Source organism: Massilibacillus massiliensis (assembly GCF_900086705.1).
In the GTDB taxonomy this organism is placed as follows: Bacteria; Bacillota; Negativicutes; order FLKF01; family FLKF01; genus Massilibacillus; species Massilibacillus massiliensis.
Genome location: NZ_LT575483.1, coordinates 1,192,077 through 1,249,747, shown reverse-complemented (window position 1 = coordinate 1,249,747; position 57,671 = coordinate 1,192,077). Strand labels below are relative to the sequence as shown.

The 57,671-nt window shown below is 38.1% G+C and carries 50 protein-coding genes, 1 riboswitch and 1 other annotated feature (2 of these 52 cut by a window edge); of the genes, 30 read left to right on the top strand and 20 right to left on the bottom strand.

Going from position 1 to position 57,671, the window contains the following annotated elements:
* The 3 genes from BN6559_RS19715 to BN6559_RS06225 all read left to right on the top strand — a co-directional run.
* Positions 1–190 carry the 3' portion of a CatB-related O-acetyltransferase gene (locus tag BN6559_RS19715; RefSeq protein ID WP_110953915.1) on the top strand. The gene continues 422 nt to the left of window position 1, outside the view, so the window shows 190 of its 612 coding nt (coding positions 423–612); the start codon falls outside the window, past its left edge; the stop codon is at positions 188–190.
* 334 nt (positions 191–524) lie between these two features.
* Positions 525–647 carry a hypothetical protein gene (locus tag BN6559_RS19640; RefSeq protein ID WP_267886704.1) on the top strand — a complete coding sequence of 41 codons (123 nt, stop codon included), beginning with the start codon at positions 525–527 and terminating at the stop codon, positions 645–647.
* A 360-nt stretch (positions 648–1,007) separates the two neighbouring features.
* Positions 1,008–2,807, top strand: a complete 1,800-nt coding sequence (locus BN6559_RS06225; protein ID WP_199883790.1) for a methyl-accepting chemotaxis protein — start codon at positions 1,008–1,010, stop codon at positions 2,805–2,807.
* A 111-nt stretch (positions 2,808–2,918) separates the two neighbouring features.
* Here BN6559_RS06225 and BN6559_RS06220 read toward each other — a convergent pair whose 3' ends face one another.
* A complete protein-coding gene (locus tag BN6559_RS06220) occupies positions 2,919–4,325 on the bottom strand; it encodes an amino acid permease (protein ID WP_110953914.1) in 1,407 nt (468 codons plus the stop codon).
* Positions 4,326–4,793: 468 nt separating this feature from the next.
* Here BN6559_RS06220 and BN6559_RS06215 point away from each other — a divergent pair, with 468 nt between their 5' ends.
* Positions 4,794–6,368, top strand: coding sequence for a sigma 54-interacting transcriptional regulator (locus BN6559_RS06215; protein WP_110953913.1), 1,575 nt, complete (start codon positions 4,794–4,796; stop codon positions 6,366–6,368).
* 94 nt (positions 6,369–6,462) lie between these two features.
* On the opposite strand, the gene BN6559_RS06210 is transcribed toward BN6559_RS06215, so the two are convergent.
* Both BN6559_RS06210 and ald read right to left on the bottom strand, forming a co-directional pair.
* On the bottom strand, positions 6,463–7,839 hold the full coding sequence (locus tag BN6559_RS06210; RefSeq protein WP_110953912.1) for an amino acid permease: 1,377 nt from the start codon (positions 7,837–7,839) through the stop codon (positions 6,463–6,465).
* Between the two features lie 292 nt (positions 7,840–8,131).
* Complete coding sequence (gene ald, locus BN6559_RS06205) at positions 8,132–9,247, bottom strand: alanine dehydrogenase (protein ID WP_110953911.1); 1,116 nt, start codon at positions 9,245–9,247, stop codon at positions 8,132–8,134.
* A gap of 383 nt (positions 9,248–9,630) precedes the next feature.
* Positions 9,631–9,888: a binding site (T-box leader), on the top strand.
* Positions 9,889–9,946: 58 nt separating this feature from the next.
* Between ald and BN6559_RS06200 the strand changes: the two genes are divergently transcribed.
* Both BN6559_RS06200 and BN6559_RS06195 read left to right on the top strand, forming a co-directional pair.
* Positions 9,947–11,629 carry a carbon starvation CstA family protein gene (locus BN6559_RS06200; protein WP_110953910.1) on the top strand — a complete coding sequence of 561 codons (1,683 nt, stop codon included), beginning with the start codon at positions 9,947–9,949 and terminating at the stop codon, positions 11,627–11,629.
* A gap of 226 nt (positions 11,630–11,855) precedes the next feature.
* Positions 11,856–13,532, top strand: coding sequence for a ribonuclease J (locus BN6559_RS06195; protein WP_199883789.1), 1,677 nt, complete (start codon positions 11,856–11,858; stop codon positions 13,530–13,532).
* A 270-nt stretch (positions 13,533–13,802) separates the two neighbouring features.
* Here the strand turns inward: BN6559_RS06195 and BN6559_RS06190 are convergent, their stop codons facing one another.
* The 3 genes from BN6559_RS06190 to BN6559_RS06185 all read right to left on the bottom strand — a co-directional run bounded on the left by BN6559_RS06190 (position 13,803) and on the right by BN6559_RS06185 (position 15,586).
* Positions 13,803–14,930, bottom strand: coding sequence for a sodium ion-translocating decarboxylase subunit beta (locus BN6559_RS06190; RefSeq protein WP_110953908.1), 1,128 nt, complete (start codon positions 14,928–14,930; stop codon positions 13,803–13,805).
* A 64-nt stretch (positions 14,931–14,994) separates the two neighbouring features.
* Positions 14,995–15,144: a hypothetical protein gene (locus BN6559_RS19210; RefSeq protein ID WP_199883788.1), complete on the bottom strand. Its 150-nt coding sequence runs from the start codon at positions 15,142–15,144 to the stop codon at positions 14,995–14,997.
* A gap of 16 nt (positions 15,145–15,160) precedes the next feature.
* Positions 15,161–15,586 carry a thioesterase family protein gene (locus BN6559_RS06185; RefSeq protein WP_110953907.1) on the bottom strand — a complete coding sequence of 142 codons (426 nt, stop codon included), beginning with the start codon at positions 15,584–15,586 and terminating at the stop codon, positions 15,161–15,163.
* A 443-nt stretch (positions 15,587–16,029) separates the two neighbouring features.
* Here BN6559_RS06185 and trxA point away from each other — a divergent pair, with 443 nt between their 5' ends.
* Positions 16,030–16,341: a thioredoxin gene (trxA, locus tag BN6559_RS06180; protein ID WP_110953906.1), complete on the top strand. Its 312-nt coding sequence runs from the start codon at positions 16,030–16,032 to the stop codon at positions 16,339–16,341.
* Here the strand turns inward: trxA and BN6559_RS06175 are convergent.
* From BN6559_RS06175 to BN6559_RS06165, 3 genes are all read right to left on the bottom strand, one after another.
* Positions 16,333–17,007, bottom strand: a complete 675-nt coding sequence (locus BN6559_RS06175; protein ID WP_110953905.1) for a Crp/Fnr family transcriptional regulator — start codon at positions 17,005–17,007, stop codon at positions 16,333–16,335. The genes trxA and BN6559_RS06175 overlap by 9 nt on opposite strands.
* Before the next feature lie 195 nt (positions 17,008–17,202).
* Entirely contained in the window at positions 17,203–18,060 is an 858-nt protein-coding gene (locus tag BN6559_RS06170; RefSeq protein WP_110953904.1) for an NAD(P)/FAD-dependent oxidoreductase, read from the bottom strand.
* A gap of 209 nt (positions 18,061–18,269) precedes the next feature.
* Positions 18,270–18,626, bottom strand: a complete 357-nt coding sequence (locus tag BN6559_RS06165; protein WP_110953903.1) for a hypothetical protein — start codon at positions 18,624–18,626, stop codon at positions 18,270–18,272.
* 245 nt (positions 18,627–18,871) lie between these two features.
* On the opposite strand from BN6559_RS06165, the gene BN6559_RS06160 reads away from it, so the two are divergent.
* The 3 genes from BN6559_RS06160 (at position 18,872) to BN6559_RS06150 (ending at position 20,807) form a co-directional block, all read left to right on the top strand.
* Positions 18,872–19,093, top strand: coding sequence for a DUF2905 domain-containing protein (locus BN6559_RS06160; RefSeq protein WP_199883787.1), 222 nt, complete (start codon positions 18,872–18,874; stop codon positions 19,091–19,093).
* Positions 19,094–19,193: 100 nt separating this feature from the next.
* Positions 19,194–20,141: a DUF1858 domain-containing protein gene (locus BN6559_RS06155; protein WP_110953902.1), complete on the top strand. Its 948-nt coding sequence runs from the start codon at positions 19,194–19,196 to the stop codon at positions 20,139–20,141.
* A 9-nt stretch (positions 20,142–20,150) separates the two neighbouring features.
* Positions 20,151–20,807 (top strand): hypothetical protein, encoded by a 657-nt coding sequence (locus tag BN6559_RS06150; protein ID WP_110953901.1) that lies wholly within the window; start codon positions 20,151–20,153, stop codon positions 20,805–20,807.
* Between the two features lie 61 nt (positions 20,808–20,868).
* Here the strand turns inward: BN6559_RS06150 and BN6559_RS06145 are convergent, their stop codons facing one another.
* Positions 20,869–22,287, bottom strand: coding sequence for a DASS family sodium-coupled anion symporter (locus BN6559_RS06145; protein ID WP_110953900.1), 1,419 nt, complete (start codon positions 22,285–22,287; stop codon positions 20,869–20,871).
* A gap of 293 nt (positions 22,288–22,580) precedes the next feature.
* Complete coding sequence (locus BN6559_RS06140; RefSeq protein ID WP_110953899.1) at positions 22,581–23,447, bottom strand: LysR family transcriptional regulator; 867 nt, start codon at positions 23,445–23,447, stop codon at positions 22,581–22,583.
* A gap of 297 nt (positions 23,448–23,744) precedes the next feature.
* Here BN6559_RS06140 and ygiD point away from each other — a divergent pair, with 297 nt between their 5' ends.
* The 5 genes from ygiD (at position 23,745) to BN6559_RS06115 (ending at position 28,999) form a co-directional block, all read left to right on the top strand.
* Entirely contained in the window at positions 23,745–24,518 is a 774-nt protein-coding gene (gene ygiD / locus BN6559_RS06135) for a 4,5-DOPA-extradiol-dioxygenase (protein ID WP_199883786.1), read from the top strand.
* A 99-nt stretch (positions 24,519–24,617) separates the two neighbouring features.
* Complete coding sequence (locus BN6559_RS06130; protein WP_110953898.1) at positions 24,618–25,802, top strand: anaerobic nitric oxide reductase flavorubredoxin; 1,185 nt, start codon at positions 24,618–24,620, stop codon at positions 25,800–25,802.
* 438 nt (positions 25,803–26,240) lie between these two features.
* On the top strand, positions 26,241–27,203 hold the full coding sequence (locus tag BN6559_RS06125) for an NAD(P)H-dependent glycerol-3-phosphate dehydrogenase (protein ID WP_110953897.1): 963 nt from the start codon (positions 26,241–26,243) through the stop codon (positions 27,201–27,203).
* A 136-nt stretch (positions 27,204–27,339) separates the two neighbouring features.
* Positions 27,340–27,426: riboswitch (cyclic di-GMP riboswitch) on the top strand.
* Between the two features lie 104 nt (positions 27,427–27,530).
* Entirely contained in the window at positions 27,531–28,427 is an 897-nt protein-coding gene (locus BN6559_RS06120; protein ID WP_110953896.1) for a diguanylate cyclase, read from the top strand.
* 251 nt (positions 28,428–28,678) lie between these two features.
* The gene (locus tag BN6559_RS06115) at positions 28,679–28,999 is read left to right on the top strand and encodes a hypothetical protein (protein ID WP_110953895.1); all 321 of its coding nucleotides are present in this window, start codon (positions 28,679–28,681) and stop codon (positions 28,997–28,999) included.
* A gap of 153 nt (positions 29,000–29,152) precedes the next feature.
* Here BN6559_RS06115 and BN6559_RS06110 read toward each other — a convergent pair whose 3' ends face one another.
* The 4 genes from BN6559_RS06110 to BN6559_RS06095 all read right to left on the bottom strand — a co-directional run bounded on the left by BN6559_RS06110 (position 29,153) and on the right by BN6559_RS06095 (position 35,646).
* Positions 29,153–30,868: a methyl-accepting chemotaxis protein gene (locus BN6559_RS06110; protein ID WP_110953894.1), complete on the bottom strand. Its 1,716-nt coding sequence runs from the start codon at positions 30,866–30,868 to the stop codon at positions 29,153–29,155.
* Positions 30,869–31,070: 202 nt separating this feature from the next.
* On the bottom strand, positions 31,071–32,366 hold the full coding sequence (locus tag BN6559_RS06105) for an SLC13 family permease (protein WP_234407813.1): 1,296 nt from the start codon (positions 32,364–32,366) through the stop codon (positions 31,071–31,073).
* Positions 32,367–32,412: 46 nt separating this feature from the next.
* The gene (locus BN6559_RS06100; protein WP_110953893.1) at positions 32,413–33,270 is read right to left on the bottom strand and encodes a DUF6282 family protein; all 858 of its coding nucleotides are present in this window, start codon (positions 33,268–33,270) and stop codon (positions 32,413–32,415) included.
* Positions 33,271–33,351: 81 nt separating this feature from the next.
* Entirely contained in the window at positions 33,352–35,646 is a 2,295-nt protein-coding gene (locus BN6559_RS06095) for a hydratase (RefSeq protein WP_110953892.1), read from the bottom strand.
* 225 nt (positions 35,647–35,871) lie between these two features.
* Here BN6559_RS06095 and BN6559_RS06090 point away from each other — a divergent pair, with 225 nt between their 5' ends.
* On the top strand, positions 35,872–36,804 hold the full coding sequence (locus BN6559_RS06090; RefSeq protein ID WP_110953891.1) for a LysR family transcriptional regulator: 933 nt from the start codon (positions 35,872–35,874) through the stop codon (positions 36,802–36,804).
* A gap of 257 nt (positions 36,805–37,061) precedes the next feature.
* Here BN6559_RS06090 and BN6559_RS06085 read toward each other — a convergent pair whose 3' ends face one another.
* The 3 genes from BN6559_RS06085 to BN6559_RS06075 form a co-directional block, all read right to left on the bottom strand.
* Positions 37,062–37,565: a DUF4489 domain-containing protein gene (locus BN6559_RS06085; protein WP_110953890.1), complete on the bottom strand. Its 504-nt coding sequence runs from the start codon at positions 37,563–37,565 to the stop codon at positions 37,062–37,064.
* Positions 37,566–38,081: 516 nt separating this feature from the next.
* The gene (locus BN6559_RS06080; RefSeq protein WP_110953889.1) at positions 38,082–38,492 is read right to left on the bottom strand and encodes a thioesterase family protein; all 411 of its coding nucleotides are present in this window, start codon (positions 38,490–38,492) and stop codon (positions 38,082–38,084) included.
* A 78-nt stretch (positions 38,493–38,570) separates the two neighbouring features.
* Complete coding sequence (locus tag BN6559_RS06075) at positions 38,571–39,560, bottom strand: LacI family DNA-binding transcriptional regulator (protein WP_110953888.1); 990 nt, start codon at positions 39,558–39,560, stop codon at positions 38,571–38,573.
* Between the two features lie 229 nt (positions 39,561–39,789).
* Between BN6559_RS06075 and BN6559_RS06070 the strand changes: the two genes are divergently transcribed.
* From BN6559_RS06070 to BN6559_RS19635, 4 genes are all read left to right on the top strand, one after another.
* Positions 39,790–41,247 (top strand): tagaturonate reductase, encoded by a 1,458-nt coding sequence (locus BN6559_RS06070; protein ID WP_110953887.1) that lies wholly within the window; start codon positions 39,790–39,792, stop codon positions 41,245–41,247.
* 14 nt (positions 41,248–41,261) lie between these two features.
* A complete protein-coding gene (locus BN6559_RS06065) occupies positions 41,262–42,746 on the top strand; it encodes a UxaA family hydrolase (RefSeq protein ID WP_110953886.1) in 1,485 nt (494 codons plus the stop codon).
* A 38-nt stretch (positions 42,747–42,784) separates the two neighbouring features.
* Positions 42,785–44,197, top strand: coding sequence for a glucuronate isomerase (gene uxaC, locus BN6559_RS06060; protein ID WP_110953885.1), 1,413 nt, complete (start codon positions 42,785–42,787; stop codon positions 44,195–44,197).
* A gap of 126 nt (positions 44,198–44,323) precedes the next feature.
* On the top strand, positions 44,324–44,449 hold the full coding sequence (locus tag BN6559_RS19635) for a hypothetical protein (RefSeq protein ID WP_267886703.1): 126 nt from the start codon (positions 44,324–44,326) through the stop codon (positions 44,447–44,449).
* Positions 44,450–44,957: 508 nt separating this feature from the next.
* Here the strand turns inward: BN6559_RS19635 and BN6559_RS06055 are convergent.
* Positions 44,958–46,928 carry a methyl-accepting chemotaxis protein gene (locus BN6559_RS06055; RefSeq protein ID WP_110953884.1) on the bottom strand — a complete coding sequence of 657 codons (1,971 nt, stop codon included), beginning with the start codon at positions 46,926–46,928 and terminating at the stop codon, positions 44,958–44,960.
* Between the two features lie 129 nt (positions 46,929–47,057).
* The gene (locus tag BN6559_RS06050; RefSeq protein ID WP_199883785.1) at positions 47,058–47,663 is read right to left on the bottom strand and encodes a DUF1847 domain-containing protein; all 606 of its coding nucleotides are present in this window, start codon (positions 47,661–47,663) and stop codon (positions 47,058–47,060) included.
* 193 nt (positions 47,664–47,856) lie between these two features.
* Here BN6559_RS06050 and queF point away from each other — a divergent pair, with 193 nt between their 5' ends.
* The 10 genes from queF to BN6559_RS06000 form a co-directional block, all read left to right on the top strand.
* A complete protein-coding gene (gene queF / locus BN6559_RS06045) occupies positions 47,857–48,360 on the top strand; it encodes a preQ(1) synthase (protein ID WP_110953882.1) in 504 nt (167 codons plus the stop codon).
* 187 nt (positions 48,361–48,547) lie between these two features.
* The gene (locus BN6559_RS06040; protein WP_199883784.1) at positions 48,548–49,189 is read left to right on the top strand and encodes a GntR family transcriptional regulator; all 642 of its coding nucleotides are present in this window, start codon (positions 48,548–48,550) and stop codon (positions 49,187–49,189) included.
* Positions 49,190–49,412: 223 nt separating this feature from the next.
* Positions 49,413–50,312, top strand: a complete 900-nt coding sequence (gene garR, locus BN6559_RS06035) for a 2-hydroxy-3-oxopropionate reductase (protein WP_110953880.1) — start codon at positions 49,413–49,415, stop codon at positions 50,310–50,312.
* Between the two features lie 184 nt (positions 50,313–50,496).
* The gene (locus BN6559_RS06030; RefSeq protein WP_110953879.1) at positions 50,497–51,921 is read left to right on the top strand and encodes a four-carbon acid sugar kinase family protein; all 1,425 of its coding nucleotides are present in this window, start codon (positions 50,497–50,499) and stop codon (positions 51,919–51,921) included.
* Between the two features lie 17 nt (positions 51,922–51,938).
* Complete coding sequence (locus tag BN6559_RS06025) at positions 51,939–52,787, top strand: class II fructose-bisphosphate aldolase (RefSeq protein WP_110953878.1); 849 nt, start codon at positions 51,939–51,941, stop codon at positions 52,785–52,787.
* A gap of 34 nt (positions 52,788–52,821) precedes the next feature.
* Positions 52,822–54,162, top strand: coding sequence for a GntT/GntP/DsdX family permease (locus tag BN6559_RS06020; RefSeq protein ID WP_110953877.1), 1,341 nt, complete (start codon positions 52,822–52,824; stop codon positions 54,160–54,162).
* Between the two features lie 456 nt (positions 54,163–54,618).
* The gene (locus BN6559_RS06015) at positions 54,619–55,179 is read left to right on the top strand and encodes a nitroreductase family protein (RefSeq protein ID WP_110953876.1); all 561 of its coding nucleotides are present in this window, start codon (positions 54,619–54,621) and stop codon (positions 55,177–55,179) included.
* 241 nt (positions 55,180–55,420) lie between these two features.
* Positions 55,421–56,314, top strand: a complete 894-nt coding sequence (locus BN6559_RS06010; protein ID WP_110953875.1) for a DUF6612 family protein — start codon at positions 55,421–55,423, stop codon at positions 56,312–56,314.
* A gap of 272 nt (positions 56,315–56,586) precedes the next feature.
* A complete protein-coding gene (locus tag BN6559_RS06005; RefSeq protein WP_110953874.1) occupies positions 56,587–56,946 on the top strand; it encodes a P-II family nitrogen regulator in 360 nt (119 codons plus the stop codon).
* Between the two features lie 567 nt (positions 56,947–57,513).
* Positions 57,514–57,671 carry the start of a sigma-54-dependent transcriptional regulator gene (locus BN6559_RS06000; RefSeq protein ID WP_110953873.1) on the top strand. 2,545 nt of this gene lie beyond the right edge of the window, so only the first 158 of its 2,703 coding nucleotides appear in the window; it begins with the start codon at positions 57,514–57,516; its stop codon lies beyond the right edge, outside the window.

Genomic DNA, 57,671 nt, shown 5'->3' with positions numbered 1-57,671 from the left:
CAATCCTGCTAAAGTTATAAAGCTTCGCTTCACTGAAACTCAGATTGCGCAGTTGCTTAAAATCCGGTGGTGGGATTGGCCAATAGAAAAAATTAGAGCGTATATTCCTTTGTTATGCGGCGATATAGAGATTTTTTTGCAGAAAATAACTGAGACGGAATGCCTTGCCGAGATCTTGAGTCAGGACTAGTGGTTTGGGCTATAAGAATATAAATGATTGGCGGTATTGCTTGCTTATAGTTTGTCTAGCATTCTAAGTTTTTAAAAATTTTATTTTATCAAATGCATTTCCAATAAAATTCTATTACACTTATAAATGTGATCAGGATACATGAAACCAGATAGAAAGGGTCATTAAAATGTATGTATTAAAAATAATCTTATCCTTATTATTTTTATATGTGGTAGCAACATATAATGTAAATCCGCAAAAATAGAATTAGGCAAACTGCGAAGTTTTGTAAGATATAGGATGATATAAAGTACATGTATTTAATATAAATATAAATAGAAGTATAAGAACGTTGTGGAAAGTTTATAGATGCAATAATCAAATCAAACAAAGTACGGTAAATGGATATGAAGTTGAAGCAAATAAATTACATATGGATGATGCAGCTAAAGGATTAATTGCCCGACCTGCGTAAAAAAGTGCAAGATCGTGAACCTACGATCTTGCACTTTTTTACCTATATTTTTATAGAATTTTCATATAAGAAAAATAGTATGCATTGTCATTGGGGAAGTGATAATTCTATACGGTATGCGGATGGATTGGCAGTGCAAACTTTTCCTTCGTTTCAGTGGGGTTGTTGATTATCACCCTTAAATAAGATAGAATGAAAACGAATGAAAAAAATGTCGAAAAATATTTTATCAGCATAAGAAGTCGCGTATTCAGACGTAGACATTTGAACGTGAAGAGAGACTTACCAACATTATTTTACTGCGGCTCTGAAAGAGCAGATAGAGATAAATTCAGCAGCATTTTTAGGAGGGAAAAAAGTATGAGTTCTAATTTCAGAGTTAAGTTAAATCGAGATATTGCAATTGTAATTTTGATTATGACTATCGTGACACTAGCGCTTGGTGCGTATGAGGCGTATACAATCCATAAACAGAAAGAGGCTCGATTAGTAAGTTATCGGCAGTTGCTGTTTGCTGATTATGATGCGAGTATAAAAAAGCAGGTTCAAACGGTATTGAATCAAGTTAATGCATATTATGAACGTTCTCAACAGGGATTAATGACAGAAACGGAAGCGAAAGTTTACGCTTTGAATGTCGTGCGTGATGCACGATATGGAGATGATAAAAGTGGCGTTTTTTGGGCGGATTCTTTTGATGGGGTGCTTCTGTCTTCGGGAGCAGGTAATGCTGTTTTGGGAAAAGCGCGTATTGATGTAAAGGACGCAAAGGGAAATACCTTTGTAAAGACGTTTATTGAAAATGCAAGGAACCCTGAGGGCGGATATTCGGAGTATTATTATCCGAGACCTAAAGATGTTGATCCATCGCAGAGGCCTTTGCCGAAACGTTCTTATAGTGCCGGATTCGCACCATGGCAATGGTCGATTGGAACGGGAAATTATGTGGATGATTTAGAGGCCTTGGTAGAAGATTATAAGGTGCAGTTAGAAGAAGAGATGACGTATCGGCTCGTGTATTCGGTTATTACATATGTATTTATTTTGCTCTTGGCAATCGTTACTTCATTATTTATCAATAGTAAAATTACCAAGCGCATCAATCCGGTGGCACAGGTTGCACAGGAAGTGGCGAGGGGAAATTTGAATGTTCGGCACTTGAAGGATCATGCAGAAGACAGCATTGGTGATTTAGCGCAGGCTGTACATGAAATGGTGCATAATTTGCGTGCCGTAGTTAAGCAAACCAAGGATTCTGCTGGGCAGGTGTCGCAGACTGCTGACCAATTGTATAAGAGTATGGAACAATCGGCGCAGACTTCGGAACTGATTGTTCGTTCTGTTGGTAGTGTAGATCAGGGAGCCGCACGGCAGATGGTTTTGGCTAAAAATGCATCGGATGCGGTTTGTGAAACTTCGAATGCAGTGACTGCAATGATTACAAATTCTAAAAGTTTGGCGGATACATCGAGCGAAGTTGCGCAGGCATCACAGGTGGGGGAAGATAACATTTCTCGTACGATTCAGCAGATGCAGCAGATTAAAAGTACGGTAGCTAATTCTGCCGATGTTGTTAAAAATTTGGGGGATCGTTCGAAACTGATCTTTGTTATGGCAGAAACGATTTCCAAACTTGCGTCCCAAACAAATCTGTTAGCATTAAATGCGGCGATTGAATCTGCACGTGCCGGTGAGCATGGAAGAGGTTTTGCAGTGGTTGCCGATGAAGTGAGAAAGCTCGCTGAACAGTCTGATGATGCATCCAAGCAAATTACGGATATCATTCATATGATTCATATGGATGCACAAAAAGCGATAGAGGCAATGAATGCAGGGATGCAGGAGGTGCAAATGGGGACGGAAGTGGTTGCGGAGGCTGGACAGTCTTTTAAATCAATTTCGAATTTGATTACAATGATGTTAGATGAAATCCATAGGACGATTCAGCAAATGCAAACAATCGCTAGTGCCAGCCGAAATGCTGAAAAAACAGTACAGGAAGTCGAGCAGATTTCAAAAAATATTTCGCTTGAGACTGCACAGATATCTTCCGCTACCGAGGAGCAGTCTGCTTCGGTACAGGAAATTACTGCATCGAGTACGGCACTGTCCAATATGGCAGAAGAATTAAATAAATGGGTGGATAAATTTAAGGTTTGAAGATCCTTTACATTTTTATTAAAAATATACTATGAATTTACGTCGATATTTTCAGTAGAAAAAGGATATACGGTGCAATCGCGCCGTATATCCTTTTCTTTTATCAATGTATTATTCTTTTATAAGATTCAATGTTTTGTCATCTTTATTTTGTTTATATGTTCCTGAAATATAGTAAGAAAGAATGACGCCTAAAAACCAAATTGGTGCAATGTAAAGTGCGACGCGTGTCGATGGATTGAAATACATAATGACCGCAACGAGTAGAAGAAATATAATACCGAGCCAACCAGAATAAGGCGTATGCGGCATAGGATAATGCAAGTGTGCAATCTGCTCAGCCGATAGAGTTTCTCTGAATTTGATCTGCACCAGTAAAATAATGCCCCAAATCCAAAGTGCGCCAAATGTTGCAACACTTGTTACATAGACGAATACCTCAGCAGGTACCAGGTAATTCAAAACTACGCCGATCAGCAGGAAGAAAGAAGAAATCAAAATTCCATTTGCAGGGACAGCATGCGTGCTTAATTTTGAAAATAGTTTTGGTGCTTTCCCTTGTAAGGAAAGATTGTAAAGCATACGTCCGGTACTGAATAATCCGCTGTTGCAAGAAGATAAAGCCGCAGTCAGTACGACGAAATTGATAATGCCGGCAGCGGTACTGATGCCGAGTTTATTGAACGTAAGAACAAAAGGACTGCCGATGGTACCGATTTGATCCCAAGGATAGAGCGACATAATGACACTCAGTGCCAAGACATAGAAAATTAAAATACGCCAGAAAACCTTGTCGATTGCTGAAGGAATCGTTTTTTCCGGATGTGCAGCTTCACCGGCGGTAATTCCGATAATTTCAATACCAAGATAAGAAAACATAACCATAACAAGTGCCATAAACGTACCGGATATACCATTTGGAAAAAAGCCGTTGTGTGACCAAAGATTTGAAATACCTACAGCGATACCATTGTTGCCGATACCAAAAAGAATCATAGCTAAACCGACGAAAATCATAGCAATAATGGTAACTACTTTGATCAAGGCAAACCAAAATTCAAATTCTCCATAAGCAGATACGGCAATGAGATTTACAATTGTCATGCAGATCAGAGCCGCCAAAGCCGGAATCCATTGGGGGATATCGGGAAGCCAGTAATGTACATAGACACCGACCGCTGTGATCTCGGCCATACAGGTAACAACCCACATAAACCAATAGGTCCAGCCTGTGATATAACCGCATAAAGGGCCTAAAAATTTGCTGGCATGCGCACTGAAGGCCCCGGAAACAGGGTATTCAACTGTGACCTCACCCAATGCACGCATCACGTAGAAAATGACGATACCACCAAGGAAATAAGTAAGAACAAGGGAAGGACCGGCGACTTTAATTGCTGCCGCAGACCCCAAGAATAAACCGACACCGATTGCACCGCCCAGAGCAATCAATTGAATGTGCCTTTCTTTGAGTCCACGATGTAGATCCTCGTGCAGTCCGTGATTCTGTTTCTCCATTCATTTACCTCCAAATCATAAAATCTAAAACATAAAAACATGATTCGTGTTTTGTAAGGTCTGTATAGCACACAATATCATATTGCAGTTCCTCACTTTCGATCGGAACAAAGTGAGGAACTCAAAACGAAAATTTCGGTTCTTTACTTTGGTTACTATGGTTATTTCCTTGCAAAAAGAAACAGTTTATAACGTTCTCATAAAAATAATCGTACCACAACCGGTAGCAGATGGGTAATGGAGTAGATCACGATTAATAAAGTGTTTTATGGAGTCTGATATAGAAAAATAATATATAAAAAGTAATAAAATAACAAAATATAAATACCTTTGAATTTATACTTTAAATTAGCAGGTATTTATACTTTGATGTGGAAAAATATAAAGAAAAAAATGGTTAATTTACAGGAGGGGCTTTAATTTTTATGAGCAAATATTGCAGACAGCTTGCGTTGGGAGGAAGCCCAATTGCGCATTAAGATTTCCTATGAGGATAGGGTCGGTATTGTGTTTGATATTGCCTATGTTTTTAATCATCACCGGTTAAATATTGTGTCTATGGAAGTAGGAGTAAATGTAATATTTCTTGAAACAGATCCGCTTTCTGCAGAGTATGAACGTATTCTAACAGCAGATTTAAGCCAAATTGACGATGTGAAAGGGATTGCATTGATTGAGCGCATGCCGCATGAGGAAAAGGCCGAGCAGTTAAAAGCTGTTCTGGATAACGTTGCCGATGGTGTGCTGGCAATTGACAGTCATGGATATATTACACAGTATAATCCTGCAGCTGAAAGAATTATGCATACTTCGTTTGAGAATGTGGTTGGGAAAAAATTAAATGATATTTTTCCCTGTTGCTTATCATTGGTTGAATCAATAAAAAATGGAACAAAGGCGATGAACCGTGAAATCTTTTTTGAGGAAACAAATAGCCATTATCTAGTGAATAGTCACCCAATTATGGATCGTTATCAAAAAATTATTGGAGGTGTAGCAGTCTTAAAAGATATTAAAGATGTTCGAAAAATTTATCAGAAGCTAACGGAGCAGCCGACTTTTCAGTTTGATACGATTTTACATACGAGTAAGGCGATGCAAAAAATTATTTCTTTGGCAAAAAGCTATGCATATGGTGATTCCACGGTATTGATCCGCGGTGAGACGGGAACGGGGAAAGAATTGTTTGCCAGAGCTTTGCACAGTGCATCGTCACGCGCTGAAAATATCTTTGTGCCGATTAATTGTGCCGCTATACCAGATACGCTACTTGAAAGCGAGTTATTTGGCTACGAGGGGGGGGCTTTCACAGGCGCTACAAAAGGCGGTAAACAAGGATTGTTTGAATTGGCAGATGGCGGCACGTTATTCCTAGATGAAATCGGAGAAATTTCATCTCATTTACAAGTAAAGCTGTTGCGTGTATTACAAGAACGAAAGATACGGCGTATTGGGAGCAGACGCGAGTTTTCCGTTGATGTGCGCATCTTGGCAGCAACGAACCGAAATCTTGAGGCAATGATTGAGGAAGGTACATTTCGAGAAGATTTGTATTATCGGTTGAATGTGATTCCCTTGTTTTTACCGCCATTACGTGAACGTAGTGAAGACATAGGATTGCTGGCAAAAGCCTTTTTGAAACGATTTGCCATTAAATTGCACAAGGATGTTCGTGCGATGAGTGATCGAGCATTACAAATATTAACTGAGTATAAATGGCCGGGAAATATACGCGAGTTGGAAAATGTTATGGAACGGGCTGTAAATGTCGTTTCCGGTGATGTAATTACTGAGGAGCATCTTATGCTTGGGCGTCATAATGCACCTGCTCGTCAAGTCGCAGCTTCGCTGCCGGAAAAAACATTGGAAGAAATATTAGATGAGACAGAACGCGAAATATTATGTCGTGCGCTTTGTCAATATCATACATCACGCAAACTTGGCAGTGTGCTTGGTCTATCGCATACGAGCGTCTTACGGAAGCTGCGTAAGTATGGATTATCTTTTGAACAATTTAAAATGAATGAATTTTTAGAAAAATGAAAAAATATGGAGAATTTTCGAACCTTTACGGTAAGAAAATTCTCCTTTTTCTAAGCCAAACATAATGCATAGATTGAATTTTTGTTTCGAAAAATTATTGTTCTTGTTTGTTTATACCTGTAATATAGTAGGAAAAAATTACGCCTAGGAACCAGATCGGTGCAATATAAAGTGCGATGCGTGTGGAAGGATTGAAGAACATTACAATAGCAACAAGGAAGAAAAAGGCGATCCCTAGCCACCCGGAATAAGGTGCATGCGGCATAGGGTAATGCAAATTTGCAATCTGCTCAGCAGATAAAGTTTCTCTGAATTTGATCTGCACCAGTAAAATAATACCCCAAATCCAAAGTGCGCCAAATGTTGCAACACTTGTTACATAGACGAATACCTCAGCTGGTACCAGATAATTCAAAACTACACCGATCAGCAGGAAGAAAGAAGAAATCAAAATTCCATTTGCAGGGACAGCATGCGTGCTTAATTTTGAAAATAGTTTTGGTGCTTTCCCTTGTAAGGAAAGATTGTAAAGCATACGTCCGGTGCTGAATAATCCGCTGTTGCAAGAAGATAAAGCCGCAGTCAGTACGACGAAATTGATAATGCCGGCAGCGGTACTGATGCCGAGTTTATTGAACGTAAGAACAAAAGGACTGCCGATGGTACCGATTTGATTCCAAGGATAAAGTGACATTATGACACTCAATGCCAATACATAGAAGATTAAAATACGCCAGAAAACTTTGTCAATAGCGGAAGGAATCGATTTTTCTGGATGGGCAGCTTCACCAGCAGCAACGCCAACCAATTCAATTCCCAGATAAGAAAACATAACCATAACAAGTGCCATAAACATACCGGAAATTCCGTTCGGGAAAAAGCCTCCATATGACCAGAGATTTGAAATACCCACAGCGATACCATTGTTGCCGATACCAAAAAGAATCATAGCTAAACCAACGAAAATCATAGCAATAATGGTAACTACTTTGATCAAGGCAAACCAAAATTCAAATTCTCCATAAGCAGATACGGCAATGAGATTTACAATTGTCATGCAGACCAGAGCCGCCAAAGCCGGAATCCATTGGGGGATATCAGGAAGCCAGTAATGCACATATACACCGACCGCTGTGATCTCGGCCATACAAGTAACAACCCACATAAACCAATAGGTCCAGCCTGTGATATAACCGCATAAAGGGCCTAAAAACTTACTGGCATGCGCACTGAATGCCCCAGAAACTGGGTATTCAACAGTGACTTCACCCAATGCACGCATCACGTAGAAAATGACGACACCACCAAGGAAATAAGTAAGAACAAGGGAAGGACCGGCGACTTTAATTGCTGCCGCAGACCCCAAGAATAAACCGACACCGATTGCACCGCCCAGAGCAATCAATTGGATGTGCCTTTCTTTGAGCCCACGATGTAGATCCTCGTGCAGTCCATTATTCAGTTTTTCCATTTATTTTCCTCCTAACATAATAAATATGGGTAGCCCATTTTTGTAACAGTGTTTAATTGGTAGAATATTCTAACAATTAAACAGAGATAAAATAGTTCGTCTTATTTAGCAAATGTTATTTTGTTGTATGCATTGTTGACTTGACGACAAATCCGCTCCTATTCTCTTGGTGTTACGAGAGGACAGAGCGGATTTATCTTAAGTAGCATTTGGTTTACTTTAGGATCGTATGGAAAACCAGTTTTTATTTTATATTATTATTATATGATGCAAAAGTGTATTTTATGGTTGTTTATAAAAGTTTATTTGCATCAACATAAGGTAAATTTAAAGCATCGGCTACACCTTTAAAAGTTACGTTGCCGTTTAATGTATTGAGTCCTTTAGCCAGACCAGGATCGTCTAAGCATGCTTGACGATACCCCTTGTTTGCGATTCTTAACGCGTAAGGTAAAGTAGCATTTGTAAGCGCTAAAGTAGAAGTATGAGGGACTGCACCAGGCATATTGGCAACAGAATAATGTACGACATCATGTTTTACAAAGGTTGGATTATCATGTGTTGTACAATGGTCGCAAGTTACAATAGAACCGCCTTGATCGATTGCAACATCCACAACAACGGAGCCAGGTTCCATTGTTTTAATCATTTCTTCGCTTACTAATTTTGGTGTTTTTGCACCAGGAACCAATACGGAGCCAATCAATAAGTCTGCTTTTTTCACCCAGCTAGCAATGTTGTAACTATTGGACATGACAGTGACAATGCGGCTGCCGAAAATATCATCAAGATAGCGCAATCTATCTCCGGACATATCGATAACTGTTACACGAGCACCCATGCCTACAGCAATTTTAGCAGCATTTGTACCAACGTTACCGCCGCCTATAATAACAACTTGCCCGGAAGGAACCCCTGATACACCGCTTAATAAAATACCTTTTCCACCACATTGTTTTTCTAAAAATTGTGCACCGATTTGCACTGCCATACGTCCGGCTACTTCACTCATTGGTGATAATAATGGCAGCGTATTATTTCTGCCTACAATTGTTTCATAAGCGATGCCGACGACTTTATGTTTTAAAAGTGCTTGTGTAAGTTCAGGTTCTGGAGCAAGATGTAAATACGTAAATAGAATTTGTCCTTCATGGAATAAATCATATTCCGGTTCGATTGGTTCTTTTACTTTAATGATCATTTCGGATTGATCGAACAAAGCTTTTTTATCACTGATGATTTTTGCGCCCGTTTGTTCGTAGCTGCTATCACTAAATCCACTGCCGTTACCAGCACCTTTTTCAATTAATACAGTGTGACCGGCTTTACACAGTGCCTCACTGCCTGCAGGTGTTAATCCTACCCGAAATTCGTTGTTTTTAATTTCCTTTGCAACCCCAATAATCATTATGACCCCTCCAATGAATATATTAATAAAATCTAGCTGCTAATCTATATATGCATTTTATATGCCAACCAGTCAGTCCAGTCATTTCAGGAGAACGTTTTTTTACTGGAAATATAATTAACCAAAAAGTGGAACAAAAAGTTTACTTCTGTAAGCTTTTTGTTCCAAGCAGAGGATTTGCGTTAAACAAAGACCGCTGTTTGCAAGCGGCTAATCAGCAGGCAGTTGACTCATTGCGTCGATCTGCTGTTTATTGATGTACAGGAGTATACAAAATCTTAAGAATGGAATTGTTTAGGTAAAATAAATGTAATAATTTTCTTGACAGTTTTCTCTGTGGGTGATATATTTATTTGCAACACGATTTGTAAATGTGTAAACATGTAAATGCAGTGAGCAGGAACAAGAACTTAAAAAGTGTTTCTTACAGAGAGTCGTCGGGCGGTGTAAGACGATAGAAAATTTTTAACTTTATCCCCTGTGAGCAGTCAGCTGAAATACGATGTAGAGTAAGTGTGACCGGTATCTCGCCGTTAGAGGAGAGCGTATTTTAGCCTTTTGATGCATAAGATACGGCAGAGTGGTTGCGAAAGTAACAAATGGAGTGGTACGCGGAGGTTTATAGATCCTTCGTCTCCGATAACAATGTTGTCGGAGGCGAAGGATTTTTATATGTAATTTGAAGAGAGGGGTTGTAAAATGAATGGTTTAACCTTAGTCGCAATCGCCATTGTCATATTGACGAGCGCTTACATTTTTTATGGAAGGTGGTTATCGAAAAAATGGGGAATTGATCCAAAGGCAAAAACACCGGCTTATACACATGAGGATGGAGAAGATTATATTCCCACACCTAAGTTTGTTGTATTTGCCCATCAATTTTCTTCGATTGCTGGTGCCGGCCCAGTAACGGGACCGATCATTGCGGCGATGTTTGGTTGGCTGCCGGTACTGTTATGGGTTTTGATTGGCGGGATTTTCTTTGGAGCTGTACAGGATTTTGGTGCATTGTATGCTTCAGTAAAGAACGAAGGAAAGTCTATTGGGATCATCATTGAAAAGTATATTGGAAAAACCGGAAAGAAATTATTTTTATTATTTGCTTGGTTATTTACATTACTGGTTATAGCTGCATTTTCTGATATCGTAGCGAACACGTTTAACGGATTCAATAAACAGGGAATGTTAAACACGCCTAATGCGGCAGCGGCGTCTATCTCGATGCTTTATATTGTAGTTGCAATTTTGTTTGGTTTATTTATAAAACGCTATCAGCCGTCGCAAAAAATGGAAGCTGTGGTTGGGATTCTTTTATTATTTGCAATGTTGGCCGGCGGAATTGCATATCCACTGTATTTTGGAAAAACGACTTGGACTTATGTGATATTCATCTATTTATTTCTTGCTTCCGTTATGCCAATGTGGTTATTGATGCAGCCACGAGATTATCTGAGTTCTTTCCTTTTAATTGGAATGATTGCCGGTGCTGTACTTGGCGTTATTGTCGCAAATCCGACGATGAATTTACCTGCATTTGTCGGATTTAATGTAAATGGGAAAATGTTATTTCCCGCGTTGTTTATTACGATCGCCTGCGGTGCGGTCTCAGGATTTCACAGCTTGGTTTCAGCGGGGACTTCTTCAAAAACGGTTTCGAATGAACGTGATATGTTGATGATTGGCTATGGGGCGATGATGCTAGAATCTTTACTCGCGGTCATTGCTTTGGTTGTTGTCGGTGCAGCGGCTTATGACGGAAAAATGCCACAGGGAACACCCTTTGAAATTTTTTCATCTTCTGTTGCAGGATTTCTTTCTTTACTCGGTATGCCAGAGGATATTGCGACGTGCGTGATGACGATGTGTGTGTCGGCATTGGCCTTAACTTCCTTAGATTCAGTTGCACGGATTGGCCGCATGTCCTTCCAAGAGTTTTTTATGGGAGAGAGCACAGATCCAATGACGATGTCACCGTTACAACGTATTTTAACGAATAAATATTTTGCTACCGTGATGACGTTATTTTTTGGCTATCTTTTATGTCTTGGAGGGTATATGAATGTTTGGCCGTTATTCGGTTCAGCAAATCAGTTGCTTTGTGCATTGGTCTTGATTGCACTTTCGGTGTTTCTTAAAACTACGGGGCGGACCGGGTGGACGCTTTATGCGCCAATGTGCATGATGCTTGTCGTTACATTTACCGCATTGGCCCAATCCGTGTTTGGCATATGGCAAAAGGTTTTTTATACAGGGGGTTTTGTTTGGCTGATTGATGGGTTGCAGCTTGTTGTCGCAGTTGCGCTCATGTCACTGGGCTTTATGGTGGCAGCAAGTTGTTTTAGAAAATTATTTGATTCAAAATCTAAAAATATTGCGGCATAAAAAAATGATCGTCTGTCATAATAAAGTGCAGACGATCATTTTTTTTGCATACGTACCTGATGATAAAATAATCGTCAAAAATCTCTTATTTTCTTGACCGACTGATTTGATTGATCATCCTAGAAATTGTAGATAATTAAAAATTTTTTTTGTAAATTTGTATTTTAAGCGGCAGATGTGATAGAATATAAACAATGATTATGCGCGGAAAAAATTAAATCAATAAATGGAGGTCTTTTTTTTGTTACAAAAAAATAAATTACTTGTTATTCCGCTAGGCGGGTTAGGGGAAATAGGTAAAAATATGACGGTATTTCAATATGGTGACGATATTGTAATCCTCGATGCGGGGTTGGCGTTCCCAGAAGATGAAATGTTCGGGATTGATTTGGTTATTCCTGATATGTCCTACCTAGCAGAAAATCGTGATAAAATTCGTGCGGTTGTTTTGACACATGGTCATGAAGATCATATTGGCGCATTATCTTACTTACTTAGAGAATTCAACGTTCCGGTCTATGGAACGCGGTTAGCGCTGGCTTTAGTCGAATGCCGGCTCAAGGAAAATAATGTATCGGGTTATAATTTAGTTACAGTACAAGCCGGTGATGAAATCAAAGCTGGTGTTTTTCAAGTGGGCTTTATCCAAGGCAGTCATTCCATACCGGATGCTTGCGGCATTTATTTTAAGACGCCAATTGGAACGGTCATTCATACAGGGGATTTCAAGATGGATCAAACCCCGGTAGATGGAAAGAAGCTGGATATTCATAAATTTTCGGAACTGGGCGATAAAGGCGTACTTTTGTTGCTTTCTGATAGTACAAATGCAGAACGTCCAGGGTATACAGGATCAGAAAAGGACGTAGCGAAGGCGATTGATGAAGAAATTAAAAATGCTTCAGGCAGAGTGATTATGGCTACTTTCTCATCTAACGTGTCCCGTTTACAGCAAGCGATTTATTCCGCTTGTCGACATAAACGCAAAGTAGCTGTGTTTGGCAGGAGTATGTCAAATGTAATTGCAATTGCGCAAGAAATCGGATACTTAGATATTGATGAAGGGGTTATCATTGATCCGGAAGAACTGAGAAAATATCAAGATTCGCAAATTTTGATTTTGACTACGGGCAGTCAAGGGGAACCGATGGCTGGACTAAGCAGAATGGCGAATAATAATCATAGAAATATTTCGGTAGTGCCAACGGATACAATTTTAATTGCAGCAAATCCTATTCCAGGCAACGAGGCTTCTGTATCAAAAACGATTAATAAGCTTTTGATGCTTGGGGCAAATGTGATTTATGAAAAAATCTCTGGTATCCATGTTTCTGGACATGCCAGCCAGGAAGAATTAAAATTGATGCTTAATTTAGTCAGACCTAAATTCTTTATTCCTGTGCATGGAGAGTTTCGGATGCTGAGCCATCAATCAAGAATGGCGCAAGAGTTAGGTATTCCGAAAGAAAATATTTTTATTGGTGAAAATGGGGATGTATTTGAATTCACCGCCAATAGTGGTGTTTCTACGCGTAAAGTCAAAGCGGGTAATGTCTATGTGGATGGATTGGGTGTTGGCGATGTCGGTAATATTGTCATTCGTGACCGCAAACAGTTATCCCAGGAAGGCGTTGTAATCGTCGTACTTACAGTAGATAGTGCAACAGGGGCAATTGTAGCCGGACCAGACATTGTATCCCGAGGTTTTGTATATGTTCGTGATGCTGAAGTGCTGATGCATGAGTCGAGAGACATTGTTGCGCTTGCTTTAGAAAAGATTGAACAAAAAAATATGCGTGATTGGGCTGGGATTAAAACCGTCATTCGTGAAGCCTTAGGTAGACATCTAGGTGAAAAGACAGGCCGCAGACCAATGATTTTACCAATTATTATGGAAGTATGAAATACAAAGGAGTGTCGCATTTAATGCGACACTCCTTTCAGCGTGTAGACAAACTATGGACAGATAGGTTGCGGGTCGGCGATAAGCACTCATCTGCGTTGTTACAGCAAGGTGCTGCTCGTCGACGTACAGAAGTACGACTCCTTTACAACCCCTTGCTGCGCCTAGCATCTGAGTACTTCTCACCAACCGGCAACCTATCTTCGTACTAGTTTATAAGTGGAACGAATTTCGGTTTTTTCTAAGTTATCAACCTAAATATATGATTTGTCAAAATCCTAATAGTGCAAGCATGATGCCACCCGAGATCGCTGTGCCGAAAACGCCGGCCAAGTTTGGTCCCATTGCGTGCATGATTAAAAAATTATATTTATTTTCCTGCAATCCAACCACGTGTGATACTCGTGCTGCGATAGGGACAGACGCAATACCAGCAGAGCCGATGAGCGGATTGATTTTGCCGCCGCTGATTTTATTCATGAGCTTTGCGCCGATAATCCCGGATGCTGTACCAAATACAAAGGCAATCAAGCCTAGAACGATGATGAGGAGTGTTTTATAATTTAAAAACATATCAGCATTCATTGTGGAACCGATTGCTACGGTTAGAATCAGTGTTACGATATTAAGTAAAGTATTGGCAGCCGTTTCAGCTAAACGGTCAACGAGTAAACATTCTTTTAGCAAATTACCAAGCATCAGCATTGTGATCAGTGGAGCTACTGGCGGTAAAAAAAGATTAACGATAATTGCAATTACAATTGGAAACATGATTTTTTCAAGCCTGGATACATATCTAGGTTGTTCCATGATGATATTTTTTTCTTCTTTAGTTGTGAGTAAACGCATAATCGGTGGCTGAATGAGCGGCATAAGTGCCATATAAGAATAAGCGGCGACTGAAATTTGCGGCAGCAAATGTGGGGCGAGTTTCATCGTCACATAAATGGCCATCGGACCATCGGCACCTCCAATGATACCAATTGCACTTGCTTCGGCTAACGTAAAGCCTAAAAGTTTCGCACCAATCAAGGCAACGAATATGCCAAGATGCGCGGCGGCACCCAAAATCACTAGACTAGGATTGGCGATCATAGGGCCAAAATCTGTCATTGCGCCGATGCCTAAAAAAATAAGTGGTGGAATGATGAGTAGCTCTACACCTTGGTATGCATAATGAAATAGGCCGCCGGGTTTGGTAAGATCAGAGCCTGGTACATTCGCGATAATGCATGCCAGCCCAATTCCGATCAATAAAAAAGGCTCGTACTTTTTGGCGATTGCAAGATAGAGTAAACCGCCGCCAACGAGAATCATCACAATATTACCCCACCAAAGTTGTGTTAAACCTGTCTGCAGCATTAAGCCGTTCATGAGTGTCGTGAATTGTTCGTACATAGAAATTCCCCCATTAAGTTTTCATCACATTGCATCTAAATGCATAAAGAATAAATTGAAATAATTAAAATTTCTCTTCCTTAACTTCACCTAATTTATTAAGCAATGGAAATAAGTATAAAATCACACCGATACCGGCGATAAAGATAAAACTTAAAAAAAAGTCAATGATACTTAGTAAAACTGCGCCTTCCACACTGTCTGTTAATCCCATTTTCATAACCTCCTGTTTAAAGTTTTCTATTGGTTAAAAAACGTGTGCGTTGTCTTGCTTTTTTCATTAAAGCATCATGATTTACAACAGCTCTTTTATGAAGACCATGCCCAACATCACCTTGTTCATCCCAAGCTTGTATTTCTAAAACAACCTCATGGTCATCGATTTCAATAATGATGGCTTTTACCGTGATTGTCATGCCAAGGCTTGTTGTGGCAGTATGGGTAAATTCTGTTGAATAGCCGATGCTGATAAAACCGTCGGGCAGATATTGATCGATTGTTTCAACGGATGCTTTGATTGCCATTCCGACACAAGCAGGTGTTGCCAGAAGTTCATTTAACTCTTTCGAGTAATTGCTGGCAGTATCCGAGCTTTGGACGATTTGACGAATCATTGCATTTTGTCCAACGGTTAAAATATTTCTTAGATCAAACATAGTACATACCTCCAATTTTATGCTTTGTATAGTGTATGAGTGCTTTATGCTTCGCATGTAAAAATTGAATATTATGAATCTTTATTTATTTTCATTGTACGCTTAAATTACCAAAAAATATAATATCCATAAAGCATCTTTTCATGCCAATTTGATATCATTTAACATTTTAGTAATCGAGGACAGCTAGGAAGCGGGCTGGTGAGAAGCAACCTATCTTTGTACTAGTTTATAAGTGATGAATTTCACTGAAAATGAGAAAAGAACTGGACTAAATTTAGCACAGTTCTTTTTTGAAGTGTATACTATATGTTGATGCATGTGTGTTCGCATTGCTATTTAAAAAAATGGTTATAAAAATGTGATTCAATCACAGAAAAAATTAGAAATTTGGATATAATGAAGAGAGAGAATTATTTTATAGTGTAAAGGAGTTTTGGAAGATGAGTGTATTAACAATTACGAAAGATAATTTTGAGACGGAAGTATTAAAATCAGATAAACCGGTATTAATTGACTTTTGGGCAGGTTGGTGCGGTCCTTGCAGGATGTTATCGCCAGTCGTAGATGAAATCGCTGAGGAAGCGGAAGGCAAAGTAAAAATAGGAAAGATCAATGTGGATGAACAGCCACAGCTTGCATCTCAGTTTAATGTGATGAGTATACCAACACTTGTTGTAATCAAAGATGGTAAAACTGCCGCAACAGCAGTTGGTGTTAAATCCAAACAAGATATTTTAGAAATGCTAGATTAATAGTTTTTCTAATTTAGGTTTATCTAATAGTGTTACTTCGCCGCGAGAAAGTTTGACGATACCTTCTGTGGCGAAGTATTTTAGCATGCGTGAAACTACTTCACGTGCACTGCTGATATATTTGGCAATTTGTTCATGACTGAGGTGGATACGATCTAGTCCGGTTCGATTGGCTTCGTTCAATAGGAAGATGGCCAGCCGTTTGTCAAAACTCATAAATAAAATTTGTTCCATTGCCCACATTACGTCGGAAAAACGATCCATTGCGGTCTTGTATGCAAAATTTTCTATGTAGATGTTGTTACGATACAGCTGATCAAATAGAGCTGCGTTTAATAAGAGCACTTCTGTATCTGTTTCGGCATCAATATGTACGGCAAAATTTATATTTTTTAAAACACAAGAAGCGGTAAGAATGCAAACATCACCTGCATTGTGACGATAAAGGGTGATATCTCGTCCGTCTTCTGATAATATGTAAACTCTTAACCCACCGGTTTTAATGATCAAAACACCAACACAGCTGCTGCCGTTTTGATGAATTTGGGTGCCGCGTTTGTAATTTGCTGGCGTAATATGCTGTAATATTACGTCTTTTTCCGTATCATTGAGATGATCCCAAAAGGTGAAAGACTTTTTTAATAAATCCATATCATTGTTATTCATTATATGCACTCCTAGGTTTCATTTGTTAAAAGGATAAGAAGTTCGCACATTTATCATTTTCGTGCTTGGACTTTTTTTAGAAAAAGTACGTTCCGAAGGGTGAAAAACGACCGACTTACGTTAAAAATCCGTTTATTTGAACGAAGCGAGTTTAGGATTTTAGTAAGTCGGTCGTTTTTCAAGTCGTTTAGAAGCTTATGGCTTTTTGATATATTTAATTACTTCTCTGCCAGCTGTTGCGCCTTCATAAACTGCCTTGGCAATTTGCAGCATGCCACCGGTGCAGTCACCAGCCGCATAAAGACCGGGTAAGTTGGTTTCCATCCGTTCATTTACAACGATTTTTGTTCCTTTTGTTTCGGCACCTAATTTTTTTGCTAAGTCATCACTGCCGGCTACACCAACCGCAATAAAAACTCCGCTGACATTTTGTGTAGTGTTATCATGAAATTTAACGGAATCAAGTACATCTGTGCCGTGAAAAGCAACTAATTTCTTTTCGTTGACTTGAATTTTTTCAGGAACTTGAATTTTAGGATTGGTTCCATTGGTAAGTAAAGTAACAGATCTTGCAAGTGGCAGAAGTGCTTTTGCCTCATGCAGTGCGTAATGTCCGTCTCCTAATACGGCAACATCTTTCCCTCGATAAAAGAAGGCATCGCATTCTGCGCAATAACTGACACCATGACCTTCAAAATCTGTTAAGCCTCGTATTGCCGGTGTTGAACGTGTGGCTCCGGTTGCTATGATAACACTAGGTGCAGTGTAGTGTTCGTCTTTGGTTTTTACAACATATTGCGCTTCATAGGAAACTCCGACTACTTCACTGGTTATGATTGTTGTGCCTAAACGAGTTGCCTGCTCAATGCCGTTGCTGACAAGGTATTTACCAGAGACAGGCTGTGCGAAGCCATAGTAATTTTCTATCTTGTCGGCTTTTTGCAGAGCACCAAAATCCCGTCCGATGATCAAGGTTTTTAAACCGCCGCGGCAGGCATATAAAGCAGCAGAAATTCCCGCAGGTCCGTTCCCGATAATGATAACGTCAAACATAGTGACACCCCATCTTTCTAATCTATTTTATGGAATCTATTATATTGGATTATTTTTATTTCAATCTGTGATTGAGTCACCAATCACTTCATTATTATTATAACAAAATTTATTGGCTGACATAACCCATTCTGATGTTTCGATACTGCATTAGGTCGTATTGATGAAAAAACGTCCTAAACTTGACATGCGCTAGTTTAGGACGTTTTTTAAAAAATTTCAGATTTAATATAATTTTTTAGAATGTAATAGTGAATGATAAGTTGCTGCTTTCTTGTAAAATCTTTATAAGAATAACGATATAATAAAGTTGTATCGTTTTTAAAGCGGTTTAAAAAATTTTCAAACCTTTTGGCGGTCATTTTCGGTAGAGCACGAATGAAATTTTTTACCTTTCTTTTTTGATTAAATGTCAAAAGATATTCAATCACAAGTTCGGAATATTGATTTTCTAAATTCTTATAGCTATGGATAAATTTTGTTTGCGTATAGGGCGCTTTAAATTTTTCAAACCATATTTCGAACCGATCATTGCTCATTTTATAAGAACTTTTACGATTACGCATTTACTTACCTCTTAACAATTGAATTTATTGAGCGTAGAAATAAAAAAACTCTATGGAGTGAAGGGATGATCATAGTATTCGTTACGAATCAGCATTGTATACGCAATCTAGAAAATCAAGCAGAGGTTTTTATTTCAGTTGGATAAAAAATGTCTTAGATTGGCATTCGCATAAATTTTCGTGTATATTTTAAATTAAGAAGCTTAAGTTTTTGCAGTAGATATAAATTGGAGGAAGTAGGTAAGATGATCATGCATGATTTTGGGAAAACTTTGATCTATATGGGACTTATTTTGATTGTCGTTGGTTTGATCCTACATTTTGGTGGTAAGTGGATACAATTTGGTAAATTACCTGGTGATTTTAAATGGGAAAGTGGTAACTTCGGCGTATATTTTCCTTTAGCAAGTTCGATTATAATTAGTATTCTATTAACAATTATTTTAAATTTATTTTTCCGTAGATAGATTTAAATCGTCGATATTTAAGGATTTTTTATAATAAGAGTATATATGATTTTTTTTTGAGAAAACTTAGTTGTAAGTAGTCGAAGAAAGGATGAGACAGATGCTGCCTGTTGGTGCAAACTTACAACGAATAAAAAACGGTAAAAAAACGTATGCCATTACGCCGCATATTCCGGGTGGATTTATAACTGCAGATCGTTTAGAAAAATATGCGCAAGTTGCCCGGTTATACCACGGTGTATTGAAATTGACTTCCGCGCAACGAATTATGATAACAAATCTCCAAGCAGAGGACATTCAAGATATTTGGGCGCAGCTGGAAATGGAACCGGCAATTGGTTTTGCCAATTGTGTACGAAGTGTTAAAATTTGCCCGGGTACTGCATTTTGTAAGCGTGCGAAAAAAGATAGTGTAAAAATCGGACTTGCCTTGGATAAAGCGTATATAAAAAAAGAAATGCCTTCACGTATGAAGATGGGGGTTTCCGGCTGTCCAAATTCTTGTTCCGAATCGGTTGTAAAAGATATCGGATTAATTGGAACTGAGCAAGGCTGGGATCTTTATGTCGGCGGGTCGGCCGGCTCGCATCCTCGTTTGGCAAATCAATTAATTGGTGGATTATCTGACGAGGTTGCTTTATCTGTGATTGAATATGTAATTGGTTATTACCAAACCAATGCTGAAATTGAACGTTTAGGGCAATTTATTGACCGTATTGGGTTTGAACATTTCAAAACAGAAGTTCTCAAGCACTATGAAAATAACCGACCGTTTCATGCAGAAAAGAAGCATGGGGAGGAGCAGGCATTCGCGCCTTTACCGGGGGGCTTAACAGAAGGAACTTTGGCACCGGGAGATGAGATCACTGCCGATAGTGTTATTGCAGATATTATTCGTGTATATCCAAAAACGATTCCGGTTCTAAGATCTTTTGGACTTGGTTGTCTGGGATGTCCATCGGCGGCAGGTGAATCCATTCATCAGGCCGCAGAAATTCATGGTCTGGTGCTTGATGAATTAATTCCTACATTAAATGAAAAACGATGAGGTGATTGAATGAGTGAAGCTTTAGCACAAATACATCATTGGTTGTTTAAGAAGATTAAAATTGTAGCAAGCCGGGAAAATTTATTATTTCGTAATTTTTCTCAAGCGGAAGATACTGTAGAGAGTGTAAGAGAAATGGCCAATCAAAGTATAGGAAATGTTGCCTTTGATCAAGCTTTAGAAGACATGATTGATCATCAAAATATTCATCAATGGCTGCAGCGGCAAATCAATCTCGTAGAAACAAGAGAAGCTTATATTATAAAAGAGTTTCTTGCGCAAATGGGAGATGGGGCTCGAAAGATCATAGAAGAGACTTTTGAGAAAGATGGATATAGCTATGGACAAGAGGCGGTTACTTTTAGTAAAAATGTGAGTACAGCGCCGCAATTGTACCAAACGGTAAATGACTATTATTTGAATGGAATGCCTTGCGACGTAGGAGATATGATGAAAGAAATTTCGCCAAATCATGTCGTTTGGGAAAATGATTGCTGGCCGCAAGAAAAAAATTGGCAGCGCGCAGGTGGAGACCAAACTTTTTTAGAAAACCTATATTTGATTTGGTTACAGGCCTTTATTAAGGGCGCGAATTCCAGTTATGATCTGACGTTTAAGAAAGAAAATCAGACCAATCATTTTACACTGCAAAAAGAGGAACGCTAAAGCAAATAAGCGCCTTTCTCACAGCGTTGTTGTTATCTGTAAGAAAGGCGCTTTTATATATTTACCAGTATCCAAGAACTTTCCACCAGATACCGCCTATGCCGACCCAGATGATGATGTGCATGATAGAAATGCCAAAACCAATTTTCCACCACGTACCTTGATCTACATACCCAGCTCCAAAATAAACCGGCGCAGGGCCTGTGCCGAAATGTGTTAAACAACCGCAAATGTTAGAGGCAAGTGCTACCACGAAAGCTGAAATAAAGGGCGGCGCACCTGCGGCAACACCTAATGTAATGAGTGCCGCATACATTGCAGTAACATGGGCAGACATACTTGCAAAGAAATAATGGCTGTATAAATAAATAACAAAGGATAGGACAAGTGCGGTAATCATACCGACGCCGACCATTTGATTTTCTAATATTTTTGCAAACCAAGCAATGAAACCAGATTTATTGAGGTAATCTGACATCGCAATTACACTGCCTACCCAGATTAAAGTATCCCATGCTCTGGTTTCGGTGATTACATCTTTCCAAGTTAGAACTTTAGTTGCGAGTAAGATACAAAGTCCCATGAAAGCAATGAGCGTTCCGTTGAGCCCCGTCATTGAAGCAGTTGCCCATAAAGTAAGCAGCATAACGAATACGAGCAGCATAATCTTTTCACCAATCGTCATTGGTCCCATTTCTTTCAATACATTAGCCGCCATCGATTTTGCTTCTGGAGTCTCTTTCAATTCAGGCGGATAAAATTTGTAAAGTGCATAAGGAATCGCAAGCAATGCAACTACACCGGGAACCAGTGCCGCAACAAACCAGTCCATCCAAGTAATATCGACATCTAATACTTTTTTTGCTAATGCAACAGCAACCGGATTGCCGACCATTGCTGTCAAAAACATCGCCGATACAACGAGGTCAAGATGAAATACAGAAGTTACTAAAAAAGCACCGATTTTTCTTGCCGACTGCCCTGGTTTTGAATCAAAGGCTTCTGCCAAACTTTGAACGATCGGGAAAACGAGACCGCCGGCACGCGCTGAATTTGACGGAATTGCCGGACCGATAATCAAGTCGCTCAAGGCTAAAGAGTATACGAGTTTTAAACTACTGTCACCAAAAGCACGCATGGTTATGTAAGCGATACGTTTCCCAAGCCCGGTAATAATAAAAGCTCTAGCTAAGATAAAAGCAGAAACGATCAACCAAACTGTATTTCCGCTGAAGGCAGTCAGGACTTCCTTAAATTGCAAGGTGTTGGTCAATGCCGCTATAACCATTGCAATTAAAGCCACGGAACCTGCATCCAATGGTTGTAGAATAAAACCGACTACGGTTCCCATAAAAATTGCAAATAAGTGCCAAGCTTTTATAGTTAAGCCTTCTGGTAATGGGATAAACCATAAAACAAGTACGATTCCAACTGTTAATATGGCAGCGGGTATTTTACTTTCGCTGAAAAGTTTTTTCATAGGTAGCACTCCTTGTAATAAAATGATTTTGAAAATTCAATTTATAAATTTCGTTAATCAAATCATATATAAAACGATATAGGTTGTAAAATTGGAAAAACTTATTGTTGATTATTATATAATTCGATGGGGATTGTAAAATTTTTCACTTTATAGGCTCTAATGGTGGATCGACAGAACGTAAAACAGCGATTTAAACTGCATCGCGCAGTTTAAATCGCTGTTCGTACATAAAACTCGTAGTCTATCAAATTCAAATTCGAACGGTTTTTATTACCGAATTTGCTTGGCTGTTAGTTTTCGAATGAAAGCCCTTTTACAAAATTCACAAATAAATTGACAATCGGGAGCTGTAGCGTATCTTCATTATAGATCATCCAAGTTTTTCTTGTGATATACTTTCCATCGGTGTTTTTTAAAGGCAGCTTATGGATATTTGGAATGTTTGCAATAATACGTGATGGGAGAATTGCATAACCCAATCCATTTTTAACCATTTCTTTGCAAGTTGCTAATTTGTCAACATGCATATTGAAGGTTGGCGGCTTAGCGAAGTTTTCCCGCCACCATTTATCAATCTGTGATTTTAATAGATAATCACTATGATATTCGATGCGTGACAAATTCGGCAGATCCTCGAACTTAAATGGCTGCATGGATGCAATACAGACGGGTTCTTCGTATAATAAATGCATGTTTTTGCAGCCACCGTAATCCACACTGACAAAACCGACATGTGTTTTTTTATTATAAATGAGGCTGAAAATATTTTTTGTCCAGTCGGTCACCATATTAAAGTCTGCATTCGGATATTTTTTCTTAAATAATTTTAAAATATGAGGTAAGGTATACATCGTAAAGTAATGTGAAGCGCCAATTTCTAAAGTGCCAGCATCAATCTTGGATAAATTGCGCACATTGTTTTTTATGCTGCGCAGCTGCGTAACCATTTGTTCTGCAGCTTTTACGAGAAATTCTCCTTCTGGTGTAATTTGAATTCCCTTCGTACTTCGATGAACCAATTGTACGCCGAATTCTCGCTCAATATGCTGCAGTCTTGCAGTTAATGCCGGTTGTGACATATATAAGCTTTGTGCGGCCTTTGTAATATTTTTTTCGGATTTTAGTGCTTGAATGATAAGCCAGTCACGGTCTTCCATAAAAAAATAAACGCTCCTTTATAAGTAGATTTCAAGAAGTCTATCCTCACGACGGAGTCAAATCTCATTTATTATAACATATTTAGAAAAATCGTCCTTGGATAATTTGGAATAAAAATGAATATTAAATATTATAAAATGAATAGACAAAAAGTTTTAAATAAAATCATTATCATGTAGGAATTTATGTTGCTTATGGCGAATTAGACTTTAATAAATGTAATGAATTCTTACACGGCGTAACCGTTCACAGATCGTTACGCAAGAGCACGGTTCAATCATGAGGAGTGATATGGGATGAAAATGCCGGTAGTGTTTATTGGTCATGGATCACCGATGAATATTGTTGAAAAAAATAATTATACAAGCAGTTTAGCGGTACTTGGTGAAACGCTGCCAAGACCGGAAGCCATTCTTGTAATAAGTGCGCATTGGCAGACGCGAGGCACGTATATTACTGGTGCTGCGCAGCCGGAAACAATTTACGATTTTTATGGATTCCCAGAGGCTTTGTATCAAGAAAAATATGCTTGTCCCGGGGCGGTAAAAGTTGCGAAACGTATTGAAAATCTTACGTCTGGTGAAGTTGCAGTAGATCCTGAAAGAGGAATTGATCATGCGGGGTGGGCGGTATTAAAACATATGTATCCAAAGGCTGATATTCCAGTTTTAGAATGCAGTCTCGATATGAGGAAGTCACCGCAGGCGCATTATGAGTTTGCAAAAAAGCTTGCCTTTCTGAGACAAGAAGGCGTTTTAATCATTGGCAGCGGCAATATTGTGCACAATCTTTCACAATTGGATTTTTCTAGCCTATATGTGCCGGATGTTTATCCGTGGGCGGCAGCGTTTGATCAAAAGGTAGCTACGTTACTCGAACAGAGAGAGCATCAAAAGTTGATCGCTTATGAAAAATTACCTTATGCAAATCTTGCTGTGCCTACAGATGAACATTATTTACCAATGCTCTACGCACTTGCTATGCAAACAGAGGATGAGAACCTCGCATTCATTTGCACTGATATACAAAATGCCTCTATTGCCATGCGGAGCTTTATTCTCGGTGCATAATAGCAGGCATACTGTTTCATAACGTGTGTATTTTATGAGAGTATGGTAAAATATATATGTAAAATTTATTGATGACAATTATTTAAGGAGGGTTAGCATATGAGTTTTCGAATTACTGAAAATGTTACATGGGTTGGTAAAATAGACTGGGATTTAACAAAATTCCATGGTGAAGAATACTCTACGCATAAAGGGTCTACGTATAATGCATATCTTGTCCGTGATGAAAAAAATGTTTTAATTGATACAGTTTGGCTGCCTTATACTGAGGAATTTGTTGATAAATTGCAGCAGGAAATCGATGTATCAGAAATTGATTATATTATAGTGAATCATGGCGAGATTGACCACAGTGGTGCATTGACGAAGCTAATGAAACTTATTCCCGACACTCCAATTTATTGTACAGCAAATGCGGTGAAATCGCTCAAGGGGCAGTATCATCAGGATTGGAATTTCCACGTAGTAAAAACGGGGGACAAGCTTAGTATTGGTTCAAAAGAATTCATCTTTATTGAAGCACCAATGCTACATTGGCCGGATACGATGATGTGTTATCTTACCGGGGAAAATATTTTATTCAGCAATGATGCGTTTGGTCAGCATTATGCTTCCGAATATATGTTCAATGATTTGGTCGATCAAGCAGAGTTATATAGAGAAGCGATTAAATATTATGCAAACATTCTTACACCATTTAATCGTCAAGTTGAACGAAAGCTGAACGAAGTCGCGGCACTCAACTTACCAATTGATATGATTTGCCCGAGTCATGGAGCGATTTGGCGAGATGATCCGATGCAGATTGTGAAAAAATATGGCGAGTGGTCGAAAGACTATCAAGAAAATCAAATCACGATTCTTTACGATACAATGTGGGAAGGTACGCGCAAGCTTGCCGAGGCAATTGCTGAAGGGATTAAACAAGCGGATGCGACGGTAAATATTAAACTTTATAATACAGGACGTAGAGATAAAAACGATATTTTGACTGAAATTTTCCAATCTAAAGCGATTTTAGCCGGTTCACCTACAGTCAATAATGGAATTTTATCCTCCATGGCAGGCATTATGGAAGAAATCAGAGGGCTGTCGTTTAAAAATAAAAAAGCTGCTGCTTTCGGAACCTATGGCTGGAGTGAAAAATCTGTAAAGATGCTTAGTGAGCTGTTAACAGAAGCTGGATTTGAAGTTGTAAATGACGGATATAAGGTTGCTTGGAGTCCGGATGAAGATGCTGTGGCAGGCGCCATAGAATTTGGAAAGAATTTTGCAAAATTATAAAATTGAGAACTGGTAGATCATTTTCTTTGTTTGATGATCTGCAGATGAATAGAGCACATGTCAAGAGGAGCTGTAGCAAAAAATTTGCCACAGCTCTTCTTGGCATGTAGACAAACTATGAACTATGGGACAGATAGGCAGCGGGTCGGTGATAAGCACGCATCTGCGTCGTTACAGCAAGGTGCTGCTCGTCGACGTACCGCGAGTACGACTCCTTCACAACCCCTTGCTGTGCCTAGCATCTGAGTACTTCTCACCAACCGGCAACCTATCTTCGTACTAGTTTATAAGTGGTACGGATTTCGTTATTTTCTAAGTTATCGACATAAATATATTATTTGTTTACAAGCTGACGAGGTTTTACTTGTGAAATCAAAATATGATACTATAATTAAGATATTAGATGTGTACGAAATTTTTTTTAGGATGGTGTAAAATTTGAAGGTTTCGGTATTAGGTTGTGGGCGTTGGGGAACATTTTTGGCGTGGTATGCAAATCGGATAGGACACGATGTTTTATTATGGGGCAGGGAAGGATCAAGAAATTTTGCGGCACTAGAAAATACGAAAAAAAATGATTATTTAACATTACCGGATAAGATTACTTTGACGCACGATTTAGAAGCAGCAGTTTCATTCGGTGAAATTATTATTATTTCAATCAGCGCGCAGGAATTACGTTCATTCGGTGAACAAATTCGTGATTTTGCTGGAATACGTGATAAAACTTTTGTGTTGTGCATGAAAGGCATCGAGGCAAAAACGGGAAAACGTTTATCACAAGTTTTTCATGAAGCTTTTGGGTTAGACAAGAATGTAGCAGTTTGGGTAGGCCCTGGCCATGTGCAGGATTTTGTCAGAGAAATTCCCAATTGCATGATCATTGGATCGCCCGCTATAGAAATAACAAAAAAAGTTGTGGAAGCATTTAATAGCAATTTAATTCGTTTCTATTATGGCAGAGATTTACTGGGAATCGAAATTGGGGCGGCAGCGAAAAATGTTATGGGAATTGCCGCTGGAATGTTAGATGGAATGAACTATAGCAGTTTAAAAGGTGCATTGATGGCACGGGGGACGAGAGAATTATCATTGCTTGTGAAAGCAATGGGCGGTGATGCTACGACAATTTATGGACTCAGCCATTTAGGCGATTATGAAGCAACTTTATTTTCTTTACATAGTCACAATCGAAAATATGGGCAGGGTTTTGTAAGAGGTGAAAGATTTGATAAATTAGCTGAGGGTGTTTCTACGGTGGTTGCTTTAAAAACGTTGGCACAAGAATATAATATTGAACTGCCGATTTGCAACGCAGTGTACGAAATCGTCATTGACCATAAAGATCCAAAAGAAAAGCTCTTGGATTTGTTCTTGCGCCCGGTAAAATTTGAATTTTAATAGGATAAGATGAGTTCTGCAAAGGCTTTTCGGTGCAGATATTGTGTGGAAACATGTTCCTTTTTGTCGAATATGCAATTGGAATATTATTCTTGTATTTTCATTTTGTTTAGTATAGAATATAAAGTATATATTGTTTTTCCTATAGCAAACCTATTGAAAGATAGGGACGCAAAGCCGTGGGTCTAAAGATAATTTTGTCTATGACTGCCAGGTTGCATCAATTTTATGATTGCAGCTGGCAGTTTTTTTATTGACATTTTACGTTAGAAACATAAAAGCATAAGTTGTATTGATCTTTTTAAGAGAGTATAAGAAAGGAAAAATATGAATTCAGAAAAGCAAACGATCCTGATTGTTGACGATGTGTATTTTAGTGCTAAATATATGGAAGATATTTTAAAAGAAGAGTATCAAGTTGTGGTTGTAACCTCTGGAAAAGCATGTATGGATTATGTTAAATGCCAAAATGTTGATTTAATTTTATTAGATGTTGTAATGCCAGAAATGGATGGGTATGAGGTATGTCGGAAGCTCAAGGCAGATCCTGCAACAAAAAAAATTCCTGTGATTTTTTTATCTGCAAAGGGCAATACGCAAGATGAAGCTCGAGGTTTGGAATTGGGTGCAATTGATTATATAACAAAACCAGCTTGTGCCTCTATTATCAAAGCACGTATAAAAAATCATTTAGCAATAAAAATGCAAAACGATCTATTAGAAAAACTTTCATTTATTGATGCCCTGACAAGTGTTTTTAATCGTCGTTATTTAGATGAAGCGTTAGCAAAAGAGTGGCGTTGTGCTTTACGTAGTGGGGAACTTTTATCCCTATTACTAGTGGATATAGATTTCTTTAAAGCTTTTAATGACTACTACGGACATTTAGAGGGAGATCGGTGTCTGCAGAAAGTGGCGAGCGTTTTAAAGAGATCCGTATTACGTCCGGGGGATGTTGTTGCTCGATACGGCGGAGAAGAATTTATTCTAATTTTGCCATCGACCTCTAAAGAAGGGGCAATCAAAGTAGCAACAAGGATTCAGCAAAACTTGGCATTCATAAAAATGGAACATAGGATGTCTAAAGTCAGCAAGTACGTTACAGTAAGTATCGGTATAGCGACTACAATTGCAAAAGAAGTTTTTAATGAAAAAAGTATGATTAGAATGGCAGATTTGGCGCTGTATCAGGCAAAAAGTGAAGGACGTAATCGCTTTGTTTAAAGATAGCGTCTATTTTGTATTGACAACAAAAAATAGTGAAGATAACCACACTTAAATCAAGTTTCTGTATTGGTTTAAGTGTATTTTTTTCTAAAATTCAAAAATAAATAGCAACTTTCGCGCAAGTGGGAATATGATAATATTGAAAATATTTAAATGTTAAGGAATTGGTAAAATAAGAACATTAAACTCTTTCGCAGCATAGTATAGTTTAGGTAAGCTGTAAATGAATAATATAGGAGGGACCAAGTATGAGCTTTCTTGAGTGTTGTGCTAACAGCATAGGGTCTATAACGATACTTACAGAGGATCGTTGCGTATTTCAAGGGCAAGTTGTAAAAAATCGCGATCAGGAACGGGCAAGAGATCAAGATTATATTTGTATAGAGTTGACCTGTGATGTTTCGGTTATCTGTGGAAATCGTGTAGAACTTCTTGTACCAGCGATTTATCGTGATGGGGATCTCGTTAGGATTAATATTTGTAACATTGTTGCAGTAGGCCCTAGCAATGGGTGTCCAACGAATTGCAATAAACCAAAAGAACCTCATTGTAATCACTGCGACCTTTAAGGAAATAAATTTTCATATGGCGATGAGTCGTGTGCTGGCACCTTCTCAAAAGGTGTCAGCGCAACTTGTTGATTTGTATAGAGAAAGAGTGTATCCATTCATACTTGGATACACTCTTTCTCTATACAAATCAACATAGACGTGGCTACTGTATTATATTTGGAATTTGGCAACTGCTTCTCTAAGTTTCATTGCTAAATTTGCTAGTGCCTGGCTGGAGGAAGCGATTTCTTCCATGGAGGCAGATTGTTCTTCGGTTGCGGCTGATACTGTTTGTGTTTCTCCCGAAGCTTGTCTACTAAGTTCATCAATTTGATTTACGGATGCAACGATTTGCTGACTTCCAGCAGCAATTTGATCAATCTCACCCGATATATTTTTTATCTGATCAGATACTTCATTTATTTGAACCGATATTTCTTGGAATGCTTTTCCCGATAGATTTACGACTTCAGTACCAAGCTTAACCTCTCTAGTACCATCACTCATTGCAACAACAGCTTTATCGGTTTCTTGTTGAATTTCACTAATCAATTCAGCAATTTGTTTGGCGGCATCTTGGGATTGTTCTGCAAGTTTTCTAACTTCTTCTGCGACGACGGCGAACCCGCGTCCTTGTTCGCCAGCACGGGCTGCTTCAATTGCAGCATTGAGTGCTAATAGATTGGTTTGTCCGGCGATGCCAGAAATCGTGTCGACAATTTGACCGATTTCTTTGGAGCGTTCTCCTAGTTTTTCTACGACTGCTGCAGAGGAGGTAACGGTTTCTTCAATTGATGTCATCTGACTTACTGCTTTACTTACCGAGTCATTGCCCTCGGTAGCTTTTTCAGCTGTTTGAGAAGATTGGAGAACGATTGTATTCGCATTAGAAGAAATTCGTTGGATTGTAGTTGATATTTGTTCTACCACAATAGCTGTAGAGTTTGCGGAAGTTAATTGTTTTTCCGTGACATGGGCTACTTCAGTAATGGATTCAGCAACTTGATTTGAAGCAAGCGCTGACTGTTCAGCACTTGCAGTTAGCTCTTCAGAAGAGGCAGCGACTTGTTCGGCTGATTCATTTACACTTGTCATTAATGTACGAATGCTAGTGCGCATATTTACCAAAGCCTCAGCTAATTGACCAAATTCATCTTTACGAACCAATTGATTTGGTCGATTGCGAAAATCACCGGCAGATAATTTTTCGCAAAATAATACCATAGTGTGCAAAGGTGAGGTTATTCCTTTGGCGATAAACCAACCAATGCAAACTAAAATTAGAAAAGAAATGAATAAAATACCCAGTGTGATTTTCATTGCGAGTTCGAATTGCTGATGGTTGTCCGTATTCATTTTTTCTGATAGATCGGTATAATAATCCATTAGAATGCGCAAGCTGCCAGTCAGCGTTTTCGTTAATGGTTCAACCTGATTAATATAGAGTGCATACGCTTCAGCATCTTTATTATTTTTTGCTAATTGGACTACTTCATTGCGCGCTTGTGATTGTTTTTCAAAAGCTGCTTGTACATTCGCTATCAATTCTTTTCCTTGTGGATCTAACGTGACTTTTTCAATATCAGCGAGTGCTTTTTTTATAAGTGCGGAACGTTTATCAATATCTTTTTGTAATTGTTCGGTTTTTTTCTCGTCTTTTGTGACCATCAATTCCATGATAGATCCTAACGATCCCCTAACGTTTGTTGCACATTCGTTGACGATTTTGACCGGAATTAATCTTTCAGTGTACATTGAATTCATGTTTGCATCTGATTTTGAAAGATAGTGATAGCCAGTGTAGCCAATAATGGCCATAAAAAAAATGCTGGTAAATAATAAGATGCCTAATTTAAAGCTTACTTTAATATTTTCAATAAAATTCAATTTCTTGCTCCTTTTCAATAGTTTGTATAAAATTCGATTTCTTATTTTTCATTATAGAGGTATTGAAGGGGGAAAATATTAAATAATTGTTAAAAAACGGTCAAAAAAGTTTTAACGTTTTTGTAACGATGAGAAAGTGCTTAATAAACGATGCTGGATTTACAGTTTCACGGCACTGGTGGAAGGCAGTGCCGCGAAGTAATTATATGATGAAAAATAATAGAATGCTGGTAATCGTAGCGACGATAAGACAAGTTGGGACTGCATGGAATAACAATTGAGAAAATAAAGTGTCGCGATCCTCATCTCTATTACAAGAGCCCAATACCAGGCTGCCACCAGAAGAAAATGGTGATATTGCTGTTGCTTGTGCACCAATGACGACACAAGTGAAAAGCAACATAGGATTGATGCCTGTTGTTTCGACAATAGATGGGATGATAGGGAAAAGAGCCGGACATACGACACCTAAGGTACTGCTGAAGAATGACATAATTCCGCCAACGATGCATAATGCGATCGGTACGAAAAAAGTTGGTATATTTGCACCAATCCAGCCAGCTAAAATATTGATTGTTCCAGCTTTGATTGCCACAGAAATAAGCATACCAACGCCACAAATCATAATCAAAGTATTCCAAGGAACTTTCGCGATTACTTGTTTTTCGTCAGCAAGTTTTAACATGAGTGCAACGACCGAAAGAGAAATTGCAATCAATCCAATATCCATTTTTGAATTGATGAAAGTAATCATTTTACTATGAGGCAGTAAAATATGTAAAATTGGTGCAGCTAAAACCAAAAGCATCATAAAAAGAATAAGCGATAAAGTTGTTTTTTGTTTAGGATCAAAATCACTTGGTTTTTCTATGGTTATCGTTTTATTAAATGCTTTACCATTTTTAGTGAAGAATAAAAAGCCCGAAATTACAAATAGAGGAATGAGCAAGGTGGTAATAAAAATTGTTGTGGTATAAGCAAAAGCAGTGTCAGCAAAGCCAGCGGCGTCGATTAAGCTTTTAAAAATAATTCCACTTTGACTGGTCATAAAATTGGCTCCGGCAAGGGCACCATAATTTACTGAGATTGCGCCGACTGTTTTACTAAGACCTGTTTTTTCACAAAGAAGAAGGGTCAGAGGAGCCATAAACGCCATAACGGTGAAAAATCCTGCACCTAATCCGGCAATCAGTGTAGCGGCAAAGAAAATGGCAAAAGGAAGTAACTGTGGAAAACTACGGCAAGCGTATAAAAGGTGCGCAGATAATTTTTCCAAAGTACCATTTACCAGGGCGAAGTTATAGAAGAGTGAGACTGCAAAAATAACGAAGAAAATACTAATTGGCCACATCTTAATAACGTCAGCTGATTTTAAATCTAGAAAGAAACAGCCGATTAGGTAGGCAAAGAAAATAGCAAAAAAACCAGTATTAATTTTTGTTCGATACCCTAGAAAAATAGAAATAGCGATCGCGAGTACGACAATGAAACTAATCATAATAAGCCTCCTGTTGCTTGTAGTGTGAATGTGCCTTCGGTATGAATTATTTCGTTATGCCTAGTAATTTAGCTGGAAGTCGTTTTGTCATTACTTCCAACTGTTCGTTGGTAATTCCATGATCGGCGAGATATTGCATATAGGTCTCTAAAGCAATTTCCCAGTGCGGGTTTTCTACTTGACCACCATCGGTATCTACAATGATGTTTTTATAACCTACTTTATTTATGATTGCCAGATTATCTTCAAGATTGCTTTTGTAAATACCGCCACCCATAGGTTGTGCATAGCATCTTTCTAGATAGACATCGTAATCTTTGGTTATTTTTATTTGGTCTTCATGTGACATTCCAACAACCCAGAATTCAGGGTGGGTAATAACAATTTTATTCAGCCCCATAGTTTTTGCTTGATCTACGACAGGAAATATTTCTTCTGGCGCTAAATGTCCGGTTCCCAAAACTACATCATACTCTTTTATCATTTTAAGGATTTCTTTTAGGGGTTCGACGATTTTACCATTGTTTAGACAAGCAATACCGCCTGATTTTCCGTATTTTTTCAAATGATTTTCGGCACTTGTTGTTGGAAGCCAGACAATCTTTGCACCCATTTTTAGTCCTGTTTCTACCGCAATAGGATTTAAGCCACCAATTGCATTGTTTAAAGTAATACTGCCAAACATCGTAAAATTATTGTCGTTTTGATGGAGCTTTTTATTATGCGCATTGGTTAAATAAGCACGGTTCATTGTTGTACCGTGATGGGATTTTATCACAATTGCTCTTGCGCCTACTTTGATTCCAGCTTCCATTAATTCAAAATCGCTGTAGGCGCGTTCACGAATATCTGGTGCTGAATGGACATGCATATCAATAACGCCACGTAATGAAACTTTTCCCATGCCAATCATCCTCATTTCTTGATTTATTTTTATTTAAAATGGAATTTTTAACAATATAAAAATGATCCATGAATATTTGGATTATAGTTGCTGTTTATAGTAGTTAATCAAACAGCCGGCAGTAAGGATTTTTCGTTCATCAGTGTTTAAATCACCAACCGTCAGAAATATTTCAGAAGTTTTTTCGCCTAAAACATAAGCTTTGATTAGAGGACTTGCCTGAGAAATACTTGTTTTCAAATTTGGAATAAAGAGAAAATCGCCCTCATGAAAGCATGGCTTGTCAACAACAAATGGAATCATCCCCCAATTAATTAGATTGGAACGATACCGTTTGGTTGCATATTCTTTTGCCAAATTTGCCCAGGCACCAAGAACACGCTGGCAAGAGGCTGCCTGTTCTCTAGCGGAGCCATCACCAGGTTTGTTAGCAAAGATTGTGCTACCAATGCCAATTGTTTGAAAATCAATATGTGAAAATCCAGTGATGGTTTTGATTTTTTTATAAACCAGATCTAATTCTTCAGCAGCTAAATTTGGTGCGATGCCACTTTCTCTTTGAAGTTCATAAGTTTGAACTTCTTTCGCTTTTGTAACATAATCAGGATCTTTACGACTGAGGGTAAATTCAGCGAGGCGAAGAGGATTAGAGCGGAAAGAGGAAGTTTCGCCAGAAGGAATTAGTTCATCGGTCGTGGTAACAGGATCTGTAATATAACTTACAACTTTGAGTAGCAGATGCTCTGTCAACTCCGGAATAACGGGCCAATCTTTAATATTTGGACCAAATTTTAAGCCTGTATCAGGCTTAATTTTGTTGATACCGTTAAAAACCCGTTTATCATAAATTTCTCGATTGAAATAATAGGTACGTTTTCTGTCAATAAAGTCTAGCTCTGTCGCAGCAGTTAATTTGCCGCCGTTAATTGCTGTGGCAGCAATAGAACGGGCATCCATAAGCGCTACATACGAAAGTTGTCCTTCTGTTGGTTTTGAACCTTCCCGATTTGGAAAATTTCTGGTCGTATGGCGAATGGAAAATTCTTGGTTTGCTGGAGTGTCACCTGCACCAAAACAAGGACCGCAAAAGGCTGAGCGGACAACAACGCCAGCACTCATCAATTTTTCGATTGAGCCATTTTTCACTAATTCAAGATGATTAGGCTGACTATCTGGATAGACACTCATAGAAAATGTGCCATTACCGGTAGAATTCCCATCTAGCATGTTCGCTACAGCAACGACATTATCAAAAGTTCCCCCGGAGCAACCAGCTACAATTCCTTGATCGACGTAAATTTCACCATTCTTTATTTTGCTAGTAAGGTCAAACTTTATGCTACTTTGAGCAAATTGCCTCATACCATCACTTTGTATTTTTTGTAAAATATCAATAGGATTTGCTTTTAGTTCCTCAATCGTGTAAATATTACTTGGATGGAACGGCAGTGCGATCGTTGGCTTAATGGTGGAAAGATCAACGTAGACAAGGCCATCATAATAGGCAATATTTTTTGGTTCTAATTTTTTATAATCTTGTGATCTGCCATGAATTGTATAATACTGTTCTACTTTTTCATCGGTGCACCAAATAGAGCTCCAGCAAGTTGTTTCTGTGGTCATGACATCAATACCGTTTCTATAATCGATATCTAAATTGGCGATGCCATCCCCGATGAATTCCATTACTTTATTTTTTACGTAGCCATTCTTATATACATTACCGATGATTGTCAGTGCAATGTCATGAGGGCCTACACCTTTTTGTGGTTTGCCGGTTAAATAGATACCGATTACATCAGGCGGGGTAAGATCATAGGATTTGCCTAGTAATTGTTTAGCGAGTTCACCGCCACCTTCACCAACGCCTAAGGTACCCAGTGCTCCATATCTGGTATGGCTGTCTGACCCTAAAATCATGTTGCCGCATTTCGCCATCATTTCTCGATTAAAAGAATGTATTACAGCCATATTTGGAGGGACATAGATCCCCCCGTATTTTTGTGCTGCGGACAGAGCGAACATATGATCATCTTCATTGATTGTACCGCCGACTGCGCAAAGACTATTATGGCAGTTCGTCATAACGAAAGGCACAGGAAATTTTTCTAAGCCACTGGCTCTGGCTGTCTGAATGATACCGACATATGTAATATCATGGGCAGTTAAACTGTCAAATTTTAGTTTTAAACTGTTGGGCGTTTGATTGATTGTGTGATTTTGCAAAATCGTAGAAGCAATGGTTCCTTTTTTGGCATCTGCCTTATTTGGAGCATTTCCGATTTTATATTCAATTGTTGCACTCGCATTTTCATCATCCATGATAATTTCTGTTCCGTTTAAAAGGTAAACCCCAGTATCGTATAATTTGATCATTAAAAACCTTCCTTTTTGATGCAAAGTAATGTAAATTTGTGATTATTTTGTATATAAATTTTATCTATATTTTGATAAATGATATTGTCAATATTTGATTTTATTATATAATTTAGGTAATATATAATCAAATTCTTAAAGTTTTATGCCCCCTATAGATTTTTTCTATATCTGGTAAATATTAAAATTTAATGAAATAAACACTAAATAGAGAGGCATAGAAATATGACTGAAAAAGAATTGCTATACGTAAAAACGATTGCAGATGAACGCAGCATTTCAAAAGCGGCTAAAAAATTGTTTTTGACGCAACCTTCGCTGAGTAATTGCATTCAAAAAATAGAAGCGAATCTAGCCACAAAATTATTCACGCGAATGAGTACCGGATTGTCCCTAACTTTTGCAGGCGAAAGATACTATCAAATCGCTTCTAATATTTTAAAAATTTATAGTGATTTTGAGATTGAAATCAGCGATATCAACAATCTAAAAAAAGGTCGAATCACCATTGGGATTACTGTGTATTTAGCGACTTATATTTTGCCGGTTATTCTGCCTGCATTCAAAGAAAAGTGTCCGAATATAGAAATACATATTGTTGAAAAAAATTCGACAGAATTAGATATGGCATTGGCTGCGGGCGAGATAGATTTTGCTATCATGCACGTGTTACCTTTTTTACAAAATGCGAATAATCTAAAGTTCATTTTTTATCCTTTATTTAAGGACCCGCTGCTTTTAGCGACATGTAGAAAGCATCCGTTAAAGAAATTTGCTGTGCCTGTAGAAAATTTTGAATATCCGAAAATAGATCTTGCTTTGTTTGCGAAAGAACAATTTATTTTATTAAATAAAGGGCAAAAAATTAGAGAAATTTCTGAGTTGATTTTACACAAGGCCAATATCAATCCGAACATTGTTCTGACGAGTAAAAGTTATGAAACTGCCAGACGATTAGCTAGTGTAGGCGTCGGTGTAACTTTTGTACCGATGCAGTATTTGAAAATTTTTCAGGGAGAATATTCTCCGGATTATTATTATATTGATGAGAAATATGCTGCGTATTGGACGATGGGAATCTTAGTTCCTAAGAATGCGTATGTTTCTAAAGCTGCTTGTTTATTTATTGAAATGATTACAGAACAATTTAGAACCTAATCGTTTCATCTAATAAAAAAATACCTCGAATTCCTAGGCTACATAAATATAGCGAAGAAATACGAGGTATTTCATTATGTTAACTTGTTGAACCTTCGTATAGAGAGAACGATGTGATGTAGTGTAAAGTTTTGCTGAATAGATTAATATGTAACCTATACTCGATTTTGATAAATAGATCCTATTTTTCAAAATAAAAAAGGATGTTCAAAGAAGAGTGAGCTGGTTTTGAAACATCCTTTTAAGAGGGGTATTAATTAAAATTTTCCATTTGGTCCTTCACGCAGGTCACCGCTGACTAAGGCTGAAACCGTAGCATTGTTGATTGCGACTGTTCCATTTGTTGCGCTTACAGTTGGAGTTACGGCTACGATGTAAGTAGCACCGCACTGCATGAAGCTGTCGAGATTATCTTCGATGAAGAAGGAAATAATATCTGCCGATGCTTCTGTAACTCCAAGGCTTCTTGTATAAACCCATGGTGCACCGATGGCAATCGTTTGATCATGATGGTTATAACGTTTAAACACTTGGAATGTGAGTGTGGTAGTAGTTAATCCGACTGGAATTACAATATTACAGCAAAAATCAATTCTGATCGTCGGATGACAGAAACAACTCGTATTAACTTCGATTGAAGTAAGTGTGATCGGCGTAGGCGCAACCGTGCCTGGAATTGGAATTGTAATCGCTGATGTCGTAGGAGTTCCGACTTTAATAAGTGTTAGCTTTTCCGAATGACGGCTATCTTTGGAATCCATAAAGAAATCCTCCCTTATGCTGCTTTTAAGAATTCATTGACAAACATTTAGAACTCTTTTATTCCATTATATGAAGGGACTAAATAAATGTTTCTTACGATTTTGAAAAAATTAAAATTTTATTTTTGATAAATAGTTTGGTGAATCATTCCTAAAAAATAATAGCTAGGTACAAGTTTGTACCTAGCTATTATTTTTTATTTATATTTAGAATTTCCAATGACAATGGAAGCATTCATGTTGATCATGAAAACGATGGCCGCATTGGAAACATTTATAAGAATTCCAGTCACATTTACATCCGCATCTTGGACAAATGCGTTCACATTCACAATTGCATTTTGGGCAGCAATGTTTTTTAGGCTTTTGATTACAACCGCAATCTGACATGTTAAATCCTCCTAAGATTTATTTGGTTATACTTTAAAATATTCTACTTTACGTAGTTTGGTGTATAAAAATAAACTTGGAGGGGCAGGGACTGTTAAACTCTATAGATCATGCATAGGGATTGAATTATTTAGAAGAACCAGCAGTTAACTTTGCCTGTGTCTTTTGTAAAAATTTATCACTTGCAATGATGAAACGTTCATGGGTACCTTCACCAATTTGTCCTTTTTCATCGAAGGCAGTAACACGAAATGTGAGTTTTTTACCATCGATTTCGAGTAATTCGCTGACCGCGCGTACCTTCATGCCAATTGGTGTAGCAGAACTATGTTTGACCGATAAATCAATACCGACACTGCTCATGCCTGCGGGTAATTTGTCTTCAATGCTTTCTGCGGCAGTGCCTTCCATGAGTGCAAACATGGCTGGCGAAGCATAAACGGGAAGCGTACCGCTGCCATAATGAATCGCTGTATTTGCATCACTGACAATATCCGTTTTTTCATTGCTTAATCCACGTGTAAATGTAAATTCCAAAAATATCACCTCAAATAAATTTTTGTTATGGTATTCATTTATTATAGTTTATATGTTTTCAGACTGTCGATAAAAGTTTTATATTGAGAATTTAAAACTTTCTCGCTCAATAATTTGTGCCGGAATAATTGTTTTTTGCGGAACTTCATTGCCGCTTAAGATTTCGAGCAATTGCTCGACCGCTGTCGGACATAGTACATCTAGGCGGTTATCGACACTGGTGAGTTCCGGTGTTGTACATTTTGCTAAAATGGAATTATTAAAGCCGATAATAGGGATAGACAGGCCCGCACTGCGCGTTGCTTTTTGTATGCCAATTGCCAGCAGATCTTCCGCGGCGATTGCGGCAGAAAATTTTATATTCTGCTGCAGTAAGTTCTGTGTGATTTGTATTGCAGCTTCCATCGTTTTAGGGATTTTGTGAAATAATTTCTTATCTTCTGATAGACCGCAATTTTTTAATCCTTGCTTATAGCCGCTGAGTTTTTGTTGTCCGCCAAAGGTCAAAGCATCATAGAGATAGAGAATTTCATGAAATCCTTGCCGATGAAGGAGCTCTACATTTTTCAGCATGGCTTCTTTTTCATCACATAATACGCAGTAAATATTAGGGTGATCAACCAATCCGTTGATGATGAGAATCGGAACCTGCTGTGCAGCATTTTCGATATGTGTATTATCCTCATTTTCTCGAAAAGGAGAACCAATTAACAAAATGGCATCGACACGTTTCTCAAGTAATACATGCAGATATTTCTTTTTGTCCTCTAATGCATTCCCTGTACAGGCTAATAGTACATCAAAACCACGTTTTTTTAAATCAAATTCAACTAAGGAAACAGCCTTCGCGAAAAAAGGATCGGCAACATCCGTGCAGAGAATACCGATCATTTTCATCGAATCCAGACCAAGTCCGCGTGCAAATACATTTGGCGTATAATTTTGTTTTGCCATCATGGCAAGAACTTTATCTCTTGTTTGCTTACTTACCTTATGACTTCCGTTTAATACTCTGGAAACAGTGGCAATTGATACATTGCAACTGCGTGCAATATCGTAAATTGTCATTTGGTTCACCTCAGATTTCGTATATCCTAAGTATAACCAAAACTTTGTTAAAATCAAAGAATTTTGTTAACCTTTACAGCTGATATTTAAAATTATTCGTAAATTAAAAATATTTAATAAATTCATAAAACTTATATTGACATATAAAATCACAATGCTAAAATAAAAAATGTAAGCACTTACATTGTAAATTTAGATCATCTTTTTAATAAGGGAGAGAAGAATTCAAATGAAAAAAATTCGTGATCTTCATCATCGTTCACACAGACCGATCAAAATTCTTCAATTTGGGGAAGGAAATTTTTTGAGAGGCTTTGTTGATTATGCAGTTGATGTTGCAAATGAAAACGGCTCTTTTCATGGGGATATCGCGGTGATAAAACCGCGCATAGGAAGTATGGAAAAATTTCATCAGCAAGAAAATCTCTATACCGTTTCTCTGCGCGGGATAAAAGATGGAAAAGTATATGAAGAAAATAGAGTGATTACTTGTCTACAAAAAACGCTGGAAGCATATCGGCAATATGATGAATTTATGGCACTGGCAAAACTGGAAGAGTTAGAATTCGTGATTTCCAATACAACAGAAGCGGGAATCGTTTACGACATACAAGATCAGTTCGCGATGACTCCGCCCAATACCTATCCTGGAAAGTTAACGAAATTTTTATATGAACGATTTAAATTTTTTCAGGGTGATCCTGCAAAAGGATTGGTTTTACTGCCACTAGAGCTTATCGAAACCAATGGTGAAAAATTACGTGACTGTATTTTAGCGTATAGTTCATTGTGGAATCTCGAAGAAAAATTTAAAACTTGGATTGCAGAGCATAACGTTTTTTGCAATAGCTTGGTAGATCGTATTGTCCCAGGATATCCAAGCGAAGAAATCCATCAATTTGAAGAAAAATTAGGCTATCAAGATGTACTGCTGACGACAGGAGAGCCTTTTGGTTTATGGGTCATTGAGTCGGAAGCGGATCTTGCAAGCCGGCTTCCACTCTCAAATACTACACTATCGGTAGTGTTCACAGAAGATTTAGAACCCTATCGTGACCGGAAAGTTCGAATTTTAAATGGTGCGCATACGTCTACCGCTCTAGCAGCCTATCTAGCAGGAAAAAACACTGTCTTGGATTGCATGCAAGACTCCGTGATTCGAACGTATATGGAGCAAATTGTATTTGAGGAAATTGTACCGACCGTGAAACTGCCACCAGAAGAAGCTGTGCAATTTGCAAAATCGGTATTTGAGCGATTTGAAAATCCTTTTGTAAAACATGCCTTGCTTTCGATTTCTTTAAACTCTGTCGCAAAGTGGAAAACAAGAGTTTTGCCAATTCTACGTGATCAGTATCGGCAGACGAAATCTATACCGAGACGAGTTGCTTTTTCTTTAGCAGCCCTGATTCGTTTCTATACAGCAAGAGAATATCAGTCTGGAAGTTTGGTTGGGTATCGTGATGGCAAACCATATGCAATTCATGATGATGACAAAGTATTGCAATTTTTTGCTGCGCATAGTCAGAAATCAATTGCTGACTTAAGTACCAATGTAGTTTCAAATGTACAGTTTTGGGGAGAAGATTTAAGTCAATACGCGGGGTTAACAGAGCAAATTATGTTTTATTTAGAAATGATTGAGAAAGATGGTATGTATAAGACCATGCAAAAACTTGTAGATTAGGGATTGGTGTAACCATGAAAAATTTTATCAAAATTCATGAACAAGACAATGTAGCGGTCGCTGTAGATGCACATGAAAAGGGTGAAGTGATCAGTGTCCAAGGAAATCAAATCACTTTGCAAAATGCAATCGATACAGGACAAAAGGTCGCATTAACAGCGATTGCCCAAGGGGAACGTATTATAAAATATGGTTTTCCTATCGGACTTGCCTCCGCCAATATTACCGCAGGTGAATGGGTGCATGTACATAATGTAAAATCACGGCTGGGCGATCTGCTCGACTATCAATACAGGCCAGAGTTTGAACCTATTGAAAAGAAGCAGGCAAATATGTTTTTAGGATATCAACGGGCGGATGGAAAAGTTGGAATTCGCAATGAAGTCTGGATCATTCCTACCGTCGGCTGTGTAAATGCAATTGCCAAAGCGATTGAACAGCAGGCAGGGATATTTTTAACACCGCAAATAGATGGAATTTTCTCTTACAGTCATCCTTATGGCTGTTCACAGCTTGGCGATGATCAACTTTTCACGCAGAAACTTTTAGCCGGCTTGATAAGACATCCAAACGCTGGAGCAGTTTTGGTATTGGGATTAGGGTGCGAGAATAATCAAATAAATGAATTGAAAAAAATATTAGGTTCGTATGATGAAAAAAGAGTGAAATTTTTAAATTGCCAAGAGCATGAAGACGAAGTCAGCGCAGCTCTGGTGCTGATAAAAGAACTTTGTCATTATGCTTCGCAATTCGATCGGCAGCCCTGCAGTGCTGAGCAGCTTGTAGTAGGATTAAAATGCGGAGGTTCGGATGGATTTTCCGGAATCACTGCCAATCCGCTTGTTGGACAATTTTCCAATCAGTTAATTGCCGAAGGCGGTACTTCTATCCTAACAGAAGTACCTGAAATGTTTGGAGCGGAAACATTGCTGATGAATCGCTGTGTTGATGAGCCTACCTTTCAAAAAGCGGTTGCTTTGATTAACAATTTCAAAAAATATTTTATGCGGTATGGTCAAAAAATCAATGAAAATCCGTCACCGGGCAATAAAGCTGGCGGCATTACGACATTAGAAGATAAATCGCTTGGCTGTGTACAAAAAGGCGGCAGTGCTCCGGTTGTAGATGTGCTTTCCTATGGTGACTCCGTCATCAATCGAGGCTTAAACTTATTGGAAGCGCCGGGCAATGATCTCGTCGCTTCTACCGCCTTGGCAGCAGCAGGAGCGCAGCTTGTTTTGTTTACGACCGGTCGAGGGACACCGTTTGGCTGTCCGGTGCCCACATTAAAAGTAGCAAGCAACTCCGCACTTGCGGTAAAAAAAGCAAACTGGATTGATTTTGATGCGGGCAGACTGCTCAGCGGAGTGAAGATGCAGGAGCTTTCTGATGAATTTTTTTCTTATATACTAGAAATTTCTTCGGGTAAACAGCGAGCAAAATCTGAATTACTTGATAAACGTGATTTAGCGATTTTTAAAGATGGTGTTACGTTATAAACATAGACTATTTCTAAATATGATGAGGAGTGAAATGAATGAAAAGCTTTATGGATGAAAATTTCTTATTGGGTAATGAAACAGCGAAAACGCTGTTTCATGACTATGCAAAACAAATGCCGATTCTTGATTATCATTGTCATATCAACCCAGAGCAGATTGCTAAGAATCATACGTTTTCCAGTATTACCGAAGCTTGGCTTTCTGGCGACCATTATAAGTGGAGAATGATTCGTTCGAATGGAATTGCTGAAGCGTATATCACCGGAAAGGAATCTTCAGATTGGGAGAAGTTTCAAAAGTTCGCCCAAACGATGCCAAAGGCAATTGGAAACCCCTTATATCATTGGACGCATTTGGAGCTAAAACGTTATTTTGACTGTGATTTAACCCTTTCTGAAACTACAGCAGAGGAAATTTGGCAGATTTGCAATCAAAAACTACGTCTTCCCGCGTTATCGGTATGCGGAATTATTCAGCAATCGAATGTTGCTGTTATCGGAACCACCGATGATCCGATCGATGATTTAAAATGGCATAAACAGATTCGTGCAGAGCATGCCTGCAGTGCAAAAGTCATTCCATCATTTCGGCCGGATAAAGCAATCCGTATTGAGAAACCAGAGTTCAAAAATTACATAAAAAAACTTGCTATGGTAAGCGGGATTCACATTTCCAGCATAGATACGTTATATCAAGCGTTAGAAAAACGTATCGCGTATTTCGATGAATTAGGTTGCCGTGCCTCTGATCATGCACTCGAATATGTATTTTATCGGGAAAGTACAAAAGAAGAACTAAATCAAATTTTTCAAGATGCTTTGAATGGTAAAGAACTTACGGTGGCAGCGATAGAACGTTATAAAACAGCGTTGCTCTTATTTTTTGGCAAACAATATAAAAAATATCAGTGGGTAATGCAGATTCACTATAGTGCATTACGTGACGGCAATACCAAAGAATATCTTGTACAAGGCCCGGATACAGGGTTTGATTGTATTGCCTCCTATAATTGTGGAGAAGGTATTGTAAGACTCTTGGATGCACTCAATCAAACGGAAGAGTTGCCAAAGACTGTACTATATTCATTAAATCCGAATGATAATGCAATGCTAGGATCTATTTTAGGGAATTTTCAGAGCGGTGAAATTCCTGGCAAGATACAGCATGGCAGTGCTTGGTGGTTCAATGATACGAAAAAGGGCATCGAAGAACAACTTACCAGTTTAGCCAATTTATCCGTGTTAGGAAATTTTATTGGCATGTTAACGGATTCAAGAAGTTTTCTTTCCTACACACGGCACGAATATTTCAGAAGAATTCTATGTAATTTACTCGGTACTTGGGTTGAGAACGGAGAATATCCAAATGATATAAAACAACTTGGGCAGATTGTGCAAGATATTTCATATTATAATGCCTGCAGATATTTCAATCTGAATGTAAAATAGCTGCTTAATTTATTGTCGTGTTATTTTATACTGGTGTGTAATACTTTTATTGACGAAGATTAGCAGCAATTGCATTTCATGATAAATCAGTATATAATGTGGACAATAGATCCAGGGGGTGAGTCCATGGGAAAAATTTCTCCCAAAAGCAGTTATAAAAATTTGATTAAGGCTAAGAAAACTGATAATTTTTTTGCCAATCGTCAAGCAAATAAGGTGCTGAAGTCAGGCAATAAGCCAAAGGCTAAATAATTATTTATAGACTCTATGGACAGATAGGCTGCGGGGCGGCGATAAGAACTCATCTGCGTCGTTGCAACAAGGTGCTGCTCGCCCTAGTACGACAGTACGACTCCTTCACAACCCCTTGTCGCGCCTAGCATCTGAGCACTTCTCACCAACCGGCAACCTATCTTCGTACTAGTTTATAAGTGGAACGAATTTCAGCAACTGGGATTCACTTTGTGAATACCAGTTGCTTTGTCTTGAGACTGCCGCATTTTAATGTGGCAGTCTTTTTCGGTTCCTGGCCTTTTCCGGAAAAACACGTTACGAAGGATGAAAAAACACCGACTTACGTTAAGAAATCTGTTTGTTTGAACGAAGTGAGTTCACAGATTTTAGTAAGTCGGTGTTTTTTCAAGTGTTTTGGAGGGGTGAGGCCTAGCCTTTTCGTTCTTTTGGGCAATGCCAAAAGGACAGCCATATGTTTATAGATCGACTAAGAATTCTACAAATAAATCTTAGTCGATACAACGAACTACACCTTAAACTTACTTGCAGCAATCTGCAGTTCTTGTGCAAGGTTTGCTAAGGACTGACTTGAAGTTGTTAATTCATGCATTGAGGCAGCTTGTTCTTCTGTAGCAGCAGATACGGTTTCTGCTTCGACTGTTGTTGCTTTGCTTACTTGATCGATAGATTCTATAGCAGTTACAATATCCTGGTTGCTGGTATTGAGATACTCGATTGCCTGATATGCGGCATGAAATTGTTGGTTTACCTCGGCGATCATTCGATTAATATCTTCAAATACTTTGCCAGCATCATTTACAACTTCGGTACCTAATTGGACTTCATTTGTTCCTTGATGCATTGCCTCTACCGCATTCGCTGTTTCCAGACGGATCTTGGAAATCAGTTCCGCAATATGTTTGGCAGCTTCTTGTGATTGTTCGGCGAGTTTTCTTACTTCTTCTGCAACTACGGCGAACCCTTTTCCTTGTTCACCCGCACGGGCTGCTTCAATTGCCGCATTAAGTGCCAGCAAATTTGTTTGTCCGGCGATTGCTGAAATTGTATCTACGATTTGACCGATTTCTTCCGAGCATGCGCCTAGTTCTTCAACCACGCCAGCCGACGATCCTACAGTTTTTTTGATGCTATGCATTTGTTCAATTGCTTTTAAAATAATTTTATTTCCATCGCTGGATTTTTGAGCCGACTGGTTGGCTGTTTCAGTACCTTTATTGGTTGTTTCAATAAGATTGGTCAAGTTATTCGACATTTTGTTTACTGCTTCCGTTGTTTTATCAATAGAAGACAATTGCTGATTTGAACCATTGGCAACTTCGGTGATCGAAACAGCGATTTGTTGTGCAGCTTCAGCCGATTGGTCAGCACTTGCAGTCAATTCTTCGCTTGCAGCCGCTAGCTGTTCAGCAGAAATGCTGACTTGCTGAATTAAGCTGCGCAGTTTCGAACGCATCGTATATAAAGCACGTGATAATTGTCCGATTTCATCATTACTGTGAATCGTTTCAGGTCTGTCCGAAAAATCCCCAGAAGCTAGCTCTTCAGAAAGCCTTTGCATTTTGTTCAAAGCTGTGGTGATATTTAAAGTCAACCAAACAATGATACCGCTCAACAGCAAAATTACAAAAAATCCAATGAGTCCAGAGACCAAGCCCATATTATTAATTCCTTCATAGAGTTCTTGATAAGGTGTCACCGAACACATTGACCAGCCGGTAGTCCCGATTGGTGTGGCGGCATAAATTTTCTTTTCTCCATTCTCATCAAGCAACATAGAAGTTTCTTTTTCCGTTTTTTGTTTTTCAAAGAACGGTGCAAGAATCCCATTTTTTACTTTTGCAAGATGCTCATCCGGCTTGAATTCAGGATGCTTAATTAAAGCACCATTTGCATCTGCAATAAATGTATAGCCCGTTTTGGCTGTCGTCATTTGATCCACGACATTAAACAGTTTTGTTAGATCCATTTCAATTGCGATGACACCACTTTTTTCTCCATTTGTAATAATTGAATGCCCCATATTCACCATGAGTCCGCCGGAATTTGCATCAATATAGATATCTGAATAGATTAAATTACTTGCTGCAAACCCTTTTGTGTACCACGCTCTGGTACGGGCATCGTAATCAGCTGTGGGAATCCAATTGTCTGTATCCATATATCGCTTGTCTTGAAATGCAACCATGATATTTTTAATTTCTGGATTTGATTTTTTCGCTGCCTGAATACGTGTACGAATTTCTGCGTCTGACATCTGCATGGATAAGCTAGAAGCCAATTCATTCGCTACACCCTCTTGGCGTACCAACGTTTGGTTAATTTTAGCACTATACACATTTAAAAGTGCTGAATTGGCAGTTTCGATTTGTACTTCTAGGGCTGATTTTGCCGTAAAGTAGGAATAAAGACTTAAGGAACAAATTAAGATAATAACGGGAATCAATAGAAAAGTTAACATTTTTGTACGTAGTTTCATGATATCACCCCTTAATATGTAAACTTAAGTTTATTTTAGCATAGGTACGAACTGAAATATACATTTAAACAATAAAATTAAGAAAGTAGTATGCTATTTTCAGACACGCCCTAAGATCTTTAGACAAGGTTAATCGTCTTGTAATGTGATTTCCCCCTGAATTCCTAATTTTCTACGCCAATAACGTGTACTGATCGCGGCAACGGGATTGTGACCTAATAAACGATCTTTCGTGATAATACAAGAAGTCGGTACTGTAGATGCCGCATTAAACAGCATATCATGGCCTACACAAAGACCGATCGTAAAATTCAGTTCAGTTTTTTGTTGTGCTAATATATTTGCCTGCATTTTGGGGTTACACATCGTTTCCCTTGTACCGGCTTTAATCTGTGTTAAATCAAAATTCGTTTTCGCTACGCCACAAACTTTGCAGCATACAGAGTGAATTTTAAATTCTTTTTCTAAATACATTTGAATCAATTTTGCTTCATTTGCAAGCCCGATACAAAAGGCAAGCCCAATTGTTTTTGCTCCGTATTCTTTAGCGAAAATCATAGTTTCCTCTAAACGTGTGATTTGCATATAATGGTTGCCCTCAACATCTGCGGCGACCCTCATGATCTTTTTGTCTTCTTCGGTGTAGAGATCTTTACATTCCTCTACTGTAGTTCTCGTACAGTTTTGCCCCGCTTTGTAGCAGTTATGTGTTTTACAATTTGCACAATTCATCATATGTCCCAGCCTTTCATAGAAAATATTGCTCTGTACCTTCATTTTACGACGATAAACTGAAAAAATATAGAGAAAAGTAAAGGATGAATGAAATATTAACAGAATTTTAATAGCAGTTTCACTGAATATTGTTGAATATTGTTGTACATGATACAATAATCATACAAAACGGAAAACGAGACAGGAGTGCAATATGATAGAAAAAAGACATGCAAGAGAAATGCAAGATATTACTTTATTGGGAAAGAAAGGCGTTGATTATCAATATGAATATCAGCCGGAAGTCTTAGAGGCATTTGATAATAAACACCCTGACAACGACTATTGGGTTAAATTTAACTGTCCGGAATTTACCAGCCTTTGTCCAATGACTGGGCAACCTGATTTTGCGACAATCTACATCAGCTATATCCCGACTATCAAAATGGTAGAAAGTAAATCATTGAAACTTTATTTGGTGAGTTTTAGAAATCATGGAGATTTTCATGAAGATGTCGTGAATATTATCATGAAAGATTTGATTCGCCTAATGGATCCTAAATATATCGAGGTATGGGGGAAATTTTTACCACGCGGCGGTATTTCGATTGATCCTTATTGCAATTATGGTAAAGCAGGAACAAAATATGAAGAGCTTGCTTGGGAACGCTTTAAACAACATGATTTAGTTGGTATGGATAAAGTCGATAATCGTTAAAAATCTTCATGGTTTTCCATAAATTAAGTCGGGGTAAGTTAGAGAAAAAAATAACTTGTTCCGCAATATTGACAAGGCATATTAAGGCGTAGTATGCTACATACGAGAACGAAAATTTTATAAAATTTAAGTAAATATACAGAGGTTATAGCAAAATATGGCGGGAAACATTTTACAGAGAGTGTCTTTGAAAGATCAAGTTTATCAGTATTTAAAAAAGGCGATCATTAACGGTGAGCTGAAAACTGGTGAAATCTATTCTGAGCAAATGTTTGCCACGCAGCTTAACATTTCAAGAACCCCGGTGAGAGAGGCTGTGCTTCAATTACGGCATGAGAATATGCTGGAGATTTATAACAATCGAGGGTTTATGATTAAACCATTGTTGTTTGAGGATGTCAAAAAGCTGATTGAAGCAAGGGTCGCGATTGAAGGTTATAGTGTCAGATGTTTGACAAGAAATATTGATACACCGGCGGCGAAAGAAGTTGTGCTGCTTTTAAACACCTGTTTAAAGCTGGAAGCGGAAGCTGTTGATAATGAGCATCGTTATTATGACTTTATGCAGGCTGATGTTGATTTTCATGGCTTGATTGTTGATTTTACTAAAAATGAATATTTTATCAATATGATTCATATGCTTCGCTCGCGGATTGAGAAAGCAATTGTGAATTCACTTAAGCAAGGTGAACGCATGCGTATTGCGATCAAAGAACATGAAGCGTTGTTTGAAACGATTAAAAGTGGCGATGAAGATCGTGCATATGCATCGTTTGAACGGCATATGCAAAATACCATAGAAGTGATGAAGCATTGTAATTTAGATTAAGAAAATAAAAATTGGTTTGTCTATCTACGCAGTTTTTATTTATTGTGAGTAGTATGCTACATACAGGTTAAAACCATAGTAGTATGTTACATTCTAGTGAAACGAAATTTATGTATAGATAATAAAACATAGGGCAGAATAGTTGTCTGAATATTTTCAAAATACGCTATTTTTTGCTGCATGTTTGTTATAAATAGCCTAATTATTAAGAGGAGGTTTTCACATGTCAAGAGTTGGTTTTATTGGATTAGGAATTATGGGTAGACCTATGGCACTCAATTTATTAAAAGCGGGTATTGATATTACAGTTTATGATATCAGTGCAAAAGCAGTTGAAGTATTAGTTGAAGCTGGCGCAAAATCAGCCGCTTCACCAAAAGAGCTTGCAGCTGACAGTGAGATTGTCATTACGATTGTACCTAATGCAGCGATTGTTAAATCTTTATTGGAAGCTGAAGATGGGATTTTAGCAGGTGTAAAACCTGGTACAACCATTGTAGATATGAGCTCTGTATCGCCAGTTGCATCTAAAGAATTTGCAGCAATGGCAGCAAAATATGATTGTCCATTCCTTGATTCACCTGTAAGTGGTGGAGAACCTGGCGCAGTCAATGCAACGCTTGCTTATATGATTGGCGGAGACGAAGCTGTTGTTGAAAAAATGAAAGACGTTTTCTTGGCAATGGGTAAATCTATTACTGTTGTAGGTGGTAATGGCAGTGGTTCAGTTGCAAAATTAGCAAACCAGATCATTGTGAACTTAAATATCGCGGCAGTGGCTGAAGCACTCGTACTTGCACAAAAAGCTGGAGCTGATCCAGAAAAAGTCTACCAAGCAATCCGCGGCGGTCTTGCCGGCAGTGTTGTATTAGATGCAAAAGCACCTATGATGGTAAGCCGTAACTTTAAACCAGGCGGAACACTTGCCATTAATTTAAAAGATATTACCAACGTCATGGATACAGCGCAAAGCCTTGATGTTCCTTTAATTCTTACAAGTCAATTAAAGCAAATTATGCATAGCTTAAAAGCAGATGGTCACATTATGGACGACCATAGCGGAATTGTTCAATTCTATGAAAAAGTAGCCGGTGTAGAAGTAAAGGCAGGTTCTTCTAAATAATTTATTCAGATCTTAGTAAGTAAAAAGTTTTAGAGATATTTATTACTAGCAAAAAGATGAATTACCCCAAAAGCAAAGATATTTATGATAATGGAAAGAAGTAGAAAATAGTTAAGCCTTATTTTTTACTTCTTTCTTATAAAATGAGAAAAAGATATGAATATAAGCAGAGGAGTAAAAGAATATGGCAAAAGTATTAAAGACACAGGTATTTGAAGAAATCAGATCCATTGATGAAAAAATGGTAGATAAAAAACTAGCAGAAGCATTAAAAAGTTTCAATAAAAAGATTGTGGTTTTAGATGATGATCCAACTGGCGTGCAAACTGTGCATGATATATCTGTGTATACGGATTGGTCAGAAGAAAGTATTGCAGCGGGATTTGCTGAAAACAACTCGATGTTTTTTATTTTAACAAATTCCAGAGCTTTTTCAGCGGATGAAACAAAAAAAGCACATACGGAAATGGCAAACCGCATTGCTGCAGAGGCGAAGAAAACAGGCAAAGAATTTATGATCATCAGCCGCAGTGATTCAACACTTCGTGGGCATTTCCCACTTGAAACACAAACGTTAAAATCGGTAGTAGAAGAAAATGCCGGCGAAAAAATTGACGGCGAAGTATTGATGCCATTCTTTAAAGAAGGTGGACGCTTCACCATCGGCAACGTGCATTATGTACAAGAAGGCGAATATTTGACACCAGCGGGTGAAACAGAATTTGCAAACGATAAAACTTTTATGTATAAATCATCGGATTTAACAAAATATGTGGAAGAAAAAACAAAAGGTGAATATAAAGCAGTTGATACGACTTGTATTTCGTTAGATAGTATTAGAAGTTTTGATATAGATGGTATTACGAAACAACTATTGGCAGTGAAAGATTTTAATAAAGTGATCGTGAATGCTGTCGATTATGTAGATGTAAAAGTATTTGCAATTGCACTTATTCAAGCAATGACGCATGGCAAAACATTTATGTTTAGAACTGCGGCGGCATTTACGAAGGTAATTGGTGGTGTGAGTGACAAAGATCTGTTACAAAAACCAGAGCTTGTAGCAAAAGATAATAAAAATGGCGGTCTTGTCATCGTTGGTTCTCATGTGAAGAAAACGACAGAACAATTGGCAGAATTGCAAAAATGCGAGTATGTAAAGTTCATTGAATTCAATCATTTACTTGTGTTGGAACCAGAAAAACTAGAAATGGAATTAAATCGTATTATCAGCGTAACGGAAGAATGCATTAAAAATGGGCAAACTGTTACAGTATACACAGGTCGCAAACGTTTAGACGTAGGCAGTCAAGAAGAATCTTTAAAAGTATCAGTAAAGATTTCTGAAGCAATTACCAGTATCGTATCAAGACTCGGCATTCAGCCAAGTTTCTTAATTGCCAAGGGCGGCATTACTTCTAGTGACGTTGGAACAAAAGGGCTTGCAGTGAAAAAAGCAAATGTTATGGGGCAAGTGAAGCCTGGAATTCCGGTATGGCAAACTGGCTTAGAAAGCAAGTTCCCAAATCTGCCGTACATTATATTCCCAGGAAATGTTGGTGCGGTGACTACGCTTCGTGAAGTTGTTGACATGTTAAATGATAAATAAGAAAGCAGGAAAACATCATGCTTGTTAACCTTAAAACAATTTTAAAATATGCTGAAGACCATAAAAGTGCTGTTGGATCATTTAATGTTTATAACTTGGAGTCTATACTCGCCGTTATTGACGCATCGCAGGAATTAAATGAGCCAGTGATCATTTCTTTTGGCGAAGGATATATATCGCATGCGCCTATTGAGGTGATTGCGGCAATTGTAAAGAAACTTTGTTCTACGAGTAGTATTCCTGTGGTTTTACACCTCGATCATGCCAAAGAATTTTCTACTGTTATGCGGGCGATTCGCTGTGGGTTTACTTCTGTTATGTACGATGGATCCTATCTGCCATTAGCAGAAAATATCAGCAACACGAGAAAAATTGTTGATATAGCGCATGCAATTGGTGTTAGCGTTGAAGGTGAGCTCGGATATATGAATAATGAAGATGGCACGAGTGAAAAAGGCTTTGAACTGGAAAAAGGATATACGAGTGTAAGTGCATCCACGCAATATGTAACTGGTACCGGAATTGATGCACTGGCAGTTGCAATCGGCAATGCGCATGGAATTTATAAAGGAACACCGGAACTTGATTTTGAACGGCTTTCACAAATTAGTACAGCCATTGGTATACCCGTGGTTTTACATGGCTGCTCCGGCATTCCAGCGGAAGCGATTAAAAAAGCAGTTTCTCTAGGTGTTCGCAAAATCAATGTGAATACGGAAATATCCACAGGTGCGGTTCGAGAAGCAAGAGATTTTTTAGAATCTCATACGGAGAAAAATACGCGGTTTGAAACGATGCTCAAGGCAGCGCAGCAAACCATGTCAGAAACAGTAAAAAATTATATTAAAATGCTTAAAGAGAATTAGATAAATAAGCGTTTATTTTAAAGGAGAGAGTTAAGTGGGGACTACTACATTTTTAGTATTGACCTTAATTGCGGCAATTGCATTAGTTGTTTTTTTAATTATGAAAGTACGGCTGCACGCTTTTCTTAGTCTGATTATTGCGTGTATGTTTGTCGGCATTATGACAGGTATGCCACTTGCTAAAATCTGTGCTTCGATTGAAGCTGGTATGGGCGGTACACTTGGTTTTCTAGCTACGGTTCTCGGGTTGGGGAGCATTTTGGGTAAAATGCTTGAAACATCTGGTGGTGCCGAACGTCTGGCGCGTACACTCATCAACGCACTGGGAAAAGAACGTGCGAGCTGGGCGATGATGGTTGTTGGTTTTATTACTGGGATACCAGTATTTTTCCAAGTTGGTTTTGTACTTTTAATTCCATTGGTTATCAGTGTTGCCAGAGCAACTGGGATGTCGATTGTAAGAATCGGTATTCCAATGGGGGTATCTTTACAGATTGTACATTGCATGCTGCCACCGCATCCTGCAGCGATGGCAATATCAGCTTCTTTAAATGCCGATATTGGTAAGGTCATTATGCTTGGTATGTTGGTTTGTATTCCTGCAGCAATTGTTGGCGGTCCAATTTGGACAAGATTCATCAAAGATAATATTGAAGTTGATCTGCCTGCATTGAATAAACCAGAAGAAGAACGTATTTCTGATGATAAATTACCTGGTTTTGGGATCACTTTGTTTACGGTATTATTACCAATGCTTATCATGGTTGCAAAGACAATCTTTGATTTAAGTGCTTTAAAAGATTCTTCCATGGCACCATTGGTAAACTTTATTGGGAATCCGATTACTGCACTTCTTATTTCCGCATTTTTTGCATATTGGTCTCTTGGTCTAGCACGTGGTTTTGACATGAAACAAATTCTGAAATTTACCGATGAATGTTTTGGTCCTGTTGCCGGAATCTTATTGGTTATCGGTGCTGGCGGTGCATTTAATCGTGTATTGCTAGACAGCGGTCTTGGGGTAGAACTTGGTAAAGTATTGGCAAGTCTTGCACTTAGCCCATTGATTCTAGCTTGGATTGTTGCCGCAATTATGCGTTTCTCTGTTGGTTCCGCAACCGTTGCCATGATGACGGCCGTGGGTATTGTAACACCAGTGCTGGCACAGCATCCAGGTCTTGATCCGGCTCTTGTTGCCCTCGCGGTTGGTTCTGGTGCGATTTGTTTCTCCCATGTTACAGATTCCGGTTTTTGGATTGTAAAAGAGTATTTTGGTTTAACAGTGGTTGGCGCGTTGAAATCTTATACCCTTGCAACTTGCATCGCATCTGTAGTTGCGATTAGTACAACATTACTATTAGCGGCAGTTTTATAAGATAAGTTATGAGCAGATAATCTGCAGATTGTCTGTAAGGGCGTAGATATCCTTTTGTCATTGCCACAAAAGGATCAAAAAGTCTAGGCCATAAACCTCCAAAAAACTTGAAAAAATACCGGCTTGCGTTAAGAAATCTGTTTGTTTGAACGAAGTGAGTTTACAGATTTTAGCAAGTCGGTATTTTTTCATCCTTCGGAACGTATTTTTCCGGAAAAGGCCAAACCAAAGCTCAAGATGAGGTTATGTAATCTTAGTTTAAAATTTCTCTAATTTTTAGCGGCGAATCGTTTCGTATTATATTTATCTAAGTGGAATAAATTCGGACAAAAACCTTATATTTTGTCTGAATTTGTAAAAATGAGCAAAAAAATTAGAAATAAAAGTTTTTTTCATTTCTGATTTAGAGTATAATATAAATATCTATTATACTCGTACTTAGAACGGAGAATATAAATGAACGAATTATTAAGAAATGGTTTGATGAGGCGCAATTCCCGTAATTTTGATTCTAAACAAATTCGAGATAGCGAATTAACGGATATTATTGAAGCTGGTAAATTTGTGTCCAATATGATTAATAATCAAGAATGGAATTTTACCATCGTTCAAAATGCAGATGTTTTAAATAAGATTAATGAACTTTGTGGAAAACTTTTCTTTCAAAATGGAAAGGGTAAATTAGAACTTCTTTATAATGAAGAAAATTTAAACTTTTTATTTAATGCGCCAACTTTAATTATTATTTCTGGTAAAACGGACGATGAAGAAACACAAAATGCAGCACATGCTACATTTGGCAATATGATGCTGGTTGCTGATAAAATGGGAATCGGGGCTTGTTGGAATTATTCTTTAAAATGTATGTTTGATACAGATGAAGGAAAAGATCTAGCAGGAGAACTTGGCATTAAGAGCGGATACATACCGATGAGTGTAGGGGTCTTTGGTTACAAAACGACACGATCTACAATTGGAACTTTATCGAAAGAAAATCTCGTGCAAATTATTAAATAAATTATACGAACGGCGGCTGTCAGAGGAAGAACCATTCTTTTTGTGGCAGCTTTTTTAGTGTAAATATTTATCCGTTTGGCGCAGATCTAATATGTTCCCCAAAAAATTTACCCTGCGCAGCAAATCAGTCGTGCACAGTTCTGCTGGAATTCACTATGGATTGTCAGAGCGAAAGTATAAAACTGGCAGGGGATTTATGATTTATCGCGAATTAAATCAATAGGTTTTGAGGAGGGTGAATATGAGAAAAATCTTTTTTTATATGTTATTTGCAGTTTTGCTAAGTATGACTAGCTTTACAAACGCAGCGTTTGCAGCGGAGCAGCCAGGACAAGAAGCAGAGGCAATGGAGTATATGCAATCTGTTTATGAAAACATGGCCAAGTTAAAAAATTATCATACAGAGATTGCAATTGATGTTCAAACATCGCTAATGAATATGGCAGTTAATAATAGCAGTGATATTGAATTACAGCCAATGCGGTATAAAAATGAGTCGCAATTTGTGATGACAGATCCAGAAAAGCGTACGATGAAAACAAGTATGACCCAATATATGGAGGAAGTAGATCGTCAATTGATCACTTATACCGAGGTTGAGGGAAAATACATAAAACAAGTTTTGCCATACATAACAGAAAGAGCGGTTTCTCCATATGATATGACTGCTTATATGAAAGTCGTAAAAAAGGCAGTTGTTTTATCTGAAACAGATACGGACAAAGAAGTTAGTCTTACCTTAGATGCAGATGTTTTGAGAGAAATGACAGAAAATATCTTGCTGCAAAGTGGTCCGGACGCTAAAAATTATTTGAATTTCGTGGAAACTATTTTTAAGGACTTCCCTGATATGACCTATACAGTCCATATCGATAAAAAAACAAAACGTGTGAGTCAGGTGAATATGGACTTATCAGAAATTATGCAAAGAAGTATTTTAGCCATTAATGAAAAAGCCAATATTCCTGAAAAAGATAAAGCACAGTTAAAAACTATTTTCGGCAGTATGAAGGTATTGGTGCAATGTCAGTATTCAAAATTTGATCAAGTAAAACCAATTCAAATTCCTAAAGAAGTGAAGGAAAAAGCTGTGGAACAAAAAGCGGATGCGCCAATTGTTTCAGCAAAAATATAAAACTATTATTTATCATTCGCCTAGTGTCGGTCTTGTAAAAGACTTGCATTTATTCATGATAAATGCTATATTAAGTTTAGCTAATGTTACACTTTAGGGCGATTTTATAAAAAAATAAATAAATTTTGTTTACATGAGCAAAGAGGCTTATCTAAGTAGTGTTTTATTCAAATCTGCTTGGGTAAGCCTTTTATTTATTGCAAAGCAGGTTGTTTACCTACGATAAAGGCCAAATGTAATGATAAAGATAAATTTTAAGGAGGCGTTTTATTATGTGCAAGATTACAAAAGTTGATATTATCACACGTCCAGAAAAATTAGAAGAGCTGAAAGAAGCAATGAATATGATTGGTGTTACTGGTATGACAGTAAGCCATGTATATGGCTGTGGCTTATCCAAAGGGCATAAAGAAGTTTATCGCGGCAAAACTGTAGAAGTCAGCTTAAGCCCTAAAATTAAAGTGGAAATTGTGATTTGTGAAGTACCAGTAGAGGATGTATTAGAGGCTGCAAAAAAAGCCTGCTGCACCGGTCATATCGGTGATGGAAAAATCTTCGTTTATGATGTAGCAGACGCCGTAAAAATTCGTACCGGTGAACGAGGCAAAGCTGCTATTGTAGACAATTCTTGAAGGTAAATTTGTTATTCAATCACCTCCCTTCGTCTTTCAAAGGGAACCTATTCGTATTTGGGATTTAGTAAAAGCTAAAATTGCTAAACGTGTAACACATGATTGACTATGCATAATATGTATTATAAAATGTAAGTGTAAAGCATAGCCTATTGAGGATATGCATATACTATATAAACCAAAAACGCCCTGCTGCGAACAGGACGTTTCGGTTGAATACATCAGGTGAACAGCACTTTAAGGGTAAAAGCCAAAAGTGCCATTACCTTAATAAGTACCGTTCCTTCGATGTCAAGTGTGAAACGAAACTTCAAGGTATCACCTCCTGTATTCGATTTATCGGACTAGTTTACAGCTAGTCCGATCTTTATTTTAGCATAATATTACCAATCCAGACAGTTTGAATTTTCGAGCTGTCTTTTTTGCGCCTAAAAAGAAAGGACATCTAAAATGGATCAAATGTTATTCACAGCTTTTGGATATTTTGTCTGATTGTGCAGGAGTTCGATATTTTCTATCGTAAATAGTGCATCATTGAGTAATTTTTATATAAGAGGGAGAGGCATAATGACATTGCGATATGATAGTGAAACTTCAACAAATACGGAAACTAGGAAAGATAAAGTTTTTAAATTTTTGTTCCAAGCAACGGAATCTTTGGTAAAGCAAATTCCTACAGCGGAAAGAACAATTGGATTTTCAGCAAACAATATCGCCAAATCTCT

Coding starts and splice junctions, on each gene's coding strand:
- BN6559_RS06050 (WP_199883785.1), bottom strand. CDS start 47,663: ATGATGAATTGTGCAAATTGTAAAACACATAACTGCTACAAAGCGGGG.
- BN6559_RS06005 (WP_110953874.1), top strand. CDS start 56,587: ATGTGCAAGATTACAAAAGTTGATATTATCACACGTCCAGAAAAATTA.
- BN6559_RS06160 (WP_199883787.1), top strand. CDS start 18,872: ATGATCATGCATGATTTTGGGAAAACTTTGATCTATATGGGACTTATT.
- BN6559_RS06210 (WP_110953912.1), bottom strand. CDS start 7,839: ATGGAAAAACTGAATAATGGACTGCACGAGGATCTACATCGTGGGCTC.
- ygiD (WP_199883786.1), top strand. CDS start 23,745: ATGAAAATGCCGGTAGTGTTTATTGGTCATGGATCACCGATGAATATT.
- BN6559_RS06025 (WP_110953878.1), top strand. CDS start 51,939: ATGCTTGTTAACCTTAAAACAATTTTAAAATATGCTGAAGACCATAAA.
- BN6559_RS06200 (WP_110953910.1), top strand. CDS start 9,947: ATGAATGGTTTAACCTTAGTCGCAATCGCCATTGTCATATTGACGAGC.
- BN6559_RS06010 (WP_110953875.1), top strand. CDS start 55,421: ATGAGAAAAATCTTTTTTTATATGTTATTTGCAGTTTTGCTAAGTATG.
- BN6559_RS06095 (WP_110953892.1), bottom strand. CDS start 35,646: ATGATCAAATTATACGATACTGGGGTTTACCTTTTAAACGGAACAGAA.
- BN6559_RS06130 (WP_110953898.1), top strand. CDS start 24,618: ATGAGTTTTCGAATTACTGAAAATGTTACATGGGTTGGTAAAATAGAC.
- BN6559_RS06070 (WP_110953887.1), top strand. CDS start 39,790: ATGAAAAAAATTCGTGATCTTCATCATCGTTCACACAGACCGATCAAA.
- queF (WP_110953882.1), top strand. CDS start 47,857: ATGATAGAAAAAAGACATGCAAGAGAAATGCAAGATATTACTTTATTG.
- BN6559_RS06115 (WP_110953895.1), top strand. CDS start 28,679: ATGAGCTTTCTTGAGTGTTGTGCTAACAGCATAGGGTCTATAACGATA.
- uxaC (WP_110953885.1), top strand. CDS start 42,785: ATGAAAAGCTTTATGGATGAAAATTTCTTATTGGGTAATGAAACAGCG.
- BN6559_RS19210 (WP_199883788.1), bottom strand. CDS start 15,144: ATGGGATTAACAGACAGTGTGGAAGGCGCAGTTTTACTAAGTATCATT.
- BN6559_RS06165 (WP_110953903.1), bottom strand. CDS start 18,626: ATGCGTAATCGTAAAAGTTCTTATAAAATGAGCAATGATCGGTTCGAA.
- BN6559_RS06185 (WP_110953907.1), bottom strand. CDS start 15,586: ATGTTTGATCTAAGAAATATTTTAACCGTTGGACAAAATGCAATGATT.
- BN6559_RS06065 (WP_110953886.1), top strand. CDS start 41,262: ATGAAAAATTTTATCAAAATTCATGAACAAGACAATGTAGCGGTCGCT.
- trxA (WP_110953906.1), top strand. CDS start 16,030: ATGAGTGTATTAACAATTACGAAAGATAATTTTGAGACGGAAGTATTA.
- BN6559_RS06030 (WP_110953879.1), top strand. CDS start 50,497: ATGGCAAAAGTATTAAAGACACAGGTATTTGAAGAAATCAGATCCATT.
- BN6559_RS06225 (WP_199883790.1), top strand. CDS start 1,008: ATGAGTTCTAATTTCAGAGTTAAGTTAAATCGAGATATTGCAATTGTA.
- BN6559_RS06195 (WP_199883789.1), top strand. CDS start 11,856: ATGGAGGTCTTTTTTTTGTTACAAAAAAATAAATTACTTGTTATTCCG.
- BN6559_RS06150 (WP_110953901.1), top strand. CDS start 20,151: ATGAGTGAAGCTTTAGCACAAATACATCATTGGTTGTTTAAGAAGATT.
- BN6559_RS06100 (WP_110953893.1), bottom strand. CDS start 33,270: ATGGGAAAAGTTTCATTACGTGGCGTTATTGATATGCATGTCCATTCA.
- ald (WP_110953911.1), bottom strand. CDS start 9,247: ATGATTATTGGGGTTGCAAAGGAAATTAAAAACAACGAATTTCGGGTA.
- BN6559_RS06015 (WP_110953876.1), top strand. CDS start 54,619: ATGAACGAATTATTAAGAAATGGTTTGATGAGGCGCAATTCCCGTAAT.
- BN6559_RS06085 (WP_110953890.1), bottom strand. CDS start 37,565: ATGGATTCCAAAGATAGCCGTCATTCGGAAAAGCTAACACTTATTAAA.
- BN6559_RS06220 (WP_110953914.1), bottom strand. CDS start 4,325: ATGGAGAAACAGAATCACGGACTGCACGAGGATCTACATCGTGGACTC.
- BN6559_RS19635 (WP_267886703.1), top strand. CDS start 44,324: ATGGGAAAAATTTCTCCCAAAAGCAGTTATAAAAATTTGATTAAGGCT.
- BN6559_RS06105 (WP_234407813.1), bottom strand. CDS start 32,366: ATGATTAGTTTCATTGTCGTACTCGCGATCGCTATTTCTATTTTTCTA.
- BN6559_RS06120 (WP_110953896.1), top strand. CDS start 27,531: ATGAATTCAGAAAAGCAAACGATCCTGATTGTTGACGATGTGTATTTT.
- BN6559_RS06170 (WP_110953904.1), bottom strand. CDS start 18,060: ATGTTTGACGTTATCATTATCGGGAACGGACCTGCGGGAATTTCTGCT.
- BN6559_RS06190 (WP_110953908.1), bottom strand. CDS start 14,930: ATGTACGAACAATTCACGACACTCATGAACGGCTTAATGCTGCAGACA.
- BN6559_RS06090 (WP_110953891.1), top strand. CDS start 35,872: ATGACTGAAAAAGAATTGCTATACGTAAAAACGATTGCAGATGAACGC.
- BN6559_RS06140 (WP_110953899.1), bottom strand. CDS start 23,447: ATGGAAGACCGTGACTGGCTTATCATTCAAGCACTAAAATCCGAAAAA.
- BN6559_RS06075 (WP_110953888.1), bottom strand. CDS start 39,560: ATGACAATTTACGATATTGCACGCAGTTGCAATGTATCAATTGCCACT.
- garR (WP_110953880.1), top strand. CDS start 49,413: ATGTCAAGAGTTGGTTTTATTGGATTAGGAATTATGGGTAGACCTATG.
- BN6559_RS06155 (WP_110953902.1), top strand. CDS start 19,194: ATGCTGCCTGTTGGTGCAAACTTACAACGAATAAAAAACGGTAAAAAA.
- BN6559_RS06055 (WP_110953884.1), bottom strand. CDS start 46,928: ATGAAACTACGTACAAAAATGTTAACTTTTCTATTGATTCCCGTTATT.
- BN6559_RS06145 (WP_110953900.1), bottom strand. CDS start 22,287: ATGAAAAAACTTTTCAGCGAAAGTAAAATACCCGCTGCCATATTAACA.
- BN6559_RS06175 (WP_110953905.1), bottom strand. CDS start 17,007: ATGAATAACAATGATATGGATTTATTAAAAAAGTCTTTCACCTTTTGG.